This is a genomic window from Deinococcus maricopensis DSM 21211 (genome assembly GCF_000186385.1).
Taxonomy (GTDB): domain Bacteria; phylum Deinococcota; class Deinococci; order Deinococcales; family Deinococcaceae; genus Deinococcus_B; species Deinococcus_B maricopensis.
In genome coordinates, this window is sequence record NC_014958.1 from 585,212 (window position 1) to 637,500 (window position 52,289).

Consider the following 52,289-nt stretch of genomic DNA (forward strand, 5'->3'; position numbering starts at 1 on the left):
CCTAACGGGCGTTAGGTAGGCCACGGTCGTCAAGGCCCGGTCCACGCCGCCCACCATCAGGAGGCCTCATGATCCAGCCGTTCACGACCGAACCGATCCGACGCATCGGCGACGACGGCACCCCAATCGGAGACGCCACGCCCCAACACTCCCCGGACGCCCTGCGCGCCCTGTGGCGTGACATGCTCCGCGCCCGCGAATTCGACAAGAAACTCGTCACTCTCCTGCGCCAGGGCCGCACCACTTTCTACGCCCAGGCCAGCGGCATGGAAGCCACCCAGGTCGGCATCGCCCGCGGCATGCGCGCGAAACACGACTGGATCTGGCCGTACTACCGCGACCAGGGCATCGGCCTCGCACTCGGCATCCCCATCCGCGACCTCGTCAGCCAGTGCCTCGGCAGCAACAACGACCTGAACAAGGGCCGCCAGATGCCGCACCACTTCGGCGACGCGCGCTTCAACTTCATGTCCATCAGCAGCAGCATTGCCAACCAGGTCGCGCCCGCCGCCGGCACCGCCATGGCGCAGAAGTACCTCGGCACCGACGAGATCACCATCTGCACCTTCGGCGACGGCGCCACCAGCGAAGGCGACTGGCACGCCGGCATGAACATGGCCGCCGTGAACGGCGCTCCCTGCCTGTTCATCTGCGAGAACAACCAGTGGGCCATCAGCGTGCCCGTGCACGCCCAGACCGCCAGCGAGAACATCCACATCAAGGCCCGCGCGTACGGCATGCCCGGCTACTACGTGGACGGCAACGACGTCATCGCCGTGCAGGAGGTTGTGCAGCACGTGGCGGACCGCGTGCGCCGCGGCGAGGGTCCCGCCCTCATCGAGTGCCTCACGTACCGCGTCGGCAGCCACAGCAACGCCGACGCCGACGCCGAGAAGTTCTACCGCACCCGCGACGAAGTCGAGGCGTGGACGAGCCGCGACCCCATCCGCCGCTTCGAGGCCTACCTCGACCACCTCGGCCAGGGCATCGAAGCGGACGAACGCGCGCAACTCATCCAGGACACGCACGCCGAAATCGAAGCGGCCGTGCGCGAAGCGGACGCGAGCGGCTTCCCCGACTGGCGCATCATGTTCGACGACGTGTACAGCGACACCCCCACGCACCTCCGCGACCAGTTCGAACTGGTCCGCGCCGAGCAGGAGGCGTGATGACCGCCACGCACGAGAAACCGGAGGCGACCATGACCGGCACGCAGCCCGAAACGGTCCAGATGAACCTCATCCAGGCAGTCACGCAGGCCCTGCGTGAAGAACTCGCGCGCGACGAACGCGTCGTGCTGTTCGGCGAGGACGTCGGCGCCCGCGGCGGCGTGTTCCTCGCCACCCAAGGCCTCCAGAGCGAATTCGGCGCGAAACGCGTGTTCGACACGCCGCTCAGCGAAGCCAGCATCGTCGGCGCCGCCGTCGGCATGGCCGTGCGCGGCATGCGCCCCGTCGCGGAAATCCAGTTCGCGGACTACATGGGCCCCGGCTTCGACCAGATCATCAGCCAGGCCGCGAAAATCCGCTACCGCAGCGGCGGGCAGTTCAGCGCGCCCCTCGTGATCCGCACGCCGTCCGGCGGCGGCGTGAAAGGCGGGCACCACCACAGCCAGAGCCCCGAAAGCTACTTCACGCACACCCCCGGCCTGAAAGTCGTGATGCCCAGCACCCCCTACGACGCCAAGGGCCTGCTGAAAGCCGCGATTCGCAGCGACGACCCCGTCATCTACTTCGAACCCAAACGCCTGTACCGCGCCGCCAAAGGCGAGGTGCCCACCGGCGACTACATCGTGGAACTCGGCAAGGGCGTCATCCGCCGTGCCGGCACCGACCTCACCCTGATCGGGTACGGCGGCGTCATGCCCGACGTGGAACGCGCCGCCGAGGCGCTCGCCGCGTCCGGCGTGCAGGCCGAAGTCATCGACCTGCGCTCCCTCGTCCCCTGGGACAAGCACCTCGTGCTCGAAAGCGTCGCCAGAACCGGCCGCGCCCTCCTGATCAGCGAAGCGCCGCGCATCTCGAACTTCATGGGCGAAGTCGCGTACACCGTGCAGCGCGAAGCGTTCGACGCGCTCCTCGCCCCCGTCGGGCAGGTCGCCGGCTTCGACACGCCGTACCCGTACGTGCAGGACAAAACGTACCTGCCGGGCGTCAACCGCATCCTGCGCGAAGCCGCGCAGCTCCTCTCGTACTGACCTCCATGACCCACCCCCCCACCCCCCCCCGGAGCCGCCCATGAACCTGTACCGCCAGCTCATGGGCGCCGTCGGGCTCATGATCGGCTTCGGGCTGTACGCCTTCGCGGACCGCCTGAGCCCGCCGTGGAACAGCGTCCTGATCGGCGCGCTCCTCGCAGCCCTCGGCGTCACCACGTTCGTGTACGCCCGCGGGGAACGGTGGATTCAGGTGCTGGGCGTCATTCTCATCGCGTACGGCGCGCTGCGCGCCTTCGTCCTTCACTGACGGCGCCACCACGGGCCGTTCTGTATTTCAGGAGACAACCATGGCCAAGGAAGTGCTGCTCCCCGAACTCGCGGAGAGCGTCGTCGAGGGTGAAATTCTGAAGTGGCTCGTGCAGGAAGGCGACACCATCACCGCCGAACAACCCCTGTGCGAAGTCATGACCGACAAGGTCACCGTGGAACTCCCCAGCCCCTACGCGGGCACCCTCACCAAACGCCTCGCGCAGGAAGGCGACGTCGTCGCCGTGCACGCCGCCATCGCCATCATCGAGGACGGCAGCGGCGCCACGCAGGCGGCCGGGTCCACCGCGCAGGCGCTCCAGACCACTGCCGAGAACCCCACCACCACCGACACCCTGCCCGTCACCGCGCAGGAAGAACGCAGCATCGTCGAATCCGGCAACACCACCGACGACGCCGACGACACCAGCCTCTTCAAGGCCTTCGCCGGTGACGAAACCGTGAAGATGCCCGTCCTGAGCGGCGCCGCCCGCACCGAAACCGCCGCGCCCCGCACGGACGGCCGCGTCCTCGCCGTGCCCGCCGCCCGCCAGCTCGCCCGCGAACTCGGCCTCGACATCACGCAGGTGCCCGGCAGCGGCCCCAACGGCCGCGTCCGCGTTCTCGACGTGCACCAGCACGCCGCCGCGCAGCAGCAGCCCGCCGCGCCCGCCGCGAAAGCCACGCCCGGCGCGGGCATGCCCGTCCCGCCCGTGCAGTACAAGACGCCCAAAGGCTACGAGGACCGCGAAACGCGCGTGCCGCTGCGCGGCATGCGCCGCGCCATCAGCAACCAGATGCTCGCCAGCCACCTCTACACGGTCCGCACCCTCACCGTCGACGAGGTGAACCTCACGAAGCTCGTGCAGTTCCGCGCGCGCATCAAGGGCGAAGCCGAAGCGAACGGCGTGAAGATCAGCTACCTGCCGTTCATCTTCAAGGCCATCAGCACCGCGCTGCGCAAATTCCCCAGCCTCAACAGCAGCTTCGACGAGGCCACGCAGGAAATCGTCCTGAAGGACTACGTGAACCTCGGCATGGCCGTCGCCACCGACGCCGGCCTGATGGTCCCCGTCATCCGCGACGTGAACACCAAAAGCGTCATGACGCTCGCCCGCGAAATCAGCGACATCGGCGGCCGCGCCAAGGACGGCAAACTCAAGCCCGAGGAAATGGCCGGCAGCACCTTCAGCGTCACGAACATCGGCTCCATCGGTGCGCTGTTCAGCTTCCCGATCATCAACGTCCCGGACGCCGCCATCATGGGCGTCCACAGCATCGTGAAACGCCCCATCGTGAACGACCGCGACGAGATCGAAGTGGCGCACATGATGTACCTGTCGCTCAGCTTCGATCACCGCCTCGTGGACGGCGCGGAAGCGGCGCGCTTCTGCAAGGAGGTCATCCGCCTCCTCGAGAACCCCGACCGCCTCATGCTCGAAGCGATGTAAATCGCGCACCAGGAGGGCCAGCCAGTGTCGGCTGGCCCTCCTGCTTGGCGCCTGTACCTACTGCTCGCTGCGCTCGCCCGTCAGGAGGTTTCGGCGCACCGTCCGCCCCTCACCCACGATGTACACGGCCACGCCCGCCTGCCGCGCCACCCGGCCTGGTTCACGCCAGACCTCCTGGCCGGTGTGGGCACCGAGGCCCACCACCGCGCACGCCTCCGCACGGCAGGTCTGCACGACAATGTCCCTGGGCATGTACCCGGGCACGCGCAGCACGTGGGCGCGCGCGGCCTCCCCGAGACCGCGCGCGCCCCAGGCGATGTGCGTCCCGGCCCGCGTGCGGCGTTCCAGCGCCAGGCGGAACCGCCCGGCCCCGTCCGCCCCGCCGATCAGCTGACCATCGCCGTGCGCGCCGTACCCGGTGACGCGCGGCACGCCCGCCTGTGCCTGCCACCCGGCACGCGTGAGCAGCGCAGCCGCCGCCAGCGCGGAGGAAAGCAGCAGGGCCACGGGAAGCAGACGCATGCCGCCCATCCTCACGGATACGGGCCGGCAGCGGATGAAAAGGCCACGACGGTGCCCGCGCCCTGCAGCCCGCTTGGCGCGGAGGTGCCCAGCGCGAGCGTGGCCCGACGCTGTAGAAGCGGCTCCACAGCCCGCACATGCTCTATGTATATTCGTCCGGGCGGTCAAGTGGCCAGCAGGACACCAAGCGACGCGGTGAGCAGCGCCACCTGCTCCAGCAGAGGCACGAACAGCCCCTGGTTTGATGAGCACCCGGGCAGGCGAGGAGCTCAGGATGCTGAGCAGGGCTTGTATGCGGTCCCCGTGCTACCCCAGTCCCGCTCGGGCATGCCTCCGCCTGGCGAGGCACGCCGTGTTCCTTTGCTCGACTCATCGGTGTCGGTGGCGCTGGCGTTCAGGCCGCGCCGCGCCAGTTCTTCGATGACCGACGAGGTGCCCGTGCCGGACACGCCGGTTATCTGCATGGCGCCAGCGTGTCACGTTGGCGCCTGCGCGCATTCACCATTCCCGACTGTGAATGCGCGGGGCCTGACCTGTCGCCCGCGTGGGTTGCGGGCACCAAACGCACGTTAGACTGAACGCATGGACTTTGATGTGCTCGTGATCGGTGCTGGCCCCGGCGGGTATCACGCCGCCATTCGCGCCGCGCAACTCGGCCTGAAGGTCGCGTGCGCGGAAATGGATAAGGTCGGCGGCGTCTGCCTGAACGTCGGCTGCATCCCCACGAAAGCCCTCCTGCACGCGGGCGAGCAGCTTGCTGCCAGCCGCCACGCGGCCGACTTTGGCCTGACGTTCGGCGAGACCCGCATGGACATCAGCAAGCTGATGGGCTGGAAGGACGGCATCGTCAAGAAACTCACGGGCGGCGTCAGCAGCCTGTTCAAGGCGAACAAGGTCACGCACCTGATCGGCCAGGCGTCCTTCGTGGACGCCAACACCGTGCGGGTCGGCGACAAGACGTACACCGCGAGCAGCATCATCATCGCGACCGGCAGTGAGCCCGCGCGCCTCCCCGGCTTCGACGTCGACCAGGACCGCGTCGTGGACAGCACCGGCGCGCTCACCATCACCGAAGTGCCGGAGCGCATGCTCGCCATCGGCGGCGGCGTCATCGGCTTCGAGTTCGCGCACGTGTACACCAACCTCGGCAGCAAGGTGAAAGTCATCGAGTTCCTGCCGAACGTCATCCCCGGCGCGGACGCCGACGCCGTGCGCGAATTCACGAAGTCCATGAAGAAACAGGGCATCGAGATCGCCACGAGCACCAAGGCGAACAAGCTCGAACGCAAGGGCAACGAGCTGCACGTCGAAATCGAGAACGTCCAGACGGGCGAGAAGACCACCGAGGTGTACGACCGCGTGCTCGTCGCCGTGGGCCGCCGCCCCCGCACGGCCGGCCTGAACCCCGAAGCGGCCGGCGTGCAGGTCACGGACCGTGGGTTCATCACCGTGGACCGTCAGCAGCGCACGAACGTCCCGCACATCTACGCCATCGGCGACGTCGCCGGGAACCCCATGCTCGCGCACAAGGCCATGAAAGAAGGCCTCGTGGCCGCGGAAGTCATCGCCGGCAAGCCCGCCGAGCAGGACGCCGTCGCGATTCCCGGCGTGGTGTACACCAGCCCGGAACTCGCGTGGGTGGGCCTCACCGAAGCCGAAGCGAAGGAAAAGGGCTTCCAGGTCAAGACGGGCGTGTTCCCGCTCAGCGCCTCCGGCCGCGCCATGACCCTGCAGAGCACCGACGGGTTCGTGAAGATGGTCGTCGAGGAAGGCACCGACCTGCTGCTCGGCGTGCACATCGTCGGGCCGCACGCCAGCGACCTGCTCGGCGAGGCCGGCCTCGCGCTCGAAATGGCCGCGACCGCCACGGACATTGCCCTGACGGTGCACGCGCACCCGACGCTCGGCGAGAGCGTCCTCGAAGCGGCCGAGGCCGTGCACAAGCAGGCCATTCACATCATGAACCGCTGACCCACGCGGGTGGAGGGAGGCGGCGCCCACATCGGGCGTCGCCTTCGCCGCATTGGTGTTCCCTGAAGGTTCGGCGGGCGGTTGGTGAGTGGACGGTATGCTGGGGGCACTTATGTCTCTGGTTGTGTTGGTGACGCTCCCACCGGACGCGGCGCACGCTCTGGCGCGCACGCTGGTGGAGGAGCGCGTGGCAGCGTGCGTGAACGTGGTAAACGAGGTGCACAGCGTGTACCGCTGGGCGGGCGAGGTCGCGGAGGACCGCGAGGCCTTGCTGCTCATCAAGACGACTGGGGAGCGCTACCCGGACCTGGAGGCGCGCGTCCGCCAGCTGCACCCGTACGAGATTCCTGAAATCATCGCGCTGCCCATGGACCGCGCCCTGCCGGAGTTCATGGGGTGGCTGACCGAAAGCACCTCGAACGTCTGAAGCGCGCTGCAAGGCCGCCCTGTTTAGATTGAAACTCAGGTTACGCTCACCGCGCCGCTACAGTGGCGCGGTACGTTTTGGAACGCCACAGTTTCATTCAACGACTGCCGCCCCGCGCGGCAGGGAAGGGACACCTTGAGCACAACCACCGTCAAGCCGCGGCGGACCATCACGCCGCTGGCCCTCCTGTTCACCGCCCTCGGGTCCATCATCGGTTCCGGGTGGCTGTTCGGCGCGTACAACACCGCCAAGATCGCCGGCCCCGCCGCCGTGTTCGCGTGGGTGATCGGCATGGTCATGATGCTGACCATCGCCCTCACCTACACCGAACTGGGCGCCATGTACCCCGAATCCGGCGGTATGGGCCGCTACGCCCAGTACTCCCACGGACCCTTCGCCGGCGTCCTCGCCAGCTGGTCAAACTGGCTCAGCATGCTCGCCATCCCCCCCATCGAGGCGGTCGCCAGCGTGCAGTACATGGCCGGGTGGTCGTTCCCATGGGCCAAGGGCCTCGTCACGAACGGCACCCTCACCATCAGCGGCCTGATCGCCTCCACGCTGTTCATGGTCCTGTACACCCTCCTGAACTTCTGGACGGTCGCGCTGTTCGCCAAAAGCAACACCTTCATCACGGTGTTCAAACTGGTGGTGCCGCTGCTGACCGCCGTGTGCCTCATCGCGTTCGGCTTCCACCCCGGCAACTTCACGAACGCCGACGCGGGCGGCTTCGCGCCGTTCGGGTGGGCGGCCGTGTTCACCGGCGTCGCCACCAGCGGCATCGTGTTCAGCTTCAACGGCTTCCAGTCCCCCATCAACCTCGCCGGCGAAGCGCAACGTCCGGGGCGCAGCGTCCCGTTCGCCGTGATCGGCGGGACCCTCCTCGCCGGCCTCGTGTACATCCTCCTGCAGATCGCGTTCATCGGCGCTGCCGACCCCGCCGCGCTCGCCGCGGGCGGCTGGGGCAAACTCACGTTCGAGTCGCCGTTCGCGGAACTCGCTGTCGCGCTCGGCCTGAACTGGCTCGCGCTCACGCTGTACGCCGACGCGGTCATCAGCCCCAGCGGCACCGGCATCACCTACACCGCCACCAGCGCCCGCGCGCTCGAAGCGCTGCAGCGCAGCGGCTACCTGCCCCGCTGGGTCGGGCAGCTGCACCCCGTGTTCGGCGTGCCCCGCAACGCCATGCTCCTGAACCTCGCCCTCAGTCTCGGCGCGCTGTACCTCTTCCCGAACTGGGAAGCGCTCGCTGCCGTCGTCAGCGTCACGTGCGTCGTCGGGTTCCTCACCGGCCCCGTCAGCGCCATGACGCTCCGCCGCACCGCCCCGAACGCCCCGCGACCCCTGCGCCTGCGCGGCCTGCCGCTCATCGCGCCCATCGCGTTCGTGTTCGCCAGCCTGCTCGTGTACTGGAGCCGCTGGCCCCTCAACGGCCAGATCATGCTGCTCGTCCTGATCGGCGTGCCCATCTACCTCGTCGTGCAGGCCCGCCGCGGCTGGCAGGACACCCGCGCGCACCTGCGCAGCGGCGCGTGGCTGTTCACGTACCTGCTCCTCATGACCATGGTCTCCTACGGCGGCAGCGAAGCGTTTGGCGGGCGCGGCTGGCTTCCGTACGGCGTCGACATGCTGATCGTGGCGGTCCTCGCCGTGGCGTTCTACGCCTGGGGTCTGCGCAGCGGCGACCCGGACGCCGCACACCATGGCCTCACCGCCCACAGCGGCGACCCGGACGCCATTCCCGAAAACCACGACCGCTGACCCACAACCAAAGAAGCCCACGCGTTCGCGTGGGCTTCTTTCTGCTTGACCGAGCTCAGAGCACGAACTCGCCCGCGCGCATCACCGGCTCGTGGCTGCCATCCCGCAGGATGCCGTCCACGTCCATCTCCGCGCTGCCGATCATCCAGTCCACGTGCGTCAGGCTCTCGTTCCCGCCCTTCGCCATGAACTCCTCCGGCGTCATGCCTTCCCCGCCGCGCACGTTCGTGCGGTACGCCGCGCCAATCGCAATGTGCGACGCCGCGTTCTCGTCATACAGCGTGTTGTAGAAGAACAACCCCGACGTGCTGATCGGGCTGCTGTTCGGCACCAGCGCCACCTCACCCAGACGGTGGCTGCCCTCGTCCGTCTCGATCATGCGCTTCAACGTCGCCTCACCCTGCGTGGCCGTCGCCTCCACAATGCGGCCCCCCTCAAAGCGAATCCGAATCCCGTCAATCAGCACGCCCTGGTACGACAGCGGCTTCGTGCTCACCACCACGCCATCCACGCGCTCACGGTGCGGCGCCGTCCACACTTCCTCCGTCGGGATGTTCGCCGTGAACTCAATCCCGCTCGGCGTAAGCGCACTGCCCGCACCCCAGATGTGATCATCCGCGAGCCCCACCGTCAGGTCCGTCCCGCCACCACGGAACCGCACCGCGGCGTACTGCTTCGCCGTCAGCTTCTCCCGGCGCGCCTTCAGGTTCCCGAGGTGCTCACGCCACGCCCCAACCGGGTCCGGCTGATCCGCGCGCGTCGCCGCGAAAATCGCGTCCCACTGCTTACGCACCGCCTCTTCGGGCGAATCGTCCGGGAACATCATCTGCGCCCACGCCGGAATCGGCGCGCTCACGAGGTTCCAGTTCAGCAGGTTCGACATGACCTTGCGGCTGTACGGCTTGCGGTACGCGGCGAGCGTCCGGTTGTAGGTGCTCACGCGTTCCGCGTCCACGCCGCCCAGCAGGTTCGGGTCCGTCGCGCGAATGCTGATGACGGCACCACCGGCGTCCGCCACCTCATTCTCCGCGTCGACCCGCCACTGACTAATCGTCTCGAACGTGCCGTCCGGCGCGTCCTGGAAGCGCGCGAGAACCACAGCGTCATCGTCCCAGCGGACATCCGCGAAGCTCGCGCCTGCCGCGTACGCCGCGCGCACGATCGCGCGCGCGAACGGCGCCGCGTCCACCGGTGACTGAATCAGCAGCCGCTGCCCCGCGCGAAGGCCCGCGCCGACCTCGACCGCCAGCCGAGCGTAATTCTCCAGCTTCTGTTCGAACGTGAGGTTGTTCATGGGGGGAGCATACCTCGCCGCGCAACCAAACACCCGTTCGTTCAGCGCAGCTTGACCAACCTGAAAACCTCCGCTATATTTCCTGATGCTGGTTGTCGAGGCGTAGCGCAGCCTGGTAGCGCACTACCTTGGGGTGGTAGGGGTCGCAAGTTCAAATCTTGTCGCCTCGACCAGCAAGAAGGACCGCGGAAACGCGGTCCTTCTCCTTTGATATGGGCTGCCGCGTCCAGAAACGGACTCGACCAGGCCTGGCAAAGAGGTCATGGCAGGGTCGCCTGCATGGGTCCTTCCTCGGTCACTGGTGCCTGATGAGCTGTGGAGTTGTCCTCGAGGACCATCGTGTCGGCTCCTTGAGGCAGTGGCGTCAGCCTGAACAAGGGCTGCTGTTCCCCCAGTACCCTGAATAGACGCTGTCTCGCTAAGTCTCTCTATGGCACGGTGTGTCGTTCTGAGAGAATGACGTACACCTATGACGTCCCGCTCTTCCGACCGCGCGCCTGAAGCTCGAGTTTCCGCCTGGGTGGATATGGCCAGCATCAGCCTCCCCAACGTGGGCCGCGAAACCGCCTGGGGCCTGGTCTGGCGAGCACCCCATCTTCCGCTGAACGGCGCGCCCGCTGCCACCGGGACGGCCGGGGGAACCCTCGTGCAGGAAAGTGAGTTGCTCGCCGTGCAAGGCGCTGCGGAGCACCTCGCGGCCCTCGGTTGGACGGGGCGCATCACGCTGCACTGCGACGATATTCAGGTGGTGCGGCAGCTGGGGGGGCTGGTCCCCGCGCCGGGACCGGACGTGCTCGTGGTGCGTGAGCGGCTGGAGGCGCTTGGGGTGACGCTCAAGCACGTGGACCGGGAGCGGACGGCGGCGCGCGCGGCGCATCAGCAGGCGCGGCTGACGCTTAGCCAGTCGTCGGCGTGGCGGCGCCTCACCCGCGCGATGCGCAGTGAGGCCGAAGCGGAACTGCCGCGCTTGCTGCGCGCCGTGGCGCACGGGGAGGAAACCAGTCCGGCGAGGTTCCAGAAGGGCGGGCTGCTGGTGCAACTCGCGCATCATCAGCAGCAGGGCCGAGAGCGCCTACTGGTGACGCTCTCCGTGCAGAAAGCCGAAGGGCGCTCCGTTCTCCTGCACGAGGGGCCCCTGGACACCGCGCCCGCCATCGTGCGGCGGATCGCGCAGGAACTCACGGCGTACGAACGTGACCGCGTGGAGGCGCGCCTGGGCCGCCGCGCACTGCCCGGCAACCCCGAGGAGCTCCGGAGCGTCGTGCTGGAGCTGCTGGCAGAAGGGGGTGTGGACGGCATGCCGTTCTCGCACCTGAGTCAGCTGCTGCACGGCGTGGAGCTGCAGGTCCTCAAGGACCTGGCGAGTGCGTGGCCTGAGGTGCAGGTGACGATGCACGGCCGGAACGCCTGGTTGAGGTTGAGGCAGCACCCCCGGATCAAGGGTGCCGAAGTGCAGCCCTAAGCGTGTGTGGTGCAACGGGCTTTCTGGAGAGAGCGGGGAAGTGGCGCGTGAGGGGGAAAGGGCTGCAGTCGTGAGGCGGTCCGTTTGACGGGTGGACCTGTGTGCATGTGGGCGGTCGCGAGGGTCCTGTCGTACGGCCTGCACCGAGGCAGGCGTGGTGACCCTTCCTATTGGGCGATGGGGTGCCGTTCAGAGCACGCCTGAGTTGCAGCCCCGTCATGCTTTTGGCCTGCCTTCTGTGTCTGCGAAGGCGCTGGACCTGACCGGATCGTGCGCTGCAGGTGAAGCTCCGACCGTCGCCCGGTCAATGGATGTTCACGCCCAGTACATGTGTCGTCCTGAGACGACCGGGACAATGCAGCCATCAGCACACTGCTGGAAAGGAAGTGTAAGGATGGCTTACCTGACGACCCTGTCCGACCTCAGCCGTGAACGCAACTACAACCTCCATGAGGACGGCCTCATGGACCCCGTAGGCCAGCACGCCTACGCCGGCACGCAACGGATCGGCACCGTTCGTGACGCGCTGGTGGACGCGAACGACGCGCGGCTCCGGTACCTCATCGTCGACCTGAACGGCGAGTACGGTGACCGTGGTGTGATCGTCCCCATCGGGTTCGCGAGCATCGAGAACGACGGCATTCATTTCGACACGCTGACGCGTGAGCAGATCGCCGAGCTGCACCACTACCACGACAACGAGCTCTACTCGTATGACGCGCAGGTCAGCGACGAGCGTGTGCTGCGCGGGCAGGAGTACACCGGCAGCATCGGGTACCGCGAGGACGCCAGCGCCGAACAGCGCTACAACTACCGCGACGAGGACACCAGCGACCGGTTCTTCAAGACGCCGGAACGCCTCCAGCTCCTGGAGGAGCGCCTGCGGGTCGACAAGGAACGGTACCGTGCGGGCGCCGTCGAGATTGGCAAGCACGTCGAGACGCGCCAGGAACACGTGAACGTTCCCGTCTCGCACGAGGAAGTCGTGATCGAGCGTCACGCCGTGAGTGGCGCGCAGCCCGTGGCCGGGGACGTGACGCTCGGCGCGGACCGCGAGACCATCCGCGTGGACCTCGAAGCGGAACGCGCGAACGTCCGTAAGGAAGCGTTCGTGACGGAAGAAGTGAACGTCGAGAAGCGCAGCGTCGCGGAGACGCAGACCGTGACGGAAACCGTGGGCCGCGAGGTGCTCGACGTGAACCGCACCGGCGACACGACGCTGCGCACCGAGGACGCCGCCCGCGACGACACCCGCGACCGCCACTGACCGCCACCCCGACGAGCCTGGAGGTTCCCATGACCCAACGCATGAAACACACGCTGCTCGCCCTGACGCTCACCTTCGCGGCCACGCCGGCCTTCGCGCAGGACACCACGACCACCGGTACGGACACGGGCACGACGCAGACGACCACCAACAATGACAACGATAACGACGGCTTCGACTGGGGCTGGCTGGGCCTGCTGGGGTTGCTGGGGCTCGCCGGGCTGCGCCGCCAGGAGCCGCCGCGCGAGGTGCACCTCGGCGGTCCGACGGACGGCCCCCGCCGCTGAATCCTGAGTTCGCGGCCCGGACGCCCTCGCCCTGCGGGGGCGTCCGGGCCGCCCCGCGTGAGGAGCGCCGCATGAACACCACGACCCTCGCCCTGCGCAGCATCCGGGGCTACCAGCGTTACCTTTCGCCGCTCAAAGGCTTCCGGTGCGCGCACGCCGCGTACCACGGCGGTCTGTCATGTTCGGCCGCCATCAGCCGCATTGTGGAGGCGCGCGGCGTGCTCGGCGGATGGCCGGACATTCAGGCGCAGTTCGCCGCGTGTCGCGCTGCGCATGACGCCCTGCGTGCGTCCGCGCGTGTGGACACGCGCGGCGTGTTCTGCTGCGGTCCGATTCCCATCCCTTTTCGCTGCGGTTGAACCACAGAGGGAGGCCGCGCCGGACCTCGGTGCGGCCTCCCTCTTGGGCGCTCAGGCGTCCTGAACGAGCGCGCCGCTCTGCACGAGGGCCTGCACGCGGTCCAAGTCCGGTTTGAAGTAGCGGTCCACCGGCATGGCGGGCGCCACGGCGCGGATACGTTCACGCGCGGCCTGCACGCCCGTGCCAGGAAGCAGCATCTGGAAGTCCAGCGCCTGCGCGCCGCACAGCAGCTCGATGCCCAGCACCGCGCCCGTGTTCTCGAGGACGCTGCGGAGTTTACGCACGGCGTGCGCGCCCATGCTGACGTGGTCCTCCTGGTTCGCGCTGGTCGGGATGCTGTCCACGCTGGCCGGGTGAGCGAGGACCTTGTTCTCGCTCACGAGCGCGGCGGCGGTGTACTGCGCGATCATCAGGCCGCTGTTCAGGCCGCCTTCGGGGGCGAGGAAGCCCGGCAGGCCCGACAGGGCGGGGTTCAGCAGCTGCTCGCAGCGACGCTCGCTGATGCTCGCGAGTTCCGCGACGGCCACCGTCAGGGCGTCCGCCGTGAGCGCGAGTGGCTGCCCGTGGAAGTTCCCACCGCTGATGACCTCGCCTGTTTCCGGGAAGATGAGCGGGTTGTCCGTCACGGACGCGAATTCCACCGCCAGGACGCGCTCCGCGTGTTCGATCACGTCGAGGGTCGCGCCGTGCACCTGCGGCACCGCGCGCAGGCTGTACGCGTCCTGCACGCGCCCGCAGTTCGCGTGGGACGGCGCGATCTCGCTGCCAGCCAGATGCGCGCGCACGTCCGCGGCGACCTGCAGGGCGCCCGGGTGGGGGCGCAGGCGGACCACGTCGTCCCGGAACGGCTGGTGGCTGCCGCGCATGCCTTCGACCGTCATGGCCGCTGCGAGGTTCGCGGTGCGCAGCAGCGTGCGCGCGTCCAGCACGCCGAGCGCCAGCATGCTGCCCATCAACTGCGTGCCGTTGATGAGCGCGAGCCCTTCTTTGGCCTGCAGGCTGAGCGGCTGCAGGCCGAGTGCGGCGAGCACGGCCCGTGCGGGCTGCACGCGCCCGCCATGCTGGAGTTCGCCCTCGCCGATGAGCGCGAGCGCGAGGTGCGCGAGCGGCGCGAGGTCGCCGCTCGCGCCCACGCTCCCCTGCGCCGGAATGACCGGGTGCGCGCCGGCGTTCAGCAGCGCGAGCAGCAGTTCCACGACTTCCACGCGCACGCCCGAGTGGCCGAGCGCGAGGGACTGGGCGCGCAGCAGCATCATGCCGCGCACGACCTCTTCGGGGAGCGGCGCGCCCACGCCGATGGCGTGTGACACGATCAGGTTGTGCTGCAGTTGCGCGAGCTGTGTGCGGTCCACGCGCACGGTCGCGAACTTCCCGAAGCCGGTGTTCACGCCGTACACGGCGGCGTCGCCGTCCACGATGCGTTCAATAACGGCGCGGGCGCGCTCGATGCGGTCTCGGGCGGCGTCGCTGAGGGTCACATCGGCGCGCTCGCGCACGACGCGCGCGAAGTCCGGCAGGGTCAGGGTGCGGTCCAGAATCATGCGTTGTCCTTCCAGGGTTGTCCCGCGACGAACACGTCGCGGACGGGGTTCGCGCCGAGCGTGTACGCGAGGTCACGCCAGTCGCGGGAGTGGAGGGTCAGGAAGTCCGCGCGCTGCCCGGGCGCCAGGGCGCCCCGGTCGGTGAGGCCGAGCGCGGCGGCAGCGTTCACGGTGCAGGCCGTGAGGGCCTCGGCGGGCGTGAGGCCGTTGAGGCGCACGCCGAGCGCGAGGGCGAGTTGCGCGCTGAAGGTGGGCGACGAGCCGGGGTTCAGGTCCGTGCCGACCGCCACGCACGCGCCCGCCTCGATGAGTGGGCGCGCGGGCGCGGCGGGCAGGCCGAGGTGCAGCGTCACGCCCGGCAGGACCGTGGCGACTGTGGCGGCATTTGCGAGCGCCGCGACCTGCGCGTCACCGCTCGCTTCCAGGTGGTCCACGCTGAGCGCGCCGAGTTCGCAGGCGAGTTCCGTGCCGCCGATCGCGTGGAACTGGTCCGCGTGAAGTTTGGTGCGCAGGCCGTGCGTCCTGGCCGCTTCGAAGATGCGGCGCGTTTCCTCCACCGTGAAGGCCTCCCGCTCGCAGAACACGTCCACGGCGCTCGCCAGGCCAGCTCGCGCCGCCTGGGGAATCAGGGCCTCGCACACGCCACGCACGTACTCGTCACGCCCTTCGGTGGGCGGCACGTGAATCAGCAGCGTCGGCACGAGCGTGAGGTTCACCTCGGCCTGAAGCGCCCGGGTGGCCTGCAGCATGCGGAGTTCCGCGTCGAACGCGAGGCCGTACCCGCTCTTCACCTCCACCGTCGTCGCGCCCGAGCGGGCGAGCGCGTGCAGGCGCGGACGGGCCAGGGCGACCAGTTCGTCCACGCGCGCGCTCGCGGTGGCGCGCATGGTGCTGCGGATGCCGCCGCCACGCGCGAGAATCTGCTCGTACGGCACGCCGTTCACGCGCGCCTCGAAGTCTGCGAGGCGGTCTCCGGCCCACACGGCGTGCGTGTGCGGGTCCACGAGGCCCGGTACGACCGCCACGCCGCCCAGGTCATGCGTGGTCGAGGCTGCGGGGGCGTCCTGCGCGGCCCCGACCCAGGCGATCACACCGTCCTGCACGAGCAGGGCGGCGTTCTCGGTGACGGTCAGGGCGCGCATGGCCGCGCCCCGCTGCGGCCCGGCCCCCGGGGTGACGAGCTGCGCGATGCCGATGAACAGCGTGGCGCTCACGCGAACACCTCCGCGAGCGTTTCCATGATGAGGCGCGCGCACAGCAGGTCGCTGCGGCCGGTCGGGTCGAGGTTCGGCGCGAGTTCCACCACGTCGAGGCCCACGACGGTGTTGCGCCGCGCGACCTCCGCGAGCACGCGCATGGCCTGCGCGTACGTGAAGCCGTCCGGTTCGGGGCTGCTCGTGCCGGGCAGCACGGCCGGGTCGAAGCCGTCCACGTCCACGCTGATGTAGACGTTCTGGCCGGTGGGGAGCTGCGCGAGCACCGCGTCCAGGTCGGCGAACACGGCGTGCATGGGAATCAGGGTGTGGCCGCGTTGCCTGGCCGCGCTCACTGCTTCCGCGTCGAAGCGCAGGCCGCGCAGGCCCACCGTCGTGATGTGCGTCAGGTTCGGCAGGTCCTCGGCCGCGCGGCGGAAGGGACTGCTGTTGCTGTAGCGCGTGCCGTTGCGTTCGTCCGTGAAGTCGAGGTGCGCGTCAAGCTGCACGACGTGCAGGTCCGGCACGTCGTCGAAGGCGCGCAGCAACGGGTAGGTCACGCTGTGGTCCCCGCCGAGGAACACCGGCACGCGGCAGCGCGCGCGCACCTGCCGCGCGGCCACCGTGGTGCGCTCGCGCATCAGTTCCGGTTCAAGCGACGGCAGCACCACGTCCCCGGCGTCCACGAGGGTCACGCCCGCGAGGCGGTACGCGTCGCGGGTGAGGTCGTAGAACCCCTCGGGCGGGAGGGCGTAGCGCAGGCTCGCCTCGCGCAGCGCGCGGGGCGCGAAGCGCGCGCCCGGCCGGAAGCCGAGGGCGATATCAAAAGGCACGCCGAGCACGCCGACATCCGCGCGCCACTCACCGCCAGGCTCCGCCACCCGCGCGCGCGCGAAGGTGGCGATGCCGCCGTACGGGAGGTGCGTCATGCGCGGTCCGTCACGCCCAGGCTGGGGAGGTCCAGGCCGCGGTCGCGGGCGACGTCGCGGGCAAGGTCGTACCCGGCGTCCGCGTGGCGGATGACGCCCATGGCGGGGTCATTCGTGAGGCAGCGACTCAGGCGGAACGCGGCCTGTTCGCTGCCGTCGGCGACGGCCACGAGGCCAGAGTGCTGGCTGTAGCCCATGCCGACGCCGCCGCCGTGGTGGAAGCTCATCCAGCCGGCGCCGCTTGCCACGCCGGTGGCGAAGTTCAGCAGGGGCCAGTCGGACACGGCGTCGCTGCCGTCCAGCATCGCTTCGGTTTCGCGGTACGGGCTGGCCACGGAGCCCGCGTCGAGGTGGTCACGGCCGATCACAATGGGCGCGCTGAGGCGGCCGTCGGCGACCATCTCGTTGAACAGGCGTCCGGCGCGGTCGCGCTCGCGGTACCCGAGCCAGCAGATGCGCGCCGGGAGGCCCTGGAAGGCGATCTGGTCGGCCGCGTACGTGAGCCAGGACTGCAGGCGCGCGTCTTCGGGGAACAGCTCGAGCAGGGCCTTGTCCGTGGCGTGGATGTCGGCAGGGTCGCCGCTGAGCGCCACCCAGCGGAACGGGCCGCGGCCCTCGCAGAAGCTGTCGCGGATGAACGCGGGCACGAAGCCGGGGTACGCGAAGGCGTCCGTGACGCCCGCGAGGCGCGCCTGCTCGCGCAGGTTGTTGCCGTAGTCAAACGCGATGGCGCCGCGCTTCTGGAGTTCGATGATCGCCTGCACGTGCGCGGCCATCGCGTCGCGGGCGCGGGCGAGGTACTCGTCGGGGTTCGTGCGGCGCAGTTCCGCGACGTCCTCGTCGGCGCGCGCGGGGGGGAGGTAGCCCCACATGGGGTCGTGCGCGCTCGTCTGGTCCGTCACGAGGTCCGGCGTGAAGCCGCGGCGCACCAGTTCCGGCAGGACCTCGGCAGCGTTGCCGAGCAGGCCGATGCTGAGCGCGCGCCCTTCGTTCTTCGCCTGCCCGGCGAGGGTGAGGGCCTCGTCGAGGCTGCCGGCGACGGTGTCGAGGTAGCGGGTGTCGAGGCGCTTCTGGATGCGCGTCGGGTCGATTTCCACGTTGATGCTGACGCCGCCCGCGAGTTTCACCGCGAGCGGCTGCGCACCGCCCATGCCGCCCAGGCCCGCCGTGACGGTGATGGTGCCTTTCAGGCTGCCGCCGAAGTGCTTCTTCGCGGCGCTCGCGAAAGTCTCGTACGTGCCCTGCAGGATGCCCTGCGTGCCGATGTAGATCCACGACCCGGCCGTCATCTGGCCGTACATCATCAGCCCGGCCTTCTCGAGGCGGTCGAAGACCTCCCAGGTGGACCAGTTCGGCACGAGGTTGCTGTTGGCGATCAGCACGCGCGGCGCGAGGTCGTGGGTGTTCAGCACCGCGACGGGCTTGCCGGACTGCACGAGCAGCGTCTGGTCGTTCTCGAGGCGGTCGAGCGTTTCCACGATCTTATGGAAGCTCTGCCAGTCGCGGGCGGCCTTGCCGCGCCCGCCGTACACGATCAGGTCCTGCGGGTGCTCGGCGACCTCGGGGTCGAGGTTGTTCATGAGCATGCGTTTGGCGGCTTCCTGAATCCAGCCTTTGGCGGTGCGCTGCGCGCCGCGCGGCGCGCGGATGATGGTGGAGGTCATGCCTTAGTGTTCGCTCGTGCGCCGCCGCCCTCAAGATGGCCGTCCAGCAATGCTGGACGCTACAGTACGGGTATGCAGTCCCTGCGCAAGGCGTCCGAGGTGCTGCGCGCCTTCAGCGCCGCGCAGCCCGAGTGGGGCGCGCGCGCGCTCGCCGCGCACCTCGGCGTGCCGCGCGCCACTGCGCACGCGTACCTCACCGGCCTCGCCGAGGCGGGCTTCCTGCGGCGCACGCCACGCGGGCAGTACCGCCTGAGCTGGCACCTCGCGGAGTTCGGCGCGCAGCTCACCGCCACCCTCCCGTGGTTCCCGGCCGCGCGCGGCGCCCTCGCGGACCTCGCGAGCAGCACGCGCGCCCTGGGGTTTCTGTGCGTGCTGGAGGACGACCGCGTCGTGTGCATCAACCGCGCGCTCGGCGACCCGGACGCCGACCAGGCACAGATTCAGACGGACGTGACCCTCCCCGCGAACGCCACCGCCGCCGGGAAGCTGCTGTACGCGCACGCGAACCTGCCCACCCCGACGTTCGAGCCGTACACGGCCAGCACCATCACCACGCCAGACGAGTGGGCCGGGGAACTCGCGCGCGTCCGCGCGGACGGGTACGCGCACGCCATTGAGGAGTGGGTGCCCGGGCACTGCGCGCTGGGCGTGCCGCTGCGCTGGGAAGGGGAGGTCGTGGCGGCGTTCGGCGTGCAGCTGCCCACAGCCCGTTTTCTCGCGCGGGAACGCCGGCTGCTCGACCGCGTTCAGGGCGCGGCGCGCTCCGCGGGGTTCGCGGCGTCCTCCTGAGGGGCCGCCGCGAAATGCACAGGAGCGTCGAGCGTGTCCGCGCGCACGCCCCCGTCGGGCAGCGGCACGCCGTTCGCGCGCAGCACGTACGCCACGACGTCCAGCGCTTCCTGGTCCGTCAGGGAGCCGGGGCGGTCCAGGGGCATCTCGTCGCGCACGCGGTTGTAGATGCCGTGTACGGTTGTGCCCTCGTAGAACGCCCGGAATGCCGAGTCCGACAGGGACGGCCCGCCCACGCCCTCCAGGCGGTCGCCGTGGCACATGGCGCACACCAACGAGAACACCTGCGCGCCCGCACGCACCTGCGCCGCGCGCGGGTCCGGGGCGTCCTCGGCGCGTCCCGTCAGGGTCAGGGTCCCCAGGCCGAGCAGGGCGCCCACCGCGATCCACTTCAGGCGCCGCATCATGGCACGCTCAGGTAGATGGCCTTCAAGTACTGCGCTTCCGGGAAGGTCGCGTGGTGGTCCGGGGCGTGCAGCGCGGTGCGCAGTTCCCGGAAGTCGCGCTTCGAGGCGCGCACCGCGTCCCGGACCGCACCGAAGAACTCGTCGGCGCTCACGTGCGCGGAGCACGACGCCGCCACGAGCACGCCACCCCGGTCGAGCAGGCGCAGCGCGTCCGACACGAGGCGCGCGTATGCCCGCACGGCGCCCGCCCGTTCCGACTCACGCTTCGCGAGGGAGGGTGGGTCCAGGATGATCAGGTCGAAGCTGCGCGCGGGCGCGTCCTTGAGCCACTCGAATACGTCCGCCTGCACGGGGTGATGCTCGCTCGCCCGGATGTTCGGGTCGTCCGCGTTCAGCGCGAAGTTCCGCTCGGCGCTTGCCAGCGCGTGCCGGCTGATGTCGAGGCTCACCACCGACGTCGCGCCGCCGCGCGCCGCGTACAGCGAGAACCCCCCGGAGAAGCTGAAGGCGTTCAGCACCCGCCGTCCGCGCGCGAGGCCCTCCACGCGGCGGCGGTTGTCACGCTGATCGAGGAAGAACCCGGTCTTCTGGCCCTGCAGGACGTCCGCCTCGAAGTACACGCCGTTCTCCGCGAACACGACCGGCCCGTCCGGGGTGGGGCCGCGCAGCACCTGCCCGTCATGCAGGCCGTACTGCTTCGCGGCGACCTTCTGGATGTTGCGGCTGAGGCGCAGCACGAGGCGCTCCTCCGGGAAGCGCTCCACGAGCGCGCCCAGCACGCTCGCCCAGTGCGGGAACCACGCACTGGTGTACACCTTCAGGACCAGCGTGTCCGCGTAGCGGTCCAGCACCACGCCCGGCCAGCCGTCGCTCTCGCCGTTGATGAGGCGGTAGCCGTTCGTGCGTTCGTCGAACAGGTGGGCGCGGCGCGCGAGCGTCTCGTCGAGTCGCGCGCGCCACCACGCGTCATCGATGGTCTGCGGCTTCCCGGCGTGCAGGACGCGCAGGCGCAGCGGCGAGTTCGGGTCGAACAGGCCAATGGCGAGGAACTTGTCGTTCCGGTCGTAGATGACCGCGAGGTCGCCGGACGCGCCCTCGCGGTTCTGGTGGAGGATGCTGTCCGCGTACAGCCACGGGTGGCCGCCGCGCAGGCGGCTCGCGGCGGCCTGCGTGACGCGCAGGCGCAGGCGCGGAAGGGAAGGGGAGATCTGTTCAGGCATGGGTGAGGTCCGGCGCGGCGCGCCTGTACGGCTGATGATACGCGCCGCGCCCGGCCCGGACTGTGCCGCGCGGGATGTGCCACAGTGAGGTGCATGCACGACGACGCGCACGTGGAGGGCCTGTTTCTCGCGGCGGGCCTGCTGCTGCTGCTCAGCATCACGCTCAGCAAGGCGGGCGGACGCGTCGGCATTCCGGGCCTGCTGCTGTTCCTGGGCGTCGGCATGCTCGCCGGGTCCGAGGGGCCGGGCGGCATTGCCTTCAACGATTACGGCCTCGCGCAGGCGGTCGGCACGGTCGCGCTGTGCTTCATCCTGTTCCAGGGGGGCCTCGATACGCCCTGGGTGCAGGTGAAGCCGGTGCTGCGGCGCGGCCTGTCCCTGGCGACCATCGCTGTGCTGGGGACGGCCGCGCTGATGGCGACGTTCGCGCATTACGTGTTCGGGATGCCGTGGATCATGAGTGCGCTGCTCGGCGCGGTCGTGAGCAGCACCGACGCGTCCGCGGTGTTCTCGGTGCTTAAGGAGCGCCGCCTGGGCCTCAAGGGGGACATCACGCCGCTGCTGGAGTTCGAGTCCGGCGGGAACGACCCGATGGCCGTGTTCCTGACGCTCGGCCTAGTCACGCTCGCCCTGCACCCGGAAGCGGGCGCGCTGAGTATCCTGCCGCTGTTCCTGAAGCAGATGCTGATCGGCGGCCTCGCGGGGCTGGTGCTGGGCCGGGCGGGCCTGTGGATCATCAACCGCGCGCAGCTGCAGTTCGAGGGGCTGTACCCGGTGCTCACCATCGCCGTGGCCCTGACGGTGTTCAGCGCGACCGCCGTGGCGGGCGGCAGCGGCTTCCTCGCCGTGTACATCGCCGGGCTGATCCTCGGCAACGCGGAATTCATCCATAAGCGCTCGCTGGTGCAGTTCCATGACGGGCTGTCGTGGCTGATGCAGATCACGATGTTTCTCACGCTCGGCCTGCTGGTCTTCCCGAGTCAGCTGCTGCCCACGGCGGGCATGGCCCTCGCGTGTTCGTTCTTCCTGATGTTTTTCGCGCGGCCGTTCAGCGTGCACCTGGCGCTGCTGCGCGCCCGCATGCCGTTCCGGGAGAAGGCCATGGTCGCGTGGGTGGGCCTGCGCGGGGCCGTACCCATCGTGCTCGCGACCTTTCCGCTGCTCGCAGGCGTGCCGGGCGCGGGCGTGCTGTTCAACATCGTGTTCTTCATTGTGCTGACCAGCGTGCTCGTGCAGGGCACCACGCTGACGCTCGTGGCGCGCCTGTTCGGCGTGCGTGAGGCCCTGCACGAGCGCACGCCGTTCTTCAGTGAGTACACGCCCACCGGCCACAACCGCAACGAAATGGTCGAGGTGGAGGTGCGGCCCGGCAGCGCCGCCGACGGGGAGCGTATCATGGACCTGCACCTCCCGCCGGAGGCACTGGTCATTCTGGTGCACCGCGGCGGCGAGTACCTGATTCCGAAAGGCGTGACGGCCCTGCAGGGCGGGGACGCCGCGCTGGTGCTCGCGGCGGGCGAGGAGCTCCGGGTGGTCCGGGAGAAGTTCGGGCACGCGCACTGAACCGGCGCGCTGCGGAGTCGGGTGGACATCGTTCGGGACGGGCGTTACAGGCGCGCGGAGTGGCGGGTGCTACACTAGCCGGTGCTATGCCGATGGTGAGGAACACCAAGCAGCGTCAGGCCGTGCTGGAGGTCCTGCGCGGCGCGCGCACGCACCCGGACGCCGCGTGGATTCACGGCGAGGTGCGCCGCGCCCTGCCGAACATCAGTCTGGGGACCGTGTACCGCACGCTGGACGCCCTCGCGCGTGACGGCGTCATCATGACCATCGAGAGTGCCGGTCAGGCGACCCGGTACGACTACAAGCATGACGGGCACGCGCACCACCACGCGGTGTGCCGGGGGTGCGGCGCGATTTTCGATATTGACGCGGCGCTCATCGCGCCGCCGCCCGCGCCGTCCCTGCCGGTGGGCTTTCAGGTGATGGACGTGCGTCTGGAGTACCACGGCATCTGCCCGGCGTGCGCCAGCCAGAAGCACTGACGCGCGGCGACCCTCAGGGTAAACAGCGATGCGGCGCCCCCGGATGTGGGGCGCCGCGTGGTGGTGGGCATGGTGAGGCTTAGGGGGTCTTGAGGGCGTAGCCGATGCCGCGGACGGTGCGGATGATGCCGTACCCGTCGAGGTCGCGGAGCTTGGCGCGCATGTTGGCCATGTGGACGTCCACGACGTTGCTGTTGCTGGGCAGTTCGCCGTTCCAGACTTCCCGTTCGATTTCCTGGCGGGAGTACACGCGGCCGGGCTGGCGGGCGAGGAAGGTGAGCAGGTCGAATTCTTTGGGGCTGAGGCGCACTTCGTGGCCGTTGTAGTGGCAGAGGCGCTTCTGTGGGTGGATTTCGAGCGCGCCGATCTGGATGACTTCGCCGTGCTGCTGGTGACGCAACTGGACCTTGACGCGCGCGACCAGTTCTTCCGGGTGGAAGGGTTTGGTCATGTAGTCGTCGGCGCCGGCTTCGAGCAGGTTTACTTTGCGGTCGACGGCGTCCATGGCGGTGAGGATGATGATGGGGACGGCGCTGGTTTTGCGGAGTCGACGGGCGATTTCGGCGCCGTCGAAGTCCGGGAGGCCCAGGTCGAGAATCACGAGGTCCGGGTTGTTCTCTCGGGCGCTCGTGAGGCCGGTGATGCCGTCGGGGGCGGAGAGGACACGGTACCCACTCTGTTCCAGTTCGTACTGGACGACGCGGGTGATGTCCGGGTTGTCTTCGATCAGGAGAATGCGTTGTTCCATTGGAGGTGTGCGTGACCGCCCGCGAGGGGTGTGGGCGTCCCTTTCACGGTGCATCTTAATGAAGCCACCCCCCCCGAACGTACGATTGCATCGGCTCTGCGGTTAATGCACACTTAAGGTTCACTCTTTGGCGTGCAGGATGAGAAAAGTTGAGTTTCGTTGTGCCCAAAATCGGGTACCGGAATTTGGGATGGACGGGCACTTCATGACCCTCCAACGTCATGGCAGCGGGGCGGCCTTAAGGCCGCCCCGCTGCCTGCATCCTCCGCTTTACAGGTCGGTGGCCCACCACGCGACGCGTTGCCGCGCGAGGTCCGCGCGGGAGTCGCCGATGCTGCTCAGCGCGCGTTCCAGCCCGGACCAGTCGGGTTCGCTGAGCGGGTCGAGCGTCAGGGCCTTCTGGTGGAAGTGCGCGGCGTCCTTGTGACGCCCGGCGTCATGCGCGGCGCGCGCCGCCAGGCCGAGCAGCGAGATCTGCGTGTCCTGCAGGCGCTGGCGCACGTCATCGCACCAGGGGGAATCCACGCCCGGCAGGAACTCCCCGTACTGGTCCACGAGTTCGCGCAGTTCATCCAGGCCGAGGCGCGCGCGTTCCGCCTGACCGGCGAGGCGTTCGTACTGTCGCACGTCGTACTCCGGGTTGAGGGTGGCCGTGAGGGCGTAGCGGCGGTTCTGGCTGGTGACCGCTTCGGGCGAGAGGCTGCGGCGCAGGCGGTGCAGGGTGGTGTGGAACAGGCTGCTGGCGCGCGCCTCGTCCTTTTCCGGCCAGAGCGCCTCGGCCGCTTCCCAGCTGCTGACCTCCTTGCGTTCCAGCAGGAAGAAGAACAGTTCGAGCGCCTTGCGGGACACCCACTGCACGTGCTGGCCCTGCCACATGACCTGGGCAGTGCCGAGCGCGCGCGCCTCCAGGCCGCTTTGCGCCTGGACCTTCTGGCCGGCGCGGCGCAGGCGCGCGTCCACGGCGCTGGTGAGGTCGTGCGGCGTGAAGGGTTTGGGCAGGTAGTCGTCCGCGCCGAGGTTCATGCCGCGCCGGACGTCGTCGCGTTCGGCGTGGCTGGACAGCAGCATGAACGGCAGGTCCGCCATGTTGGGTTGGGCGCGCACGTGTTCGAGGAACTCGTAGCCGGTCATGTACGGCATGACCACGTCGGAGATGACGAGGTCGGGCGTCATGACGTTCAGCAGGTCGAGGGCCTCGTTGGGGTGCGCGCAGGTGCGCACTTCGTGACCGGCGCGCGTCAGGATCACGCTCACCAGTTTCAGGATGGCGGCGTCGTCGTCGACCACCAGCACTCGGGGCATGGGGGTAGTGTAACAACTCCGTGTGCGCTGCACCGTAAGGGTTTGCACCGCGTGAAGGGTGCCTCGCGCGCGCGCGCGTTTTCTGGTAGAATCCACCCTTGCGCCGAGAGGCGAGGCTCGTCCTTGCTTCAGTCGCGCGTCGGGACCGGAATGGTGCCGCGTGCAGCGCAGAAACGGAGGTGCAACATGCAAGCCCAATACGATCTGAACCTGATCCTGAACCCCAGCCTCAGCGCCGAGCAGCTCGCCACGGAAAAGACCTACATCGAAGGTGCCGTGACGAACGCCGGTGCGGAACTCGTGAACGTGGACGAAGCCGGCAACCGCCGCCTCGCCTACTCCATCGAGAAGGAGCGCGAAGGGTACTACCTGTTCTACACCATCAAGGCCAGCGGCAACCCTGAAAAGGACATCGCTGCGAGCCTGCGCCTGCGCGACAACGTGCGCCGCGTGCTGGTGGTCAAGGACCGCCCCGAGTGGAAGACCAAAAAAGCCTGAGTCGCTACGTTATTGACGTAACACTCTGGTGTTGCTAGTCTAAGGTCAACCCGCTTATCAGGGCCAAACAGCCAGCCACGAACCCCAAACACACATTTCGCCAGATACGAGAAGGAGCACACACATGGCCCGAGGCATGAACCACGTTTACCTGGTCGGCACCCTTGCCCGCGACCCCGAACTCCGTTACACCCCCAGTGGCGTCGCCGTTTACGAAGCGACCGTCGCCGGCGAGGACCACGTGATCGGGAACGACGGACGCGAACGCAAACTCCCCTGGTACCACCGCGTCAGCATGCTTGGCAAACCCGCCGAGTGGATGAGCGAACGCGGCCTCAAAGCCGGCGACCCCGTTATGGTCGAAGGCACCCTTGAGTACAACCAATGGGAAAGCCCTGAGGGCGGCAAACGCAGCGTCGTGCGCGTCAAGGCCCTGCGTATGGAAGGCCTTGCCTTCACCAGCGCGGAAAACGTCCAGGACGCCGGTGGCGGCGTACGCCTCGCAGGCGGCCTCAACCAAGTGATGGTCATCGGGAACCTCCCGCGCGACCCTGAACTCCGCTACACCCCCGCCGGGGACGCGGTGCTCGGACTTGGCCTCGCCGTCAACGAAAGCTACAAAGACCGCAACGGCCAGCAAGTCGAAAAAACCCACTGGATCGACGCAACCCTCTGGCGTGAACTCGCCGAGAGCATGCAGAACCTCAAAAAAGGCGACCCGGTGCTGGTGGTCGGACGACTCGTGAACGAAGCGTGGACCGACAAAGACGGCAACAAACGCAACTCCACCAAAGTAGAAGCGACCAAGGTCGAGGCTCTCTCCCGAGGCGCGGGCGCAGGCGGCCCCGCAGCCACCCCCGCCGCACCCCGTCAGGCCACGGGCAGCGCGGCGCGCCCCAGCAGCTACGGTCAAAGCGCAGCGCGACCGGCGAACCAGGGGTACCGTTCGGGAAGCCTGGATATTGATCAAGGCCTCAACGATTTCCCGCCCGAGGAAGAAGACCTGCCGTTCTGAACCGCGAGCGGCGGCCCAATGAGCGGGCCGCCCCGCTGAACGCCATGTCCTTCCTCCCCCTTTAGGAGTTACCCAACATGGCAACCACCGAACGTAAGCCCCGCGCCAAGGGGCCCAAGCGTCCGCGCAAGCCGAAGGTTGACCCGTTCGCCATTGGCGAACTGGAAATCACGGACTACAAAGACGTCAAGATGCTGCGCCGCTTCATCAGCGACACCGGCAAGATCCTTCCGCGCCGCCGCACCGGCCTCAGCGCGAAGAACCAGCGCCGCATCGCGCAGACCATCAAAATCGCGCGCCAACTCGCGCTTCTCCCGTACACGGAGAAGCTGGTTCGCAAGTAAGGAGACCCTGAATGAACGTCATCCTGCTTGAACCCGGCCGCCTCGGCCAAGTTGGCGAAGTGGTGAAAGTGAAGCCCGGCTACGCCCGGAACTTCCTGATCCCCCAGGGCCTCGCCCTGCCCGCCACGACCAGCAACATGAAAACCCTGGAAGCGCGTATCCGCGCCCGCCAGAAGCAGCTCGCGCAGGAAAAGGCCAACGCCGAAGCCCTCGCCGAGCGCATGAAGGACCAGACCGTCGAACTGCACGTCCGCGCGGGCGAAGGCAAGATCTACGGCGCGGTCACGCACGCGGACGTCGCCGAAGGCCTCGCCAAGAACGGCTTCGACGTGGACCGCCGCAAACTCGACATGCCGAAGACCATCAAGGAAATCGGCGAGTACGAGATCAGCTACAAGGCGCACCCTGAAGTCAGCGTGCCCCTGAAGCTCATCGTCCACGCGCAGTAACGCGCGCAAAAGGCCGGCCCCCACACCGTGGGGGCCGGCCTTTTGCGCGCGAGACCCCCGTTCAGGGCGTCCCGTGCAGCACCACCCGCGTAAGCTGCTGTGCACTCCGCGTCACGTATACATGTGCATCCTCGCCGGGCATCGGCAGCGTCACCGTAGCCCCGAGGTGCTGCGGCCTGCGGCTCCCCAGCAGGCCATTCGCGCGGGACGTGCGTGTGCCCTGCTCCTCACCGCCGTTGACGTGTATGGCCCATCCGCAGAGCGTCCATGGCCATCACGAGGGCGGACGGGAGGGACGGCAGCGTCCTCGAACATCCTCCTGCCCGCATTCACCTCTGTTGGGGCTGCACACCAATAACGCCTCACTCATGTCGGCATCCGCAAACAGCGCCCCAGCAGGCTTCGCGGGTCCCTATGCTGCCCGCTGCCCCACCACCATCGCCTGTTCGGAGGTGTTCAGGCCGTCGGGGTGCTGGAGGGCCTTGAACCTCTTCGGCAGCTGCGAATCGACGGCGTCCAGGTCTGGTTCGCCGCTTCTGCGCTGACAGCGACCTCGCGCTGCCGGGCGCGGCCGTTTACGCCCTACGGAACGCGACCGATTTGCTGGGCGTGTGCGGGTCCAGCGTGACGCTGCTCAGCAGCAACGGGCGCGCCGTCCGCGCCAAGCGACAGGACCTTCATGAACAGGGACTCACCATGTGGGCGTCCTCGCTGCCCAGAACGGCGTTCAGCGGGCGGACTCTGCGCAGCCCTGAGGCCCGCTAAGTCGCGTTTCAGGCGCGCGGACAGGGCTTTGCCGGACAGTGATACGACCTCCATGCCGGTGCGCACGATCGCCTGACTGGCCTGTCGGAACTCCAGCGGCGTTCCGGGCCCCGGCGACCGTCAGGGGCGCCGTGAGTGTGCTGGTCTGCGCATGCGCAGCGCCGAGCTGGGCCACAAAGGAGAACGTCAGGGCAGAGCGGTTTAGAGACGCTCCAGGAGCACTCAAAGGTCGGCGCAACTCAGCGGGCCGTGGAGGTCTGCGCGCTGTCGATGGTCGCGCGCATCGCGACCTGCACGCCCTCGTCATCCATGGCGAGCGTCATGCGGAGCGCGCCGCGGGTGCGACTGCTGCTGGTGCTCGGCAGGCCGTCCGCGCGGTACGTCTCCTGCCCCTCGGACACCATCGACTCGACGGTGATGCTCAGGTCCCCTGCTTGATTGCGGAGGCGCAGGACCCCCGGCTGCACCACCGACGTCACCTGGAAGGCCGCTTCGCCGCGCTCGTTCAGACCCGTGAAGGTGCGCGTGGTCACCGCGCGCAGCGTTCCCTGCATGGTGCGGTCGCCGAACGCCGAGCTGAGTGCCACGCCCGCGTCCAGGTCCTGCGTGACTGTCCAGGTGGTCCCGGGCGTGAGGGGGCGGCCGTACACGCTGCCGCCCATGGGCAGGAACGCCTGCAGCGCCTGCGTCCGGTTGGCCTTGATGGCCGCCTGCAGGTCCGCGTCGGTGCTGGTGACGTCCAGTACCGTCAGCGTCCCGTCGGGCCCGATGGCGCGCGTGACCCTGGTCTGCAGCGTCTTTTTCCCGTCGCTGTGCACAGCACTGTCCAGCAGCACCGGGCGGCCATCCGGCAGGGCCGGCAAGACCTTCACGAACTGTTTCGAGAGGTTCGCCTCGGCGGTCTTGCTGCTGAGCACCTCCTTGAACAGCCCTCCCATGAACGCCTGCATGAACGTCAGCTCGTCCTGGCTGACCTGGCTGCCCGGCAGCGCCGTGACCACCACGTCATTGACGTCCAGGTGGGACGTGCTGCGCACCGCGTACTCCACGAGCGTGCCCGGCTGCGCTGTGACCTGCAGGGCCGTGGCGGCGGGCGTGGTCGTTCCCGTGGGGGTCGGTATCGTCTGGGCGGCCACGGGGCCGGCGAGCAGCAGCAGGGTCAGCACGGTTCTCATCGGCCCCACGATACGGGGCGGGCGCGGCGCGGCACGCCGCACATGCGGCACGCCCACGCGCCGTGCCGCGCGCCCCAGTACACTGGGCCGCATGAAACTCGCCGTCATCGCTGACCTGCACGCCAACCTGGAGGCGACGCTGGCCGTCCACGCGGACATCCAGCGCCGTGGCATCCAGGACATCTGGGTGCTCGGGGACCTCGTCGGCAAGGGACCCCGCCCACGCGAGGTGGTGGAGTGGGTGCAGGCGCACGCCACCCGCGTCATCCAGGGCAACTGGGACGCGCGCGTCGCGGGCGCTACCAACCGCCCGCAGGACCTGTGGCCTCGCAGTAAACTCACGCCCGCGCAACTCGCCTACCTCGGGGACCTTCCGTTCGGCGTGGAGGAGGTGTTCGCGCGGCAGACGTGGCGCTTTGTGCACGCCAGCAGCAAGGGCGTCTTCCACCGCCTGTACCCGCACAGCAGTTTGCACGAGCAGCTTGAGGCGTTCGAGCCGAACCCGCAGCACGCCCTGCGCGCCCGCGCCGACGCGCTCGTGTACGCCGACATTCACGAGGCGCTGATGCTGGACGTGGAGGGTCGCCCGCTCATCAACTGCGGGTCGGTCGGCAATCCGCTCGACAGCACCCTCCCGTGCTACCTGGTGCTGGATTTCGATGATGTGGGGTACATGGCGTCGTTCGTGCGCCTGCCCTACAACCGTGACGCCGAGATCGCTGCCGCCGAAGCCAGCGGGATGCCGTTCACGCGCGAGTACATCGCGGAACTGCTGACCGGTGCGTACCAGAAACGCAAGGCGCGCAGCGGCGAGTAACGCCGCGCTAAGCCAGGTGGCGCAGTGGACCACGCCCGCCCGGGCGTGGTCCACTGCGCCTATGCGCATCCTCGTTCTGGGCGGCACGCAGTTCGTCGGTCGGCACATCGTGCTGACGCTCCTGGCCCGCGGGCACCACGTCACCACCTTCACGCGCGGCCGCACGCCGGACGACCTGCCTGAACAGGTCGAGCGCCTGCACGGCGACCGCAACGCCGACCTGAGTGCCCTCGCGGACGGCTCCTGGGACGCGTGCGTGGACGTCAGCGCCTACACGCCCCAGCAGGTCCGCGCGGTCGGGGACGCCCTGCAGGGCCGCGTAGGCCGCTACGCCTTCATCAGCACCATCAGTGTCTATGCGGACTTCTCGCGCGGGCCGATCACCGAGGACGCGCGCCTGCACGAGCCGCCGGCGCCGGACGTGCAGACCGTGACGGGGGAGACGTACGGTCCCCTGAAGGTCGCGTGCGAGCACGAAGCGCTGCGCGCTTTCGGGGACCGCGCGACCATTCTGCGTCCGGACATCGTCGCCGGGCCGTTCGACCATACCGAGCGGTACACCACCTGGGTGCGGCGCGTCGCGACTGGCGGCCCGATGCTCGCGCCCGGCGACGGCCGCGCGGACGTGCAGGTCATTGATGCGCGCGACCTGGCGGAATTCACGGCGCTCACGCTCGAACAGGACACCCCGGGCGTGTTCAACGTGGTCGGCCCGCACCTCACGTGGTCGGCGTTCCTGGACACCCTCGCGCAGGCGACTGGCGTGACGCCCGACCTCCAGTGGGTGCCGGACGCCGTGCTGCAGGCCCACGACGTCACCAGTCAGGAACTGCCGCTCTATATCGCCCCGGACAGCGGGTTCGCGGCGCTGATGAACGTGTCGCACGACCGCGCGCTCGCGGCGGGCCTGACCCTGCGGGACCCGCTCGTCACCGCCCGCGACACGCTGGCGTGGGCGAACGCGCACCCGGTGCACATCACGCCGCTCACGCCGGAGCGCGAGCGGGCGCTGCTGAGCGCAGCGCGCCCCTGATGACCCGCTGCCGCCCCGACCGGACACCTCGTGGAGGCGGTTCCGGGCGGGGCAGTCCAGTCAAATGAACGTGGGGTTGAGATGACGGCTTTCGTGTGAGGGGTACACTGAGCCTCATGAGCGTCGAGCAACTTTCGGTCAACACCATCCGCACCCTGTCCATTGACGGCGTGCAGCAGGCCAACAGCGGCCACCCCGGCGCCCCCCTCGGCGCGGCCCCCATGGCGTACGTGCTGTGGCAGGACTTCCTGCGCTTCAACCCCAAGAACCCCACCTGGCCCGGCCGTGACCGCTTCGTGCTGTCGCCCGGCCACGCCAGCATGCTGATCTACAGCCTGCTGCACCTCACCGGCTACGACATGAGCCTGGACGAACTCAAGAACTTCCGCCAGTGGGGCAGCAAAACCCCCGGCCACCCCGAGTTCTTCCACACGGACGGCCTGGACGCCACCACCGGCCCGCTCGGACAGGGCGCCGCCATGACGGTCGGCATGGCCATCGCCGAAGCGCACCTCGCCGCGCGCTACAACCGCCCCGAGCACGAGGTCTTCGACAACTACACCTACGCCATCGTCAGCGACGGCGACCTGCAGGAAGGCGTGAACCACGAAGTCGCGTCGCTCGCCGGGCACCTCAAGCTGCACAAACTCATCTGGCTGTACGACGACAACGACGTGCAGCTCGACACCGCCACCAGCAAGACCTTCACGGACGACACCACCAAACGCTACGAAAGCTACGGCTGGAACGTCCTGATGGTCGAGGACGGCAACGACCTGCAGGCCATCCGCGACGCCATCAAAACCGCGCAGACCAGCGACAAGCCCACCCTGATCCGCGTGAAGACCGTCATCGGCTTCGGCAGCCCCCGCGCCGGCACCAGCAAGGCGCACGGCGAGCCGCTCGGCGCCGACGGCGTCGCCGCCACCAAGGAAGCGCTCGGCTGGACGTACCCGCCGTTCACCGTGCCCGACGAGGTCCGCGCGCACATGGACGCCACCGAACGCGGCGCCCAGTTCGAAGCGCAGTGGCAGGCCAAGCAGGACGCCTACCGCGCCGCGCACCCCGACCTCGCCGCGGAACTCGACACCATGCTCCAGCGCGGCCTGCCCGCCGACCTCGCCGACAAACTCCCCACCTTCGACGTGGGCGGCAAGGCCCTCGCCACCCGCGCCGCCAGCGGAAAGGTCATCAACGCCGTCGCCGAGAGCGTCCCCGGCCTCATGGGCGGCAGCGCCGACCTGAGCGGCAGCACCAAGACCACCATCGAGGCGCAGGGCGCCATGCAGCCCGGCGACATGGGCCAGCGCAACGTGTACTTCGGCGTGCGCGAATTCGGCATGAGCGCCATCGCGAACGGCATGAGCCTGTACGGCGGCCTGCGCCCCATGGTCGGCACGTTCCTCGTGTTCGCCGACTACCTGAAACCCGCGCTGCGCCTCAGCGCCCTGCAGATGCAGCCGGTCATCTACGTCCTCACGCACGACAGCATCGGCCTCGGCGAGGACGGCCCCACCCACCAGCCCATCGAGCAGATCGCCAGCCTGCGCGCCACGCCGCACACGCACGTCTACCGCCCCGCCGACGCGAACGAAACGGCCGCCGTGTGGCAGATGGCCCTGGAACGCAAGGACGGCCCCAGCGTCCTCGCGCTGAGCCGCCAGGACCTCCCGATCCTGCCGCGCAACGCGAGCGGCGTCCGCAAGGGCGCGTACGTCGTCCGCGACGCCGAGCACGCGCAGGTCATCCTGATTGCCACCGGCAGTGAAGTCGCCGTCGCCCTCGAAGGCGCCGACGCCCTCGCCAGCGAAGGCATCGGCGCGCGCGTCGTCAGCATGCCCAGCATGGAAGTGTTCCGCGAGCAGGACCGCAGCTACATCGACAGCATCCTCACGCCCGGCGTGAAACGCGTCGCCATCGAAGCGGCCAGCCCGCTCGGCTGGCACGAGTGGACCGGCGCGGACGGCGCCGTCATCGCCATGCAGGGCTTCGGCGCGAGCGCGCCCGCCAAGACGCTGTACGAGAAGTTCGGCTTCAGCGCCCAGAACATCGTGAAGGTCGTCAAGGGCCTCCTGTAACCCCCACACGCAGCGGGGGGCGGGCAGCGACGCTGCCCGCCCCCGCCATTGAGGCCTGAGGCGCGTTCCGCCCCACCCCGCATTCGCTATGCTGACCGGAATGATGGCGGCCGCCCCCGAACCCACCCCCCACCCCACCGAACCCCGCAGCCCGAAACGCGGCCTGCTCATCGTCATGACCGGCGCGAGCGGCGTCGGCAAAGGCACCATCCGCGAACGGTGGCTCGCCGATCAGGACATCTTCTACAGCGTCTCCTGGACCACCCGCGAAGCCCGCCCCGGCGAACGCGACGGCACCGACTATCACTTCGTCACCCGCGAGGCGTTCGAGGCGGAAATCGACCGCAACGGCTTCCTCGAGCACGCTGAATTCGTCGGGAACCACTACGGCACGCCCATCGCGCCCATCGAGGCGGCCCTCGCCCGCGGGCAGGACGTCGTCCTCGAAATCGAGGTGCTCGGCGCTATGCAGATCAAACCCCGCATTCCCGAAGCGATCCTGATCTTCATCGTGCCGCCCAGCCTCACCGAACTGCGCCGCCGCCTGGAAGGCCGCGCGACGGAAACGCCCGAACGCATCGAGAAGCGCATGACGCGCGCCCGCGAGGAAATCCTGGAAGCGCACAACTTCCACTACGTCGTCGTGAACGACGAGGTGGACCGCGCCGTCGCGGAACTGCACGCCATCCAGATGGCCGAACGCGCCCGCGCGGAACGCCTCACCCTGCGGGAACTGCAGGCGATCGTCGAAGGGTAACGCCCGCTCAGGCGAACGCTCAACGCGCGGTCAAGACGGGCGGACCTGTTCAGGGTCCGCCCGTTCCGCATGCCCGGCACAATAGGCGCATGCCTCTGGAACTCGTACAAGGTGACATCGCCGCGCAGACCACCTGCGCGGTCACCACCGCCGCAAACGCGCAGCTCATGGGCGGGGGCGGCGTGGACGGCGTCATCCACCGCGCCGCCGGCCCGGACCTGCTGCGCGCCATCCGGCAGCTCGGCGGGACGCCCACCGGCACGGCCGTCATCACCCCCGCCTTCAACCTCGGCGCGCAAGGCGTGAAGTACGTCATTCACGCGGTCGGGCCCATCTGGAATGGCGGGCACAACGGTGAGGCGGACCTGCTCGCGGGCGCGTACCACGCCAGCCTGCGCCTCGCGGTGGAGCACAGCTGTGACAGCGTCGCTGTGCCCGCCATCAGCACCGGCGTGTACGGCTACCCCCTCCCGGAGGCGGCCGCCGTGACGGTCGGGGCCATCACGGCATTCCTCGCGGAGCACCCGGCCCTGCACGTGCGCGTGGTGCTGTACGACGGCGGCACCCTGAACGTCTTCCGGCGTGCCCTGCAGAAACTCGGTGCATGACCTTGACCCGCACTGCATACCGCGCTATATTTAAATCAATCAAGGCGACCTTCGGGTCGCCTTTCGCTTTGCGGGCGTGTGAAGGGATGTTTACGCCCCTCTCGTCAGAACCTCTCCCGCGCACGTCACGCTGTGGAGCATGACTGACGAAACCAAACAGCAGAACCTCCCCGACCCCGCCGACAAGGAACAAGCCGAAGGGGACCGCCAGGACACCCCCACCCAGGACCAGGGCCAGAGCCCGCACGTGGACCCCGCCATGAACCGCGAACCCGCCGAGGGCGGCCGCGACGAGGTCGAGGGCCAGAACGGGTGACGGACGCCCGCCCGCTCAACGCGGCCCGCCCCCCCGAGGAGCGGGCCGCGCTGCTCCGCGAACTCCACGCCCGCACCCGCGACGCGTACGGCCAGAAACTCCTCGTCCCCCGCCGCGAAGCGCTGCACGAACTGATCAGCACCATCCTCTCGCAGCGCACCAACTGGCGCGACGAGGAAACCGCCTACCAGGAACTCGTGAAGATCGGCGACTGGGACGCCATTGCCGAGGCGCCCGTCGAGCAGGTCGCGCACGCGATCCGCGCGAGCAACTACCCGGAAGTAAAGGCCCCGCGTATTCAGGCGACCCTGAAGGCCATCTGCGCGCAGCGCGGCAACTACGACCTGTCGTTCCTCGTGGACCTCCCGCACGAGGACGGCCTGAAGTGGCTCACGGACCTGCCCGGCGTCGGCGTGAAAACCGCGTCACTGGTGCTGCTGTTCAACTTCAGCAAACCGGTGTTCCCGGTAGACACGCACGTGCACCGCATCACCACCCGCGTCGGCGCCATCCCGCGCATGGGCGAGGCCGTGGCGCACAAGGCGCTGCTGAAGCTGCTCGCGCCGGACCCGCCGTTCCTGTACGAGCTGCACATCAACCTGCTCAAGCACGGGCAGCAGGTGTGCACGTTCAGCCGCCCCCGCTGCCCGAAGTGCGTCCTGCGGGACCTGTGCGACGCGCACGCCCTGTACGGCAACAATGTCCCCCCGTTCGACAACGGCAAGAAAGGCCGCCGCACACCCGCACCGGACGACGCCGCGCCGCCCGCATAACCTTGACGGGCGGCGCATACCGGGGTAAACTGTTTTTATCACCGCCGAAAAAGGCGGCTTTTTTATGCCTGCTCGCGGCGCGCGGGTTTGCTCTACCGCGGTCAGGATGAACAGTGTGGCGTGCCCCTGCGGCCGAATGTGGCGCTTCCGGGCGCACCGCCAGAGCCACATCGTGTACGTGCTGGCGCCCGAATCCGCCTGGCCGTTCTGGGGCGGTGATCGCCCCTGGAAACCCTGGCCGGGCCGCCTCTGGTCGAGCACCATCACCAAGTTCGTGGGCACGTGCAGCAAGGACCTGTGCGTCACCGACCACACCTGAAGATTGACGGCTCGTCAGGGGGTGGCGGGAGCCCCTTCAGAAGGTCTGGCCGCCCACCGGAACGGCGTTGCCCGCATACTCTAGACGGGCAGCGCATACCGGGGTAGAGTGTTTTTATCACCGCCGAAGAAGGCGGCTTTTTTTATGCCTGCTCGCCGAGCGGCGCGCTGCTGATCAGCAGGCCGTCCTCGTCGGCGTACACGTGGTCGCCGTCCTGCACGGTCACGCCCGCGAACGTGACCGGCACGCCCGCCTCCCCGGCACCGAGCTTCCCGCTCCGGCGCGGGTGCGGCGCGAGCGCCAGGACGCCCAGGTCCAGCGTGCCGAGCGCGCGCGTGTCCCGCACGCACCCGTACACCACGACGCCCGCCCAGCCGTTCCGGACCGCGAGTTCGCCGAGCATGTCCCCCAGCAGCGCGCAGCGCAGGCTCCCCCCACCGTCCACGACGAGGACGCGGCCCTCGCCGGGCGTGGCGAGCTCCGCGCGCACGAGGACGTTGTCCTCGTGGACCTGCACCGTCCGCGCGCGCCCATGAAACGCCGCGCGGCCCCCGAAGGACCGCCACACCGGCTCGGCGATATGCACGTCCGTGTGCGCGTCGCTCAGGTCGGTGGTCGCGTACGTCGCGGCCGTCACACGGCCTCCACGAGCGCAGCGATGCCCTGCCCGCCACCGATGCACAGCGTTGCCACGCCCAGCCCGCCGCGGTCGCGGAGTTCTTCCACCAGGGAGTACAGGACGCGCGCGCCGCTCATGCCGACCGGGTGGCCGAGCGCGACGGCGCCGCCGTTCAGGTTCACGCGGTCCTCCGGGAGCTTCAGGTCGTTCATGACGCCCAGGGCCTGCGCGGCGAATGCCTCGTTCAACTCCCACACGCCGATGTCTGGGACGCTCAGGCCGTGCGCGTCCAGCAGTTTCGGCACGGCGATGCTCGGCCCGAGGCCCATCACGTCCGGCGCGACGCCCGCCGACGTGAACCCGCGCAGGCGCGCCAGGATGGGCAGGCCTTCCGCGCGCGCGTACGCCTCATCCGCGAGGATCATGAACGCCGCGCCGTCATTGATGCCCGAGGCGTTCCCGGCGGTGACGGTGCCGTCCTTGCGGAAGGCGGGCTTCAGCTTCCCAAGGGCCTCCAGGCTGGTTTCCTGCGGGCGCTCATCCGTGTCGACGAGGCCTTTTTTGGTCTGGACAGGCACGATCTCGCGCGCGAGACGGCCGGACGCCTGCGCGGCGAGCGCGCGGCGGTGGCTCTCCACGCTGAACGCGTCCTGCGCCTCGCGCGTCAGGCCCTGCCGCTCCGCGATGTTCTCTGCCGTGATGCCCATGGGGACGTCCGTGACGCCGCACGTGAGCGCCTTCGTGAGGCTGTCGACCATGGCCATGTGCCCGAGCTTCTTCCCGAAGCGCGCTTCCGGGAGGAGGTACGGCGCGCGGCTCATGTTCTCCACACCGCCCGCCGCGACGAGGCGCACCTCGCCGAGCGCGAGGCTCATCCAGGCGTTGTACGCGGCACGCAGCCCGGAGCCGCACAGCTGGTTCACGCCGTACTGCGGCGTGACCTCGCGCATGCCGACGCTCAACCCGATGCGGCGCGGGTTGTACGCCGCCTCGCCCGCCGTGAGGACCTGCCCCATGACGAGCAGGTCCAGGGCGTCCGCGCGGACGCCCGCGCGTTCAAGCGCGCCCGTGAGCGCGACCTGCCCGAGTTCGTAGTCCGGCGTGTCCCGGAACGCGCCGCCCATCGCGCCGACCGCCGTCCGCGCGCCCGCCACCAACACCACACTGTTCATGGACGCAGTCTAAGACGGGGCCCGGCGCCCCCCGCAACCCCGCTTGTCACCTCCCGGGAGACGGCCCGCGACGACGCGCCCATCTGGCCTCCCACGCGAACCGTGAAGTGGTGCTCGTGCGCGATCCCCACGCGACGTACACTCCCCTCATGACCGCGCCCGCCACCCGCGACGTCCTGCTCACCTGCCCCCTCGACTGCCCCGACGCCTGCCGCCTCAAAATCACCCTGGAACGCCAGGATGACGGGTCCGAACGCGCCATCAAACTCGGCGGTGACCCGAACCACCCCATCACCCGCGGCTTCGCGTGCGCGAAAACCGTGCACTACCCCAAGCGCCAGTACCACCCCGACCGCCCCACCCACCCGCTCAAACGCGTCGACGACACATTCGTGCGGGTCAGCTGGGACGAAGCGCTTGAGGACATCGCCGCGCGCCTGAAGCGCGTCCTCGCGGAGCACGGCCCGAACGCCCTTCTGCGCTACAACTACGCCGGCACCATGGGCCTGCGCGAGGGCACGCACGTCCACTCGTTCTTCCGCGCGCTCGGCGCCCCTGAACTCGACGAGACCATCTGCGCGACCGCCGGTACCGAAGGGTGGGCCATGACGTACGGCCCCCGCTACGGCGTGCGCCCGCAGGACGTGCCGCACGCCCGCACCATCCTGCTGTGGGGCATCAACAGCCTCACCAGCAACAGCCACCTCACCCCCTGGCTGACGCAGGCGCGCAAGAACGGCGCGCGCATCATTCACATCGACCCGTACCGCAACAAGACCAGCCTGTACGCCGACGAGCACGTCAAGATCCGCCCCGGCACGGACGCTGCCCTCGCGCTCGGCCTCGCCCGCGAACTCATCGTGAACGGCTGGCACGACGAAACCTACCTGCAGGACGCCACCGTCGGCTTCGACGAGTACCGCGAGAGCGCCCTGGCCTGGACGCCCGAACGGACCGCCGAGGTGACCGGCGTGAGTCCCGAAACGCTCCGCGCGCTCGCCCGTCAGATCGGCGAGCACGGCCCCCTGTACGTCCGCGTCGGGTACGGCATGACCCGCCACGAGAACGGCGGCACCGCCCTGCGCGCCGCCACCATGCTGCCCGCCCTGACCGGCGCGTGGCGGCACCGCGGCGGCGGCGCGAACGTCAGCACCAGCGGGTACTTCCACCTGAACCGCACGCACCTCGGCGCGGCGCACCTGATCCGGCCCGGCGTGCCGCACGTGAACATGAACCAGCTCGCGGACGCCCTCGCGCCCGAACGCGGCTTCAAGGCGATGTTCGTGTACAACTGCAACCCGGCGGTCGTCGCGCCCGACAGTGAGCGCGTCATCCAGGGCCTACGCCGCGCGGACCTGTTCGTTGTCGTGCTGGAGCAGGCCATGACGGAAACCGCGCGGCACGCCGATTACGTCCTGCCCGCCACCACGTTCATGGAGCACGCCGACGTGTACACCAGCTACGGCCACACGCACCTCGGCTACAACCCTGCGACGCTCCCGCCGATCGGCGAGGCCCGCCCGAACTCCTGGGTGTTCCAGGAACTCGCGCGCCGCCTCGGCATCACCGAACCCAGCGTGTACTGGAGCATGGACGACCTGCTCGCGCACCTGCTCGACACTGACCACCCGTTCCTCGCGGGGTTCACGCCCGAACGCCTCAAGGCCGAAGGCACCCTGCCGCTGAACCTCCCGGACGACCTGCGGCCGTTCGCGGACGGCGCGCCCACCGCCAGCGGGAAGGTGCAGCTCAGCCCCGCGCCCGAGTTCATTCCGGTGGACGCGCAACTGAACGACGCGTACCCGCTGCGGCTGCTCACACCGCCCGCGCACCATTTCCTGAACAGCACCTACGGGCACCTCGACGTCCTCACCAGCGCGGAAGGGCACGAGCCGCACGCGCTCATTCACCCGGACGACGCGCAGCGCTACGGCCTCACGGACGGCGCGTACGCGAACCTCACCAGCGAGGTCGGCGCGACGCAGCGCCGCGTGCGCGTCACGGACGCCACGCAGCCCGGCGTCGTCGTCGTGGAGGGCAGCTGGTGGGGCCTGAGCGCCCCGGACGGACGCAGCATCAACGCCATCACCGCGCAGACCCTCACGGACCTCGGCGGCGGAAGCACCTTCCACAACACCCGTATTCGCGTGGAACCCGCCCGGGGATAAAGGACCGCCCCCGGCCACTGGCCGGGGGCGGCAGGGACGCGCACGCTCAGCGGGTTTTCGTGACCTTGCTGAGCATGGGGGGCGCGTCCGGGTTCAGGCCGCGGTGCAGTGCGAGGTGCGCGGCGAACAGGTAGAACGCCAGCGCGTCCGCCACCGGGTCCGTGAGGGCGTGCCCCGTGGCGGGCACCTTCAGGTGACGCGCGCCGCTCGGCGCCTCGCCCGTGCCGAGCGCGAGCAGGTCCGCGCCGCTCTCCATCAGGTCCGCGTACGCCCGCCGCGCCGCCTCGCCCGCCGCGTCCGCGCCCGTGAACGCCAGCAGCGGCACGCCCTCGTGCACGAGGCGTTTGGGCCCGTGGCTGAATTCCGCGGCGCTGTACGCCTCCGCGTGAATGCCGCTGGTCTCCTTGAGTTTCAGCGCGGCCTCCTGCGCCACGCCGAACGGAATGCCGCGCGCGAGCGTAATCAGGCTCTCCGCGTACCGGTACCGCTCGGCGCGGTCCGCCGCGTCCGCTTCGAGCGTGAGCGTGCGCGTGAGCACGTCCGGCAGGCCCTCAAGCGCCCGCGTGAGGGCCTCGTCGCCCGTGAGGTCCGCGAGGACCGGCAGTAACGCCGTGAGGCTCGCCAGGTAGCTTTTCGTGGCGGCCACGGCGCGCTCCTCCCCGGCGTGCAGGGGCAGCACGAATTCGGCGGTGCGGGCGAGGTCGCTGTCCTCCACGTTCACGAGCGCCACGGTGAGCGCGCCGCCCTGGCGCGCCATGCGGACCGTCTCGACGACGTCCGGGCTGGCGCCGCTCTGCGACACCGCGATCACGAGCGCCCCGCCGAGCCGCAGCGTCGCGCCGTACAGGGTGTGCACGCTCGGGTGCCCGCTCGCCACGGGCAGGCCGAGCGTCGTTTCCAGAGCGTACTTCAGGACTGTGCAGGCGTGGTCGCTGCTGCCGCGCGCGACCGTCACCGCGAACGCCGGCTGGCGCTCGCGGATGGCCTGTGCGACCGCGCGGACCGCGCCCTGATTCTCACGCAGCTGGCGTTCGATCACCTGCGGCGTCTGGCGGGCTTCGGTGAGCATCAGGGGCGTGGGGGCGTTCGTCATGGGTTCTCCTCCAGGATGGGCGTGCCGGCCACGTACACCTGCTGCACGTGCAGATCGGCGTTCAGGACCACCAGGTCGGCGCGCAGGCCCGCGCGCAGCTCCCCGCGGTCGGTGAGCTTCAGGGACCGGGCGGGGTGGGCGCTGAGCAGCGCGGACGCGTGCGCGAGCGGCACGCCCGCGTACACGGCGTGGCGCAGCGCCACATCGAGTGTGAGGACGCTGCCCGCGAGGGTGCCGTCCGCGAGGCGTGCGGCGCCGCCCTCGACCTGCACGGCCTGCCCGCCCAGTTCGCTGGGGCCGTCGCCGAGGCCGGCGGCGCGCATGGCGTCCGTGATGAGGGTCGCGCGGTCGGGCGCGCACGCGAGCGCCAGCTGGAAGGACGCGGGGTGCAGGTGGTGCCCGTCGAGGATCAGCTCGTGGTACGCGTGCGCGTCGGTGAGGAGCGCGCCGAGCGGTCCGGGCTCCCGGCCGGTCAGGCCGCCCATGGCGTTGTACAGGTGCGTGCTGGCGGCCTGACCGCCGTTCGCGTGCACGGCGTCCAGCACGGCGCGCGTCTGCGCGTACGTGGCGACGGTGTGCCCCACGCCGACGCGCACGCCGGCGCGGGCGAACTGCGCGGCGGCGGTCACCGCGCCGTCCACTTCCGGCGCGAGCGTCACCGCCCGCAGTACCCCGAGGGTCAGCAGGGCCTCCACGCGCTCGGCCGTGGGGGCCAGGGTGTGGTTCGGTTGCGCGCCGAGCCGGTGCGGGCTGATGAACGGCCCTTCAAGGTGCGCGCCGGGCACGTCCGCGCCGCCGGGCACGCCGGTCGTCATGACCTGCCGGACGGCGTGCAGCGCGCCGAGCACGTCCGCCCAGGGGCGCGTGATGGTGGTGGGCAGCAGCGTGGTCGTGCCGCGCGCCGCGTGCGCGCGCGCGAGCGTGCGGATGCCCGCCTCGCCGTCCATGGTGTCGCCGCCGCCGCCGCCGTGCACGTGCGCGTCAATGAAGCCCGGCAGGATGAACACGCCCCCCGGCGCGTCGTCCTGGGATTCGACCCCCTGGAGGTGCGTGCCGAACACCACGCGCCCGGCACGCACGCCGTCCGGCGTGACGAGCTGGCCCGCGAGGGTCCGCGTCACGCGAGCTCCGGGTGGCGGGCGCGCACGGCCGCCTCGACCGCCTCGGCGCTGTCCAGGACGAGGAGTGACTCGGCCCAGGCGCGCGCGTCGCGGACGTTCAGGCGCGCGAGGTGCGCGCGGGCCGTCAGGACGCGCGGGGCACTCATGCTGAGTTCCGTGACGCCCAGGCCCGCCAGGACCGGCAGCGCGAGCGGCTCCCCGGCCAGTTCGCCGCACACGCCCACCCATTTCCCGTGCGCCTCGGCGGCGCGCGTGACCGTGCGGATCAGGGTCAGCACCGCCGGGTGCAGCGGCTGGTGCAGCGCCGCGACGCGCGGGTTGCCGCGATCGGCGGCCATGACGTATCCGGTGAGGTCGTTCGTGCCGACGCTGAAGAAGTCCACTTCCGGCGCGAACTGGTGCGCCATGACGGCCGCGGCGGGCACTTCGACCATCATGCCGACCTCCAGGGCGCTCGGCGGGGGTACGCCCTCGGCACGCAGGTGCGCCTGCTCCTCGCGCAACAGGGCCCGGGCCGCGCGCAGTTCCCCCAGGGTGGCAATCATGGGGAACATGACGCGCAGGTGCCGCTCCGCGCCGGCGCGCAGCAGCGCGCGCAGCTGCGTGCGGAACAGCTCGGGTTCGCCGAGGCACAGGCGGATGGCGCGGTACCCGAGGAACGGGTTCTCCTCAGCGGGCAGGTTCAGGGCGGGCAGGGCCTTGTCGCCGCCGACGTCGAGGGTGCGGATCACCACGGGCCGGGGGGCGAGCGCGTCGAGGACCGCGCGGTACGCGGCCATCTGCTGCGCTTCGTCCGGCAGTTGCGCCTCGCCCATGAACAGGAATTCCGTGCGGTACAGGCCGACGCCGTCGGCGCCGCTCGCCAGGACCGCGTCGGCGTCGCCGGGGTGGCCGATGTTCGCGGCGAGTTCGAGGGGGACGCCGTCCGCACTGACGCTCGGGCGCTCACGCCACTCCAGCAGGCCCTCGTGCGCGGCGGCCTGGGCGGCCATGCGGGCGCGCGCGCCCTGAAGGTCAGCGTCGTGGGCGTGCAGAGTGACGGTGCCGGCGTCCCCGTCCACGAGGAGCAGGTCGCCGTCCCGCACGGCACTCAGCAGGTCCGGGCCGACGCCCACGACGGCGGGGAGGCCCAGGCCGCGCGCCATGATGGCCGTGTGCCCGGTGCGGCCGCCCGCGGCGGTCACGAGGCCGCGCACGTGCGCGCGGTCCAGGCGGGCGGTGTCGCTGGGGCTCAGGTCGTGCGCGATCAGGACGGCGTCGCCGGTCAGGACGGGCGGCCCGGCGGGCGTCACGCCGAGCAGGTGCGCGAGCAGGCGGTCACGGACATCGCGGAGGTCCGCGGCGCGCTCGCGCAGGTACGGGTCTTCGAGCGCCTCGAACAGCGCGATGTACTGCGCGCTGACGTCCTCGACGGCCGCTTCGGCGTTAAGACCGCCGCTGAGGAGCGCGCGGACCTGCGTGAGGTACTCGGGGTCGCGGGCGAGCAGCAGGTGCGCGTCGAAGATGGCGGCGTGGCCCGCGCCGAGCCGCGCGAGCGTCGCGTCGCGCAGCGCGGTCAGGTCCGCTTCGGTGGCGGTCAGGGCGGCGCTCAGGCGCGCGGCTTCGGTGGCGGCGTCCGCGTCGGTGCGGCGCGGGGCGTGCAGGGTGGGCGCGCGCAGGACGCGGGCGGGCGCGACGGTCACGCCGGGCGCGGCGGGCGTGCCGCGCAGCACGACCGGCGCGCTCGTGGCGGGGTGGGGGTCAGGCACGCTGTGCGAGCCCCTGTTGCTGCAGGTGGGTGCTGAGCGCGCCCAGGACGGCGTCCGCGTCGGGGCCGTCGGCGCGGACCGTGAAGGTTGCGCCGTGCGCGAGGCCGAGGCCCATGACGGCCATGATGCTTTTGAGGTTCACGGCGCGCCCGTCGGCGATGAGCTGCACGTCGCTGGCGTACGGCGTGGCGATCTGGACGAGGGCGGCGGCGGGGCGGGCGTGCAGGCCGTGGTCGGCGGTGACGGTGAAGGTGTGTTCCATGGGGTCCTCCTGGGGGTCAGTGGAGCGTGACGCGCGCGCCGTCCACGTGGACGTGCGTGCCTTCGGGCAGGTTCGTGAAGATCACGGGGGTGATCAGGCTGGGGACGCGGCCGCGCAGGACGTTCAGGTCGGCGCGCAGGAGCGGCTGGCCGGCGTGCACGCGGTCGCCCTGCCGGACGAGGGCGGTGAAGCCCTCCCCGCCGAGGCGGACGGTGTCGATGCCGACGTGCACGAGCACTTCCAGGCCGTTGTCGGCGCGCAGGCCGACGGCGTGGCCGGTGGGGAAGAGCGTGACGACCTCGCCGCTGACGGGCGCGACGACCTCGCCGCTGCTGGGGTCGATGGCGAACCCGTCGCCCATCATCTTGCCGCTGAACACCGGGTCGGGGACGTCGGCGAGCGGCACGACGCGGCCGGCGAGCGGCAGCGTGAAGTCGCTGGGCAGGGTCACCTGGGCGGTCGCGGTCGCGGAAGGAGTGGGCATGGTGGGGGTGGGCGCGGCTTCGGGCGTGTACGCGCCGTCCTGCAGGACGCGGCGGATGTCTTCCTTGAGCTGGTCGCTGCGCGTGCCGAACACCGCCTGAACGCTGTTGCCGACTTCCATGACGCCCGCTGCGCCGAGGCGCTGCAACTGGGTTTTGTTCACGCGGCTCTTGTCGTTCACGGTGACGCGCAGGCGGGTGATGCACGCGTCGAGCACCTGGATGTTGTCCGGGCCGCCGAGGGCGCGCAGGATGTTCACGGCGAGCGGGCGGTCCCCGGCGGCGCCGTTGGGCAGGACGACGGCGGTTTCGCTGTGCTCGTCCGTGACGGCTTCACGGCCGGGCGTCATCAGGTTGAAGCGGCGGATGGCGGCGCGGAACACGACGTAGTACAGCGCCGCGAAGATCAGGCCGACGAGCGGCACCGCCCACGCCTTGGTGCTTTTCGGCATCAGCAGGAAGTAGTCGATGGCGCCGCCGCTGAACGTGAAGCCGTTGTGCGAGCCGAGCAGGTTCATGACGATGAAGCTCAGGCCGGTCATGACCGCGTGGAAGACATACAGCAGGGGCGCGACGAACATGAACGCGAACTCGATGGGTTCGGTGATGCCGGTCAGGAAGCTGGTGAGCGCGGCGGAGCCCATGATGCCCGCGATGAGCTTGCGGCGGTCCGGGCGGGCTTCCTGCACCATGGCGAGCGCGGCGGCGGGCAGCGCGAACATCATGATCGGGAAGAAGCCGGTCATGAAGACGCCGGCGCTCTTGTCCCCGGCGATGTAGCGCGTGAGGTCGCCGTGCACGACGGTGCCGGCAGGCGTGGTGTAGTCCCCGGCGATGAACCAGAACGGCTGGTACCAGATGTGGTGCAGCCCGAACGGGATGAGCAGGCGGTTGATGACGCCGAAGATGCCGCTGGACGCGACGGGCGCGCCCTGCGTGGCGACCGTGGAGAAGGCGTTCAGGGCGTGCTGCACGGGCGGCCACAGGTACGTGAGCAGGATGCCGACCACGATGGCGCTCGCGGCGGTCACGATGGGCACGAAGCGGCGCCCGGCGAAGAACCCGAGGAAGGCGGGCAGGCGGATGTCCTTGTAGCGGCGGTACAGGAACGCGGCGAGCAGGCCCATCAGGATACCGCCGAACACGCCGGTCTGCAGGGTGGGCACGCCGAGGACGGTGGCGTAGGCGCCTTTGGTGGCGCCGCTGAGCTGCGCGAACTTCGCGGCGTCGCCGAGGCCGAGGTAGCTGCTCATGGTGGCGTTCATGACCAGGAAGCCGACGAGCGCGGCGAGCGCGGCCACGCCGGCGCCCTCGGCGAGGCCGATGGCGACGCCGAGCGCGAAGATGACGGGGAGGTTCCCGAAGATCACGTCGGACGCGCCGACCATCATCTTGCCGATGAACTGCAGCCAGGCGGGGATGCTGGCGTGCCAGGAGTAGCTGGCGTCGTTGAAGGCGGCGCCGATGCCGAGCAGCAGGCCGGCGGCGGGCAGCACGGCCACGGGCAGCATCAGGGCTTTGCCGACTTCCTGCAGCGCGGCGAAGGCCCCTCTGCGGGGTGGGGTGGCGGGTGAGGCGACAGTCTGGGTCATGCGTGATCCTCCTTTGGCGTGGGGCGGGCGCGGAGGGGCATGCCCGGGCGCCCGCTTCAGTACTTCTTTTCGACGACGGACTGGGCGGTGCGGCGCATGGCGTCGTCCGCGTCGGGGATGAGGGCGTACACGGCGAGGTACAGCGCTTCGAGCAGCAGGACCTGACTGGTGAAGCTGCTGATGGCGCCGCCCGCGAGCGGGGATTCGGGCGCGGCGGTGAACAGGACGTCCCGGGCGACGCGGGTGATGGGGGAGGAGGCGCGGTTGGTGACGGCGACGGTGTGCGCGCCGCGCTCGTAGGCGACGGTGAGGGTCTGGACGGTGTCGATGGTGCTGCCGCTGCGGGTAAGACCGAGGACGACGCCCTGCGGCGTCTGGGTGGCGGCGGCGACAGTGGCGAGGTGCGGGTCGGTGTACGCGACGGTGGTGATGCCGAGGCGCATGAGTTTGGTGGCGAAGAATTGCGCGGCGAGGCCGCTGTTGCCCTGGCCGACCACGTCGATGCGGGGGGCGTTCACGATGGCGCGCGCGACGCGCTCCAGGGTGGACAGGTCGATGACGCGGCGGGTTTCCTCGAGGGCGCTGACGGCCTGGTGGGCAGCGCGGGTGACGACGTCGGCGTCGGCGCTGGGGGGGGTGGGGGTGTCGATCTGGGCGAGGTCGGTGGTGAGGGCAATCTTGAACGCGTGGAACCCGGGGTAGCCGAGGCGTCGGCACAGTCGCGTGATGGTGCTTTCGCCGACGCCGGCGTCCTGGGCGAGTTCGGTGATGGTCTGGTAGATCACGCGTTCGGGTTTCTCCAGGATGTGTGCGGCGACGCGTTGCAGGGTGGCGGGCAGGAAGTCCTGCTGCGCGCGGATGTTGGCGACGGCGCTGGCGGGCGTAGCGGGGTGCGTGGTGGGCATGCCCTCACGATACGGAGTGTGGTGAGTGGGCTGGCCGTATCGTAGGTATGAAAATAATTTCTGTCAAGCACGGGTCATGGTGTAAATCATCGCCTGTAGTGGTGCCTCACGTCGCCTTGAGTCCCGCCCCTCAACTCCGCTACAGTCAGGGCCGTGCCGACCCCCCGCTGGCCGCGCCTCGCCCTGCTGCTGCCCGTTCTGCTGAGCGCCTGCGGACGCGACCCCACCCCCGCCACGTTCCCCTACACCCACGGCGCCCGCCCCGCCCCGGCGGCGCGCCCCGGCGACCCCGTCGCCCTCACCGTGTACAGCGCGCGCGGCCCACGCACCTACACCCTGGCGCAACTCCGCGCCCTGCCCGCAGTCCGCTACCGCGCCACGCAACCCCAACTGCGCCGCACCGCCACCTACGAAGGCGTCGCGCTGCGCGACCTCGTGCGCGCCGCCGGCCTGCCCGAACGAGACGTGCGCGTCGAAGCCTCGAACCTGTTCAGCGCCCGCATTCCCGCCAGCGAGTACCTGCACTACCCCATCATGATCGCCTACGCCGCCGACGGCCACGCCGTCAGCACGCTCGACAAGGGCCCCCTGCAGGTCATCCTCCCCAATCTCCACACCGGCAACCGCTACGCCAAACGCGGCAACTGGTGGGTGTGGTTCGCCGTCGGCGTCCGCAGCGCCTCATGACGCGCCCACCGCGCGCCGTGCCCACCATGCCGTGGTTCCCCGTGCGGGAACTGCTGCTCACCATCCTGCCGTCCCTGCTGACCGTCATCATCCTGCTCGTCGGGTACCTCCCGGTCCGCGCGGACCTGGAACGCACCGGCAACCTATGGACCAGCTACCCGTACGAGAGCATCGTCAACTCGCTGTTCCTGTACCACCTCGACCGCGAGGACCCGCGCACACCCACCGCCCGCCTGGACAGCGCGCGTCAGCAGATCGAGTCGAGCCTGCGCAACCCCGCCGAGTTCCAGTTCCCACCCATCCAGGCGGTCGAGGCGCACGGACCGGCGCGGCTGCAGCGCGTACGCGCCCTGTTCGCCACGGGCCGCGAGCGCGACCTGCACGAGGCCATTCAGGAAGCAATCCGCCTGAACGTGCAGGCGCACGAGTACATCATTCAGCTGCGCGAGGTGTACGTCGGGCAGCTGCGGCGCGTGCAGTGGTACATGCTCGGCGCGGCCCTCGCCAGCGGCCTGATGGGCGTGCTGCTCACCGGGCGGCTGCTGCAACGCTGGCAGCGTGAACGGCGCGCCCGCGACGCCGAGGCGCGCGACACGCAGCACATGCTCGCCATGGCCTCGCACGAACTGCGCCGCCCCCTGCAGAAACTCCTGCTGGTCAGCGACCTGCTGCGCGACAGCCACACCCGCGAGCGTCAGCAGGAACTGCTCGAGCTGCTCGAAGACGCCGCCGTGCAGGTCGCGTCGCGTTCGGACCTCGCGCGGCTGGAGGACCTGTTCAGCGACACCACCCTGGACCTCAAGCCCACGGACCTGCGCACGCTGATCTCGCCGTTCGTAGGGCCGCGCGTGTACCTGACGCTGCCGCCCCTGCCGGTCGTGCGGGCCGTGGACACGCGCCGCATCCGCCAGGCCATCGAGAACCTTGTCGAGAACGCCCTGAAGCACACGCGCACGCTGGTGCAGGTGGAACTGCACGCGCACCGCGACGTCACCGAAATTCACGTGGTGGACGACGGGGCGGGCCTGAGCGAGGAGGTGCGCGCGCGGGCGTTCGAGGCGTTCTACCGCGCGCCCGGGCAGAGCAACCCGGGGCGGGGGCTGGGCCTTACCATCGCGCGGCAGTTCGCGCGCGCGCACGGCGGCGACGTGGACCTGATCGCCGAACCGGGCGGCGGCACGCGCGCCATCCTGCGCCTGGGCAGCATGACGCGCGTGCCCTGAGGGCCCGCACGCGGCGCTTCAGGCGCGGCGCACCTGCACGCCGTGCGGGTCGATGGGCAGGTCCAGGGTGCGGCCCGTCAGGCCGTTGCGGCGCATGACGCCGTGCAGGTACGCGTGCAGCGGCGCCGTGGCGTGCCGGGCGTCGTGGAAGCACAGCACGGTGGGGCCAGCGCCGCTCAGGGCCGCGCCGAGCGCCCCGAAGCGCGTGGCCTCCTCGAGGATGTCGCTGAGGCCCGGCACGAGCGGGGCGCGCCACGTTTGGTGCAGGTAGTCCTGCATGGCGTGCCGCAGGAGGTCCAAGCGGCCGGTGGCGAGCGCGGCAGTCAGCAGCGCCGCGTGCGACAGGGCGTGCACGGCGTCCGCGCGGGAGTACTCGCGCGGCAGGACCGCGCGGGCCTTTTCGGTGGACAGCTCGAAGTCCGGAATCAGGACGGTCACGCCCAGGTGGGCGGGCGGGTCAAGGCGGACGTGGTGCGTGCCGGCCTTGTCGAGCGTGGCGACCACGATGCCGCCGAGCAGAGCGGGCGCCACGTTGTCCGGGTGGCCTTCCTCGCGCGCGGCCAGTTCCAGGACGGCGGGGTCGTCCAGCGGTCGGCCCAGCAGTTCGTTCGCGGCGACCAGCCCGGCCACGAGGGCGCTGGCGCTGCTGCCCAGCCCGCGTGCGAGTGGCACATCCGTTTCGATCTCCACCCGCGCGGGGGGGAGGTCCCGTCCGGCGGCGCGCGCGAGGCGCTGCATGGCGCGGTACAGGTAATTGCGTTCGTCGGCGGGCGTGCCGGCGAGGGCTTCGCCGAGTGGAATGATCTCGGTGGTGGCCTGTGGCGTGACGCGCAGCGTCGTGTACAGCGGGAGGCTCAGGCCGAGGCTGTCGAAGCCCGGCCCGAGGTTCGCGCTCGAAGCGGGCGCGCGCACGGTGATGGTGCTCATGGGACCTGCCAGCGCGTCACAGGATGGCTTCCAGCACGCGGTCCATGTTCGCTTCGACGCCTTTGGGCGCTTCCACGGAGCGCAGCGCGGCGTTCGGGTCTTTCAGGCCGTTCCCGGTGAGCACGGCCACGACCGTCTGCCCGGGGGGCAGCTCGCCCTGCGCGTGGAGCTTCAGGAGGCCCGCGACGGGCGTCGCGCTGGCCGGTTCGCAGAACACGCCCTCGCGCGCAATTAGGTTGTAGGCGTGCATGATCTCGTCGTCGCTCGCCATGTCGAAGCGCCCGGCGCTTTCTTGCACGGCGGCGCGGGCGAGGTGCGCGCTGGCGGGGTTGCCGATGCGGATGGCCGTGGCGATGGTTTCCGGTTCGTCCACGATGGCGCCGCGAATGAACGGCGCGGCGCCTTCCGCCTGGAAGCCCCACATTTTCGGCGTGGTGCTGCTCCGACCTGCGGCCGCGTATTCCTGGAAACCCATCCAGTAGGCGCTGATGTTCCCGGCGTTCCCGACAGGGATGGCGAGGATGTCCGGCGCGCCCCCGAGTTCGTCGACAATTTCGAACGCGGCGGTCTTCTGGCCCTGCAGGCGGTGCGGGTTGACGCTGTTCACGAGGGCAATGGGGTGCTGCGCGCTGATGTCACGCACGAGGTTCAGGGCGGCGTCGAAGTTGCCGTTGATGGCGACGACGTGCGCGCCGTACGCGATGGCCTGCGCGAGCTTCCCGAGGGCGATGTTGCCGTCCGGGATCAGCACGACGCAGCGGAGACCGGCGCGGGCGGCGTACGCGGCGGCGGCGGCGCTGGTGTTGCCGGTGCTGGCGCAGATGATGGTGTCCGCGCCGTCTTCGAGGGCTTTGGCGACGGCCATGACCATGCCGCGGTCCTTGAAGCTGCCGGTGGGGTTGAGGCCTTCGTATTTCAGGTACAGCTCAACGCCGAGGTGCGCGCTCAGTCGGGGCGCGTGAATCAGCGGGGTGCCGCCCTCGTGCAGGGTGAGCGCGGGAGTGCGCTCGGTAACGGGCAGGTAGGGGCGGTACGCGTCGATGATGCCGGGCATGTGACCTCCGATGGCCGCGCTGTGGGCTTGCGGCGTTTCGGGCCATGCTACGCGGCGCGCGCGGGGCGCCTCAAGGCGCGCAGCCAGACAAGTGCGGGGAGTGTGGCGTGCGGACACCTGCCCCGGTGCGCGGCGGGCATACTGCGGGCGTGAACCGTGTGGACCTGAATGCCCTGATGCGCGACGTGCAGGACGCCGCGCGCGTGGCCCGTCGCCTGGCGCGTGCGGGTGGGAATGCTGTGGCGGAGCGCAGCGCCGAGCAGTTCGAGCAGGGGGCGGCGGACGCGTACCGCAGCAAGAACGAGGAGCATCTGCAGAACAACCTGACGGCACTGCGGGCACTGGCCGAGGCGCTGCGAGCGTCGGACGCGAAGGCCTGAATCTTTCTGGTCTCTAAGGCCGAATTTAAGCGTGCTGACCGGCAGCTTTACACCAGCTTGTGTGGAGGCTTAGTGAGCCTTTAAGCGCCCTTGAGAAGGTACGGGCCTCCACGTTTGAAACCAAGGTCACGTTTCTATCCTTTTCTCACAACGACGCACTCGTTGAAGTCAAGCTCAAGTGAAAGAGGAGGAACCCATGTCCTGGATCATCATTATTCTCGTTGGTGCCCTGTGCGGCTGGCTCGCCAGCCTGATCATGAAAACCGACGCTCAGCAAGGCGCCGTCGCGAACATCCTGATTGGTATCGTCGGCTCCCTGCTGGCCAAGTGGGTCTTCAGCGACCTCCTGCGCATCGGTGGCACGTCGGCGGGTAATAGCTTCAACCCGATTGACATTCTGTGGGGCGTGCTCGGTTCGATCATCCTGATCGCGATCCTCAAGGCCCTGCGCGTTCTGCGCTAACTTGCAAGCGGCACCTGGAGCGCGGCGAACTTCGGTTCGCCGCGCTGCCCTTGTGACCTCTGGCGAGGCTGCTTGAATTGTGGTAGTCTCGGAAGGCTTGCCTGGCTGAGGTCAGGTTGAGGAGGAACATTCACATGGCGAAAGTGTGCGAACTGTGCGGTAAGGGACCGATCGTGGTTAACTCGGTCATCCGCCGCGGTAAGGCCCGAGCCGCTGGCGGCGTGGGTCGCAAGACCACCGGCATCAGCAAAACCCGTCAGCTGCCCAACCTGCAGCCCGTCCGCATCCGCAAAGAGGGCGCCGTGCTGCGCCTGCGCGTGTGCACCAAGTGCCTCAAGAGCGCCC

At 69.7% G+C, this 52,289-nt stretch carries 52 protein-coding genes, 1 tRNA gene and 1 pseudogene (1 of these 54 cut by a window edge); 33 read left to right on the forward strand and 21 right to left on the reverse strand.

All coding sequences use genetic code 11. The features are described 5' to 3' along the window. The first annotated feature begins 68 nt into the window (after nt 1–68). The 4 genes from DEIMA_RS02525 to DEIMA_RS02540 are packed head-to-tail and all read left to right on the forward strand — an operon-like array spanning nt 69 to nt 3,915. Nucleotides 69–1,169, forward strand: a complete 1,101-nt coding sequence (locus DEIMA_RS02525; protein WP_013555663.1) for a thiamine pyrophosphate-dependent dehydrogenase E1 component subunit alpha — start codon at nt 69–71, stop codon at nt 1,167–1,169. Next, nucleotides 1,169–2,197 (forward strand): alpha-ketoacid dehydrogenase subunit beta, encoded by a 1,029-nt coding sequence (locus tag DEIMA_RS02530; protein ID WP_013555664.1) that lies wholly within the window; start codon nt 1,169–1,171, stop codon nt 2,195–2,197. Before DEIMA_RS02525 ends, DEIMA_RS02530 begins: the two co-directional genes overlap by 1 nt. Nucleotides 2,198–2,237: 40 nt before the next feature. Beyond that, complete coding sequence (locus DEIMA_RS02535; RefSeq protein ID WP_013555665.1) at nt 2,238–2,465, forward strand: hypothetical protein; 228 nt, start codon at nt 2,238–2,240, stop codon at nt 2,463–2,465. Between the two features lie 40 nt (nt 2,466–2,505). Then, nucleotides 2,506–3,915 carry a dihydrolipoamide acetyltransferase family protein gene (locus DEIMA_RS02540; RefSeq protein ID WP_013555666.1) on the forward strand — a complete coding sequence of 470 codons (1,410 nt, stop codon included), beginning with the start codon at nt 2,506–2,508 and terminating at the stop codon, nt 3,913–3,915. A gap of 57 nt (nt 3,916–3,972) precedes the next feature. Here the strand turns inward: DEIMA_RS02540 and DEIMA_RS02545 are convergent, their stop codons facing one another. Continuing rightward, complete coding sequence (locus tag DEIMA_RS02545) at nt 3,973–4,437, reverse strand: hypothetical protein (protein ID WP_013555667.1); 465 nt, start codon at nt 4,435–4,437, stop codon at nt 3,973–3,975. 582 nt (nt 4,438–5,019) lie between these two features. On the opposite strand from DEIMA_RS02545, the gene lpdA reads away from it, so the two are divergent. The 3 genes from lpdA to DEIMA_RS02560 all read left to right on the forward strand — a co-directional run bounded on the left by lpdA (nt 5,020) and on the right by DEIMA_RS02560 (nt 8,593). Further along, nucleotides 5,020–6,408 (forward strand): dihydrolipoyl dehydrogenase, encoded by a 1,389-nt coding sequence (gene lpdA / locus DEIMA_RS02550; protein ID WP_013555668.1) that lies wholly within the window; start codon nt 5,020–5,022, stop codon nt 6,406–6,408. A gap of 112 nt (nt 6,409–6,520) precedes the next feature. Next, entirely contained in the window at nt 6,521–6,835 is a 315-nt protein-coding gene (gene cutA / locus DEIMA_RS02555; protein WP_013555669.1) for a divalent-cation tolerance protein CutA, read from the forward strand. A gap of 135 nt (nt 6,836–6,970) precedes the next feature. Beyond that, the gene (locus DEIMA_RS02560) at nt 6,971–8,593 is read left to right on the forward strand and encodes an APC family permease (protein ID WP_013555670.1); all 1,623 of its coding nucleotides are present in this window, start codon (nt 6,971–6,973) and stop codon (nt 8,591–8,593) included. A gap of 55 nt (nt 8,594–8,648) precedes the next feature. On the opposite strand, the gene DEIMA_RS02565 is transcribed toward DEIMA_RS02560, so the two are convergent. Continuing rightward, a complete protein-coding gene (locus DEIMA_RS02565) occupies nt 8,649–9,887 on the reverse strand; it encodes an aminopeptidase (RefSeq protein ID WP_013555671.1) in 1,239 nt (412 codons plus the stop codon). Between the two features lie 96 nt (nt 9,888–9,983). Between DEIMA_RS02565 and DEIMA_RS02570 the strand changes: the two genes are divergently transcribed. From DEIMA_RS02570 to yidD, 5 genes are all read left to right on the forward strand, one after another. After that, nucleotides 9,984–10,060: transfer RNA gene (locus DEIMA_RS02570), tRNA-Pro, on the forward strand. A 353-nt stretch (nt 10,061–10,413) separates the two neighbouring features. Beyond that, on the forward strand, nt 10,414–11,349 hold the full coding sequence (locus tag DEIMA_RS02575; RefSeq protein WP_013555672.1) for a hypothetical protein: 936 nt from the start codon (nt 10,414–10,416) through the stop codon (nt 11,347–11,349). Nucleotides 11,350–11,743: 394 nt separating this feature from the next. Continuing rightward, entirely contained in the window at nt 11,744–12,616 is an 873-nt protein-coding gene (locus DEIMA_RS02580; RefSeq protein WP_013555673.1) for a DUF2382 domain-containing protein, read from the forward strand. Nucleotides 12,617–12,645: 29 nt separating this feature from the next. Beyond that, nucleotides 12,646–12,903, forward strand: a complete 258-nt coding sequence (locus tag DEIMA_RS02585; RefSeq protein ID WP_013555674.1) for a WGxxGxxG family protein — start codon at nt 12,646–12,648, stop codon at nt 12,901–12,903. Between the two features lie 71 nt (nt 12,904–12,974). After that, nucleotides 12,975–13,262: a membrane protein insertion efficiency factor YidD gene (yidD, locus tag DEIMA_RS02590; protein WP_013555675.1), complete on the forward strand. Its 288-nt coding sequence runs from the start codon at nt 12,975–12,977 to the stop codon at nt 13,260–13,262. A gap of 51 nt (nt 13,263–13,313) precedes the next feature. On the opposite strand, the gene hutH is transcribed toward yidD, so the two are convergent. From hutH to hutU, 4 genes are read right to left on the reverse strand one after another with little or no spacing between them, the layout of a single operon-like run. After that, nucleotides 13,314–14,804 (reverse strand): histidine ammonia-lyase, encoded by a 1,491-nt coding sequence (gene hutH / locus DEIMA_RS02595; protein WP_013555676.1) that lies wholly within the window; start codon nt 14,802–14,804, stop codon nt 13,314–13,316. Next, nucleotides 14,801–16,018 carry an imidazolonepropionase gene (gene hutI / locus DEIMA_RS02600; protein WP_013555677.1) on the reverse strand — a complete coding sequence of 406 codons (1,218 nt, stop codon included), beginning with the start codon at nt 16,016–16,018 and terminating at the stop codon, nt 14,801–14,803. The genes hutH and hutI overlap by 4 nt, the downstream gene beginning before the upstream one ends. After that, the gene (locus DEIMA_RS02605; RefSeq protein ID WP_013555678.1) at nt 16,015–16,926 is read right to left on the reverse strand and encodes an arginase family protein; all 912 of its coding nucleotides are present in this window, start codon (nt 16,924–16,926) and stop codon (nt 16,015–16,017) included. The genes hutI and DEIMA_RS02605 overlap by 4 nt, the downstream gene beginning before the upstream one ends. Beyond that, complete coding sequence (gene hutU / locus DEIMA_RS02610; protein WP_013555679.1) at nt 16,923–18,590, reverse strand: urocanate hydratase; 1,668 nt, start codon at nt 18,588–18,590, stop codon at nt 16,923–16,925. The genes DEIMA_RS02605 and hutU overlap by 4 nt, the downstream gene beginning before the upstream one ends. A gap of 72 nt (nt 18,591–18,662) precedes the next feature. Between hutU and DEIMA_RS02615 the strand changes: the two genes are divergently transcribed. Further along, on the forward strand, nt 18,663–19,379 hold the full coding sequence (locus DEIMA_RS02615) for an IclR family transcriptional regulator (protein ID WP_013555680.1): 717 nt from the start codon (nt 18,663–18,665) through the stop codon (nt 19,377–19,379). Here the strand turns inward: DEIMA_RS02615 and DEIMA_RS16700 are convergent. Both DEIMA_RS16700 and DEIMA_RS02625 read right to left on the reverse strand, forming a co-directional pair. Then, nucleotides 19,337–19,786 (reverse strand): c-type cytochrome, encoded by a 450-nt coding sequence (locus DEIMA_RS16700; protein WP_013555681.1) that lies wholly within the window; start codon nt 19,784–19,786, stop codon nt 19,337–19,339. The two genes, DEIMA_RS02615 and DEIMA_RS16700, sit on opposite strands and share 43 nt — an antisense overlap. Continuing rightward, nucleotides 19,783–21,006: a 23S rRNA (cytosine(2499)-C(5))-methyltransferase gene (locus DEIMA_RS02625; RefSeq protein ID WP_013555682.1), complete on the reverse strand. Its 1,224-nt coding sequence runs from the start codon at nt 21,004–21,006 to the stop codon at nt 19,783–19,785. The genes DEIMA_RS16700 and DEIMA_RS02625 overlap by 4 nt, the downstream gene beginning before the upstream one ends. A gap of 93 nt (nt 21,007–21,099) precedes the next feature. Here DEIMA_RS02625 and DEIMA_RS02630 point away from each other — a divergent pair, with 93 nt between their 5' ends. Next, nucleotides 21,100–22,569: a potassium/proton antiporter gene (locus DEIMA_RS02630; RefSeq protein WP_013555683.1), complete on the forward strand. Its 1,470-nt coding sequence runs from the start codon at nt 21,100–21,102 to the stop codon at nt 22,567–22,569. An 86-nt stretch (nt 22,570–22,655) separates the two neighbouring features. Next, on the forward strand, nt 22,656–23,051 hold the full coding sequence (locus DEIMA_RS02635) for a Fur family transcriptional regulator (protein ID WP_013555684.1): 396 nt from the start codon (nt 22,656–22,658) through the stop codon (nt 23,049–23,051). 79 nt (nt 23,052–23,130) lie between these two features. Here the strand turns inward: DEIMA_RS02635 and DEIMA_RS02640 are convergent, their stop codons facing one another. Together DEIMA_RS02640 and DEIMA_RS02645 are read right to left on the reverse strand one after the other, a co-directional pair. After that, on the reverse strand, nt 23,131–23,799 hold the full coding sequence (locus tag DEIMA_RS02640) for a response regulator transcription factor (RefSeq protein ID WP_013555685.1): 669 nt from the start codon (nt 23,797–23,799) through the stop codon (nt 23,131–23,133). Between the two features lie 270 nt (nt 23,800–24,069). Further along, nucleotides 24,070–25,101, reverse strand: coding sequence for an AfsR/SARP family transcriptional regulator (locus DEIMA_RS02645; RefSeq protein ID WP_013555686.1), 1,032 nt, complete (start codon nt 25,099–25,101; stop codon nt 24,070–24,072). 186 nt (nt 25,102–25,287) lie between these two features. On the opposite strand from DEIMA_RS02645, the gene rpsF reads away from it, so the two are divergent. The 4 genes and pseudogenes from rpsF to rplI all read left to right on the forward strand — a co-directional run bounded on the left by rpsF (nt 25,288) and on the right by rplI (nt 27,407). Next, a complete protein-coding gene (rpsF, locus tag DEIMA_RS02650; protein WP_013555687.1) occupies nt 25,288–25,599 on the forward strand; it encodes a 30S ribosomal protein S6 in 312 nt (103 codons plus the stop codon). Between the two features lie 124 nt (nt 25,600–25,723). Next, nucleotides 25,724–26,614 (forward strand): single-stranded DNA-binding protein, encoded by an 891-nt coding sequence (locus tag DEIMA_RS02655; RefSeq protein ID WP_013555688.1) that lies wholly within the window; start codon nt 25,724–25,726, stop codon nt 26,612–26,614. Nucleotides 26,615–26,681: 67 nt separating this feature from the next. Continuing rightward, nucleotides 26,682–26,958 (forward strand): annotated as a pseudogene (gene rpsR, locus DEIMA_RS02660) (30S ribosomal protein S18); the annotation flags it as partial. Between the two features lie 11 nt (nt 26,959–26,969). Then, complete coding sequence (gene rplI / locus DEIMA_RS02665) at nt 26,970–27,407, forward strand: 50S ribosomal protein L9 (protein WP_013555690.1); 438 nt, start codon at nt 26,970–26,972, stop codon at nt 27,405–27,407. Nucleotides 27,408–28,411: 1,004 nt separating this feature from the next. Here rplI and DEIMA_RS02670 read toward each other — a convergent pair. Then, nucleotides 28,412–29,347 (reverse strand): hypothetical protein, encoded by a 936-nt coding sequence (locus tag DEIMA_RS02670; protein ID WP_013555691.1) that lies wholly within the window; start codon nt 29,345–29,347, stop codon nt 28,412–28,414. 91 nt (nt 29,348–29,438) lie between these two features. Here DEIMA_RS02670 and DEIMA_RS02675 point away from each other — a divergent pair, with 91 nt between their 5' ends. From DEIMA_RS02675 to DEIMA_RS02705, 8 genes are all read left to right on the forward strand, one after another. After that, nucleotides 29,439–30,164: a metallophosphoesterase family protein gene (locus DEIMA_RS02675; protein WP_013555692.1), complete on the forward strand. Its 726-nt coding sequence runs from the start codon at nt 29,439–29,441 to the stop codon at nt 30,162–30,164. A gap of 61 nt (nt 30,165–30,225) precedes the next feature. Continuing rightward, nucleotides 30,226–31,197: an SDR family oxidoreductase gene (locus tag DEIMA_RS02680; protein ID WP_013555693.1), complete on the forward strand. Its 972-nt coding sequence runs from the start codon at nt 30,226–30,228 to the stop codon at nt 31,195–31,197. Between the two features lie 116 nt (nt 31,198–31,313). After that, the gene (tkt, locus tag DEIMA_RS02685; RefSeq protein WP_013555694.1) at nt 31,314–33,275 is read left to right on the forward strand and encodes a transketolase; all 1,962 of its coding nucleotides are present in this window, start codon (nt 31,314–31,316) and stop codon (nt 33,273–33,275) included. Between the two features lie 100 nt (nt 33,276–33,375). Then, nucleotides 33,376–34,032, forward strand: a complete 657-nt coding sequence (gene gmk / locus DEIMA_RS02690) for a guanylate kinase (protein WP_245528342.1) — start codon at nt 33,376–33,378, stop codon at nt 34,030–34,032. 89 nt (nt 34,033–34,121) lie between these two features. Next, the gene (locus tag DEIMA_RS02695; RefSeq protein WP_013555696.1) at nt 34,122–34,640 is read left to right on the forward strand and encodes a macro domain-containing protein; all 519 of its coding nucleotides are present in this window, start codon (nt 34,122–34,124) and stop codon (nt 34,638–34,640) included. Nucleotides 34,641–34,779: 139 nt separating this feature from the next. Then, on the forward strand, nt 34,780–34,956 hold the full coding sequence (locus DEIMA_RS18140; RefSeq protein WP_013555697.1) for a hypothetical protein: 177 nt from the start codon (nt 34,780–34,782) through the stop codon (nt 34,954–34,956). Next, complete coding sequence (locus DEIMA_RS02700) at nt 34,953–35,729, forward strand: monofunctional DNA glycosylase (RefSeq protein ID WP_013555698.1); 777 nt, start codon at nt 34,953–34,955, stop codon at nt 35,727–35,729. The genes DEIMA_RS18140 and DEIMA_RS02700 overlap by 4 nt, the downstream gene beginning before the upstream one ends. Nucleotides 35,730–35,835: 106 nt before the next feature. Further along, on the forward strand, nt 35,836–36,048 hold the full coding sequence (locus tag DEIMA_RS02705) for a hypothetical protein (RefSeq protein ID WP_013555699.1): 213 nt from the start codon (nt 35,836–35,838) through the stop codon (nt 36,046–36,048). A 142-nt stretch (nt 36,049–36,190) separates the two neighbouring features. Here the strand turns inward: DEIMA_RS02705 and rraA are convergent, their stop codons facing one another. Together rraA and DEIMA_RS02715 are read right to left on the reverse strand one after the other, a co-directional pair. Continuing rightward, nucleotides 36,191–36,685 carry a ribonuclease E activity regulator RraA gene (gene rraA / locus DEIMA_RS02710; RefSeq protein ID WP_013555700.1) on the reverse strand — a complete coding sequence of 165 codons (495 nt, stop codon included), beginning with the start codon at nt 36,683–36,685 and terminating at the stop codon, nt 36,191–36,193. Beyond that, nucleotides 36,682–37,839: a thiolase family protein gene (locus DEIMA_RS02715; RefSeq protein WP_013555701.1), complete on the reverse strand. Its 1,158-nt coding sequence runs from the start codon at nt 37,837–37,839 to the stop codon at nt 36,682–36,684. Before DEIMA_RS02715 ends, rraA begins: the two co-directional genes overlap by 4 nt. 149 nt (nt 37,840–37,988) lie before the next feature. Here DEIMA_RS02715 and DEIMA_RS02720 point away from each other — a divergent pair, with 149 nt between their 5' ends. Further along, nucleotides 37,989–40,007, forward strand: coding sequence for a molybdopterin oxidoreductase family protein (locus DEIMA_RS02720; RefSeq protein ID WP_013555702.1), 2,019 nt, complete (start codon nt 37,989–37,991; stop codon nt 40,005–40,007). Nucleotides 40,008–40,053: 46 nt separating this feature from the next. Here DEIMA_RS02720 and DEIMA_RS02725 read toward each other — a convergent pair whose 3' ends face one another. From DEIMA_RS02725 to DEIMA_RS02750, 6 genes are read right to left on the reverse strand one after another with little or no spacing between them, the layout of a single operon-like run. Then, complete coding sequence (locus DEIMA_RS02725; RefSeq protein WP_013555703.1) at nt 40,054–41,100, reverse strand: SIS domain-containing protein; 1,047 nt, start codon at nt 41,098–41,100, stop codon at nt 40,054–40,056. Continuing rightward, complete coding sequence (gene nagA / locus DEIMA_RS02730) at nt 41,097–42,221, reverse strand: N-acetylglucosamine-6-phosphate deacetylase (RefSeq protein WP_013555704.1); 1,125 nt, start codon at nt 42,219–42,221, stop codon at nt 41,097–41,099. Before nagA ends, DEIMA_RS02725 begins: the two co-directional genes overlap by 4 nt. Further along, entirely contained in the window at nt 42,218–43,969 is a 1,752-nt protein-coding gene (gene ptsP, locus DEIMA_RS02735) for a phosphoenolpyruvate--protein phosphotransferase (protein ID WP_013555705.1), read from the reverse strand. Before ptsP ends, nagA begins: the two co-directional genes overlap by 4 nt. Beyond that, entirely contained in the window at nt 43,962–44,231 is a 270-nt protein-coding gene (locus tag DEIMA_RS02740; RefSeq protein ID WP_013555706.1) for an HPr family phosphocarrier protein, read from the reverse strand. The genes ptsP and DEIMA_RS02740 overlap by 8 nt, the downstream gene beginning before the upstream one ends. A 16-nt stretch (nt 44,232–44,247) precedes the next feature. Beyond that, the gene (gene ptsG, locus DEIMA_RS02745) at nt 44,248–46,305 is read right to left on the reverse strand and encodes a glucose-specific PTS transporter subunit IIBC (protein ID WP_013555707.1); all 2,058 of its coding nucleotides are present in this window, start codon (nt 46,303–46,305) and stop codon (nt 44,248–44,250) included. A 56-nt stretch (nt 46,306–46,361) separates the two neighbouring features. Further along, nucleotides 46,362–47,210 (reverse strand): MurR/RpiR family transcriptional regulator, encoded by an 849-nt coding sequence (locus DEIMA_RS02750; protein WP_013555708.1) that lies wholly within the window; start codon nt 47,208–47,210, stop codon nt 46,362–46,364. Between the two features lie 153 nt (nt 47,211–47,363). Here DEIMA_RS02750 and DEIMA_RS02755 point away from each other — a divergent pair, with 153 nt between their 5' ends. Beyond that, a complete protein-coding gene (locus DEIMA_RS02755) occupies nt 47,364–47,897 on the forward strand; it encodes a molybdopterin-dependent oxidoreductase (protein WP_013555709.1) in 534 nt (177 codons plus the stop codon). Then, nucleotides 47,894–49,120 carry a sensor histidine kinase gene (locus DEIMA_RS02760; RefSeq protein ID WP_013555710.1) on the forward strand — a complete coding sequence of 409 codons (1,227 nt, stop codon included), beginning with the start codon at nt 47,894–47,896 and terminating at the stop codon, nt 49,118–49,120. The genes DEIMA_RS02755 and DEIMA_RS02760 overlap by 4 nt, the downstream gene beginning before the upstream one ends. A gap of 18 nt (nt 49,121–49,138) precedes the next feature. Here DEIMA_RS02760 and thrB read toward each other — a convergent pair whose 3' ends face one another. Further along, entirely contained in the window at nt 49,139–50,047 is a 909-nt protein-coding gene (gene thrB, locus DEIMA_RS02765) for a homoserine kinase (protein WP_013555711.1), read from the reverse strand. Nucleotides 50,048–50,063: 16 nt separating this feature from the next. Continuing rightward, nucleotides 50,064–51,101: a threonine synthase gene (thrC, locus tag DEIMA_RS02770; RefSeq protein WP_013555712.1), complete on the reverse strand. Its 1,038-nt coding sequence runs from the start codon at nt 51,099–51,101 to the stop codon at nt 50,064–50,066. Between the two features lie 149 nt (nt 51,102–51,250). Between thrC and DEIMA_RS02775 the strand changes: the two genes are divergently transcribed. The 3 genes from DEIMA_RS02775 to rpmB all read left to right on the forward strand — a co-directional run. Further along, nucleotides 51,251–51,481 (forward strand): hypothetical protein, encoded by a 231-nt coding sequence (locus DEIMA_RS02775; protein ID WP_043816402.1) that lies wholly within the window; start codon nt 51,251–51,253, stop codon nt 51,479–51,481. Nucleotides 51,482–51,677: 196 nt separating this feature from the next. Beyond that, nucleotides 51,678–51,944, forward strand: a complete 267-nt coding sequence (locus tag DEIMA_RS02780; protein ID WP_013555714.1) for a GlsB/YeaQ/YmgE family stress response membrane protein — start codon at nt 51,678–51,680, stop codon at nt 51,942–51,944. Nucleotides 51,945–52,078: 134 nt separating this feature from the next. Beyond that, nucleotides 52,079–52,289 carry the 5' portion of a 50S ribosomal protein L28 gene (rpmB, locus tag DEIMA_RS02785; protein WP_013555715.1) on the forward strand. The gene runs 11 nt beyond the window's last position, so only the first 211 of its 222 coding nucleotides appear in the window; it begins with the start codon at nt 52,079–52,081; its stop codon lies beyond the right edge, outside the window.

Bases quoted from the DNA above. Each gene is read 5' to 3' on its own strand.
- DEIMA_RS02525 (WP_013555663.1), top strand. From the start codon at position 69: ATGATCCAGCCGTTCACGACCGAACCGATCCGACGCATCGGCGACGAC.
- DEIMA_RS02530 (WP_013555664.1), top strand. From the start codon at position 1,169: ATGACCGCCACGCACGAGAAACCGGAGGCGACCATGACCGGCACGCAG.
- DEIMA_RS02535 (WP_013555665.1), top strand. From the start codon at position 2,238: ATGAACCTGTACCGCCAGCTCATGGGCGCCGTCGGGCTCATGATCGGC.
- DEIMA_RS02540 (WP_013555666.1), top strand. From the start codon at position 2,506: ATGGCCAAGGAAGTGCTGCTCCCCGAACTCGCGGAGAGCGTCGTCGAG.
- DEIMA_RS02545 (WP_013555667.1), bottom strand. From the start codon at position 4,437: ATGCGTCTGCTTCCCGTGGCCCTGCTGCTTTCCTCCGCGCTGGCGGCG.
- lpdA (WP_013555668.1), top strand. From the start codon at position 5,020: ATGGACTTTGATGTGCTCGTGATCGGTGCTGGCCCCGGCGGGTATCAC.
- cutA (WP_013555669.1), top strand. From the start codon at position 6,521: ATGTCTCTGGTTGTGTTGGTGACGCTCCCACCGGACGCGGCGCACGCT.
- DEIMA_RS02565 (WP_013555671.1), bottom strand. From the start codon at position 9,887: ATGAACAACCTCACGTTCGAACAGAAGCTGGAGAATTACGCTCGGCTG.
- DEIMA_RS02575 (WP_013555672.1), top strand. From the start codon at position 10,414: ATGGCCAGCATCAGCCTCCCCAACGTGGGCCGCGAAACCGCCTGGGGC.
- DEIMA_RS02580 (WP_013555673.1), top strand. From the start codon at position 11,744: ATGGCTTACCTGACGACCCTGTCCGACCTCAGCCGTGAACGCAACTAC.
- DEIMA_RS02585 (WP_013555674.1), top strand. From the start codon at position 12,646: ATGACCCAACGCATGAAACACACGCTGCTCGCCCTGACGCTCACCTTC.
- yidD (WP_013555675.1), top strand. From the start codon at position 12,975: ATGAACACCACGACCCTCGCCCTGCGCAGCATCCGGGGCTACCAGCGT.
- hutH (WP_013555676.1), bottom strand. From the start codon at position 14,804: ATGATTCTGGACCGCACCCTGACCCTGCCGGACTTCGCGCGCGTCGTG.
- DEIMA_RS02605 (WP_013555678.1), bottom strand. From the start codon at position 16,926: ATGACGCACCTCCCGTACGGCGGCATCGCCACCTTCGCGCGCGCGCGG.
- hutU (WP_013555679.1), bottom strand. From the start codon at position 18,590: ATGACCTCCACCATCATCCGCGCGCCGCGCGGCGCGCAGCGCACCGCC.
- DEIMA_RS02615 (WP_013555680.1), top strand. From the start codon at position 18,663: ATGCAGTCCCTGCGCAAGGCGTCCGAGGTGCTGCGCGCCTTCAGCGCC.
- DEIMA_RS16700 (WP_013555681.1), bottom strand. From the start codon at position 19,786: ATGATGCGGCGCCTGAAGTGGATCGCGGTGGGCGCCCTGCTCGGCCTG.
- DEIMA_RS02625 (WP_013555682.1), bottom strand. From the start codon at position 21,006: ATGCCTGAACAGATCTCCCCTTCCCTTCCGCGCCTGCGCCTGCGCGTC.
- DEIMA_RS02630 (WP_013555683.1), top strand. From the start codon at position 21,100: ATGCACGACGACGCGCACGTGGAGGGCCTGTTTCTCGCGGCGGGCCTG.
- DEIMA_RS02635 (WP_013555684.1), top strand. From the start codon at position 22,656: ATGCCGATGGTGAGGAACACCAAGCAGCGTCAGGCCGTGCTGGAGGTC.
- DEIMA_RS02640 (WP_013555685.1), bottom strand. From the start codon at position 23,799: ATGGAACAACGCATTCTCCTGATCGAAGACAACCCGGACATCACCCGC.
- DEIMA_RS02645 (WP_013555686.1), bottom strand. From the start codon at position 25,101: ATGCCCCGAGTGCTGGTGGTCGACGACGACGCCGCCATCCTGAAACTG.
- rpsF (WP_013555687.1), top strand. From the start codon at position 25,288: ATGCAAGCCCAATACGATCTGAACCTGATCCTGAACCCCAGCCTCAGC.
- DEIMA_RS02655 (WP_013555688.1), top strand. From the start codon at position 25,724: ATGGCCCGAGGCATGAACCACGTTTACCTGGTCGGCACCCTTGCCCGC.
- rplI (WP_013555690.1), top strand. From the start codon at position 26,970: ATGAACGTCATCCTGCTTGAACCCGGCCGCCTCGGCCAAGTTGGCGAA.
- DEIMA_RS02670 (WP_013555691.1), bottom strand. From the start codon at position 29,347: ATGAGAACCGTGCTGACCCTGCTGCTGCTCGCCGGCCCCGTGGCCGCC.
- DEIMA_RS02675 (WP_013555692.1), top strand. From the start codon at position 29,439: ATGAAACTCGCCGTCATCGCTGACCTGCACGCCAACCTGGAGGCGACG.
- DEIMA_RS02680 (WP_013555693.1), top strand. From the start codon at position 30,226: ATGCGCATCCTCGTTCTGGGCGGCACGCAGTTCGTCGGTCGGCACATC.
- tkt (WP_013555694.1), top strand. From the start codon at position 31,314: ATGAGCGTCGAGCAACTTTCGGTCAACACCATCCGCACCCTGTCCATT.
- gmk (WP_245528342.1), top strand. From the start codon at position 33,376: ATGATGGCGGCCGCCCCCGAACCCACCCCCCACCCCACCGAACCCCGC.
- DEIMA_RS02695 (WP_013555696.1), top strand. From the start codon at position 34,122: ATGCCTCTGGAACTCGTACAAGGTGACATCGCCGCGCAGACCACCTGC.
- DEIMA_RS18140 (WP_013555697.1), top strand. From the start codon at position 34,780: ATGACTGACGAAACCAAACAGCAGAACCTCCCCGACCCCGCCGACAAG.
- DEIMA_RS02705 (WP_013555699.1), top strand. From the start codon at position 35,836: ATGAACAGTGTGGCGTGCCCCTGCGGCCGAATGTGGCGCTTCCGGGCG.
- DEIMA_RS02715 (WP_013555701.1), bottom strand. From the start codon at position 37,839: ATGAACAGTGTGGTGTTGGTGGCGGGCGCGCGGACGGCGGTCGGCGCG.
- DEIMA_RS02720 (WP_013555702.1), top strand. From the start codon at position 37,989: ATGACCGCGCCCGCCACCCGCGACGTCCTGCTCACCTGCCCCCTCGAC.
- DEIMA_RS02725 (WP_013555703.1), bottom strand. From the start codon at position 41,100: ATGACGAACGCCCCCACGCCCCTGATGCTCACCGAAGCCCGCCAGACG.
- DEIMA_RS02740 (WP_013555706.1), bottom strand. From the start codon at position 44,231: ATGGAACACACCTTCACCGTCACCGCCGACCACGGCCTGCACGCCCGC.
- ptsG (WP_013555707.1), bottom strand. From the start codon at position 46,305: ATGACCCAGACTGTCGCCTCACCCGCCACCCCACCCCGCAGAGGGGCC.
- DEIMA_RS02750 (WP_013555708.1), bottom strand. From the start codon at position 47,210: ATGCCCACCACGCACCCCGCTACGCCCGCCAGCGCCGTCGCCAACATC.
- DEIMA_RS02760 (WP_013555710.1), top strand. From the start codon at position 47,894: ATGACGCGCCCACCGCGCGCCGTGCCCACCATGCCGTGGTTCCCCGTG.
- thrB (WP_013555711.1), bottom strand. From the start codon at position 50,047: ATGAGCACCATCACCGTGCGCGCGCCCGCTTCGAGCGCGAACCTCGGG.
- thrC (WP_013555712.1), bottom strand. From the start codon at position 51,101: ATGCCCGGCATCATCGACGCGTACCGCCCCTACCTGCCCGTTACCGAG.
- DEIMA_RS02780 (WP_013555714.1), top strand. From the start codon at position 51,678: ATGTCCTGGATCATCATTATTCTCGTTGGTGCCCTGTGCGGCTGGCTC.